This window comes from Granulicella sp. dw_53 (assembly GCF_018449545.1).
In the GTDB taxonomy this organism is placed as follows: Bacteria; Acidobacteriota; Terriglobia; order Terriglobales; family Acidobacteriaceae; genus Edaphobacter.
This window is the reverse complement of the sequence record NZ_JAAVUR010000008.1, coordinates 1-56,156: the sequence shown is the minus strand read 5'-3', so window position 1 is coordinate 56,156 and position 56,156 is coordinate 1. Positions and strand designations below refer to the sequence as shown.

Genomic DNA, 56,156 nt, shown 5'->3' with positions numbered 1-56,156 from the left:
ACAGACCAATCTAGCCCAAGGATGACAGCTATCGGACTGCATTCTCCTGAGGAGCCTGTTGCCCCTCAATATCCAAGCTGAGCTTCAGGTTTTTCACCATGCCGACTTCCACTAGAAGTTGTTGAAGAGCCTCAGCGTTACTGCCTTCTCTACCGATCAGCTTTTCGGTGTCAACCGGATTGACTATGACAGACAAAGTGAAACCCTCTGAAGTGGGTAGTGCCTTCACAAAAACATCCTTTGGGTAATCCACCAGCACCTGGATTAGGCTATCCATCCAGTCAACGATTATTTGAATGTCATTCATCGGAGATTGGAGCCTCAATTGATCAGGCGGGTTTTACTCCCTCGGTCAATATTCGTTCGGTTCCATATTGGGAATGCTACCTGAGCTGCGTGTACCTCCCGGAATCGATACAAGTTCAATGAGGTGAAGGGTAGATTCGGTGGGATCTTTGGAGATTAGTTATATTTCCCATAATCGAACCCACGCAGTAGCCAGAATTAAGTGTTCATCCCTTCATAACTATTGATCGCATATTTTGGATATACGTATAGTGCACCGAGTCTCACACTGCAAATTTTCTATTGTTTACTCGTACCGCGAAATGCGTTACCAATCTGCCCTGGAAAGGAATTCCAATGCTATCAAGAGGATTAGCGTTGCAACATCGCATACTCCCACTTCTTATGTTTTTCTCTCTCGGATTGCCATGTCAGGCCCAAGGCCTTCCCGAGGCCCCTATACGATTGAGCACCATTTGGGAGATGCAACTAGGCCCGGATTACACGAGCACTACGAGCGCGAATGAACGTGATATGCACCCCCATGTTGGAGTTTTCTACGTTCCATCACGGACAACTGACAGCGCTAATGTGCCTATCTCTGGGCTTCAGCCGTTGTATCGTCTAGTGAATCAACAGGCTACCGATCATATGGACTCGACTGTGGCAGGCGAAGGCGGATTCATAACAGAAGGTATCCTCGGCTATATGTGGTCAAGTGGCACCGCCAAGACTGGAACTTCTGCACTAACCCGCTTTTATGACAACCAACCGGCATCTCCTAACGCAGGTGACCATGCTTTGGTAGTTGATCAGTCTCCTGTGGCTCATCCACAGAACCTTCCCTTTTATGCTTCTGAGGCAGCTCTCGGGTATGGGTATGCTCGCTATCCGGGCACCGACGTATCACTCGCATCTGTTTATGGCGGCGGAGTGGAAGTGAAATCGAATATCGCTACTGGATGCGCTGTATGGGAATGGTGGTGGAATGGAGTTCAATTTATAAATGATTACGACTATGGCCGTCAGCTCCAAGCTGCAATGTACCCGACTGGTTCGCAGTCGTCGCTAGAAGAAGCTGGTGACACTTTTGGAACTCCAGACATCAACGTCGATGCACGTCATCCCTCTCCGTGCGTATCAATCGTTACATCGGGGAGTACCCAGTCGACAGCCGCTGTCCCTATTGATTGGAATCCCTCAAACTTTGGAGGAGATGCAGATCATCCTGTCATATACCCTGATGTCACTATCGGAAAAACTATAACCTTGGATTGGGTCGGGCCCGACAATCAGGATCGCCACTGGCCCTTAGCTCTTTATCAGACGATAGTACATTCAGCCGCCATGAACGAAGCAGTTGTTGAAGCACCCACAGGTTATCTCAACGCCCAATTTAATAATTACTATTACTACAATCCGATCAGTCGAAGTTTGACGACTGTCCCATTATTGGCCGTACAGCAAGGAACGTCCGCAGGCACTGGATATGACGTTCCATTAAATCCCGGCCCACAGGCAGTGATTTTGGCCTCGGGTACTACTCCCACCTCGATGGCAATGGGAATATTTGTGAACTCACCGAACGCTGGGTTTGTCTTTTACGACAACTCAGGCGGTCCATCGCAACAGTATGGAAGCAATTTCGCAAAGTGGGAGGTTCACTATGATGGAGGAATTACAACTGGAACGTGGACTTTCAAGACTTGGATCATGACGGACACTTTGCAAAACGTGACTTCCTATATAGATCAGCTAAATACATGGGGGCTGACGTCACGATAATGATCGTTGCCCCCTCTAAGCACCAGTTGTTCGGAAGCGTGCACAAAAGCGACCGGAAATGTGAGACGGATAACTAAGCTGACTTTGCTTTCTTAGCTGCTCTCTTTGCCTTCGCCCAACGAATCTTCTGAGCAGCAGCAATCCGGGCCTTACCCTCAGCACTCATCACACGTCTAACGGGTACAACAGCAAGAATCTTGGATACAAGATCATCTGCCTTTGCCTTCGGTCGGCCCGGACCACGCTTTACATCATTGCGTACCAGTAGAGTTTTTGCTTGCTGTAATCTAACGATCTCTGCATCGATTTGCTCAATGATTGTTTCCATATTCATGTTTCCTCTATTCGCCATGGTAAACGAGAAAGAGGCCATCCCAATCAGGATGGCCTCTCTTTGTTGTATTGAATGTCAGCTCTATTCGTCTAACGTTGATTCCTTGATAGCAAATTGCCGTTTGAACCAACGGGTAAATGAATCTGCTGACCACTGAATAAACGACACACTTTCCTCACATTCGCTAAACACATCCATGTTTAAACGCATCAGGAGTTGAATGGCCTCGCGGTCGTCCTTACTACCATTAGCAGATACAACGATCACATAAGAATCCATCAAATATTCGATGGCATGGCCGAGTAGTTCTAAGGCGCGTCCTTGTTGCGGAGTCGGTCGTCGTAGTCTCATTAGTTCGCCGCCACCAATACTGAGGCGTGACGTTCTATCAGCCAGGACTGAGCCAACTTTTCTACCTTGGCATCATCGTTACTTTGCAGAAAGATGTGGGCGAGTTCATGAGCTATGAGATGTTCCGCCGTTACTCGACGGTCGCCGTCATCCCTCAGTGTTGAGCCACGAAGCAAGGTTGTGAAGTTCTCAGGGTTGGTGGCTCCATAGATCAACTTTCCTCTATCGTTACGCGCAGCCATCATCGTGTCCGACCATGCAAAGTCATCACACGAGATGATGTAGGTCCATTTGGCTGGATGAGGATACGAAACCAATCCGTGCATGAGAGCAGCACCCGCAGCGAGGCACTCTTGAGGAATTGGTGATCCCGCCTTGGCGTGGCTGGAGTTGTAGAGAATCTTTGTCTGAGCGTGGACGAGGCAGGTAGAAATTCCAAGGATGATAAGAGCAGCAATACGTTTCACTGTGTTCCTCCGGTTAAACAACTTGGGGGCCTCATGGGAGAGGCCCCTTTGAAAGCAGGTAGCTGCTAAGTGCAAGATTCAGCTCCGCTTAGCCTCGGGAGTGTTACTCCGCACCGGCACGGAGTCAAGGCCATAAATGGGATCTTTTAAGTTGTTAAATTTAATGGGGTTAGCGTCGACGGCAGACGTGCAAAAGGCCATCCCGGTTAGAAGATGGCCTCAGCACTTAGATTGAACTTGAAAGGTCGCTCGCCTGTTCCCTGCTACGGTGTCTTGACGGTCACGCTTTGAGTCTGGGAGACGGTGCTTCCGGCAGGAATCACGATACCGTCAGTCTGAAGCATCCCCAATCCGATCTTCGCAATGACGTTCACTGTGCCAAGGATCGTAGCCGTTTGAGGCGAAAGAATGCTAAGGCCAGCCAGCCCACCTGTGATGGCCAATGTGGAGGTCAGAATAGATTGAACCGTGCTGTGCCAGTTCTTTACTGCATGAATAATGAAGTCTTTCATAGTGGCTAGTTCACCGAGTATTTGCAGCGCATGTAGGATTCGACCGTCTGCTTATTCGTCAGAGTCATGTTTTCGCGGTAAATCAGAATGGCTTCTACTTTGCCGTTGTAAATTTCTTGTAGAGAATGCTCAGCGAATAGAAGATTTATGGTTTGTTGAGCGAATGTGGATGAAAAAGTAGTGGTTCCATCGGTGGTGGAATCGATTCTAAAGATAGCGTTTGTTCCCGTAAAAGCCACATTTATCTGATGCCAGGAATTAGCTGTCATGGAAGTTGTTCCCATACCTAGAGCTACTGTCTGGCCAATATCCGCTCCTTGTTCTATGTGCGTTCCGTCTCCAATAAAGTACGAAAAAGCACCAGCATTCACTGATGATCCAGTCAACTTACCTTTAGCGGCACTCGATGGAGAGGCAACAGCGAAGATTGTGTAACCGACATCTGATGGAGCAGGAGCTATACCTGTCGCTAAATTTCCATACTGAGTTCCATTCAGGGTGACAAAGGCACCACCATTAGATCCTCCGGTTGAGGTACAAATAGGCCCACCCACCATATTCGCTGTGTTGCTCAATCCGCTGCTATCAGGCCAACCAGAGAAAGCACCAGCACAAGAAGCGATATTGGTAGCTTCTAATCTCAGGGCCAGATTCGTTGTGTAACCTAGAGGTCCACAGACGGCAGGACCACCAGACGAAGCCGTACTACCTGTCCGTCCCGGACCTATCATTTGAGCGAATAGAAGTAGTGAAGCAATAGTCTTCAACATTATTTGGCTCCCACATTGAACGTGATAGCTCCATAGGTGATCGAGCTTGAGGTCTGATTGCAGAGTTTGTAGTTGAGTGTGTTGGAGGTGAACCAACCTGCAATGACCATGCCACCCGTTGAGCCCCATCCGGTGATAGCAGTTGGGTCGGCGGAGTAGCCTACCAACGGGATCATCAATGAAGTCGCGTTGGTCATGGTTACAGTCGTAGCGGATGCACTACAAGAATTCGCAGCCTGGGTGCCACCGGAGATTGAGACCGGGGTATCTGCGACTGACACTACGGCTGAGCAAACGCCGCTGGTGCAGGTGATCGTCGTCCCATCGGGTTTGAACGCGCCGAACGCAGAGGAAGTAGCCAAGGGCAATTGAGCCGAGGCTACGGTCCCGCTGATGTCGGTGAATGCGGGCTGGGCTGAGGTGAAGGCACCCGTGGCGCTGTTGTACGAATTGAGGAAGTTGCTAGTGATCGCCGCCTTCGTTACCGCAAGCTGAGTTGTGTTGGCCAAGTAGGATAGTGCAGGGATATCACTAGAGACGAGCGATCTGAAACTTCCCACACCTGTAGCTCCAGTCGGCGTTGCATAGACAAGGCTATGAGCAGCGGTCGTAGACAATGAAGCTGCCGTGCCAGTGGTGTTCTGATTCAGTGTTGGTATTCGAGCAACAGGCACGGTTCCGCTAGTGAGATTCGATGCATTGGCAGCCGTAGCAATAGCCGTTGCTATAGCGGCTGTCTGAGCTGCTGAGGCGGCTCCAGCGACGTCGTAAGCGGATGAGGCAGTAGTAGCAGCCGAACCCAAACCCAAGTTGGTTCTGGCGGTTGCAGCGCTGACAAGATCGCTCAGGTTATTTGCGGATTGAAGCGCGCCAACGATACGGGAATCATTTCCCTCTGCTGCGGTTCCAGCCGTAGTACCGAACTCCACGCCACCACTACCACCGGCTGGACCCTGCGGACCTACGTCTCCGGTATCGCCCTTCGGACCGGTTTGTCCTGTAGCGCCAGTAGCTCCGGTGTCACCCTTGGGACCAGTCGGCCCTGTTGAACCCGCTGCCCCCGTATCACCCTTCGTTCCGGTTGCCCCCGCAGGAATGCCGAAAGAGAAAACTGCAGCGGATGACGTACCTGTATTAGTGATTGTTGGAGTTGAACCCGCAGGTAGTGAGCTGACCGTTCCTACGGTGATGGTTGCAGCAGCTCCAGCCGATCCAGCAGGGCCAGTACTTCCGGTATCACCCTTAGCACCCGGATTTCCTTGCGGTCCTTGAGACCCCGCTGAGGCCGCAATACAGGTGTTCGTAGCAGGATTCCACGCATTCCCTGCGACCGAGCAACCCGTTAGACCAGCAACCGCAGCGGCCATAGTTGAAGCATTGACCGTTCCGTCACCACCCGAACCTGTCACTAGGGTGGGCACTCCGCCAACGCACATGTAAAGCTGACCACCTGCAAAGTTCCGAACGTAAAATGACGGACTCACACAGACGTTAGGAGGCGCAGCCGTCCCATATGCAACCTGAATGTTCTGGGAATTGCTTGTCTGAGCCGAAGGAGCATAAGCATCCAAGGCCCAGGTATGACCAGTAATGTTTGGGACAGAGGGCAATACGAATGCACGCTGATTGGCCGTAGAGGATATCTGAATCGAGTAAAGGATGTTCGCGGGTGTAGTCAGAGCCGCGTCAGGGATCTGGCAGGCTCCAATGATAGCGCCAGCCGTGATCGTGCATGTGAATGCGCCGGGTGAGTTCAACCCGCCACCAGCTTGAGCAAATGGAATAGGCTGACCACTCAGACTTACAGGAGTGAAGGTGACAGAACCAGAGGCAATAAGGATGCCACTCATCTTGATAGAGCTGGCGGTAATGGTCGTGAGTTGACCTTGGGCCATGTAGCCGAAGCCGAATGCACATAGGAGTGCAGCGGCTGACTTGAACAGTCGATTCATGGGTATTCCTTGCGGTGGGTGTTGCGGGGAGGAAACTACAGAGTGATGGTTTGCTTCGTAGTTTTGTGGCGATGCGGAATCTGATGCAGGAGGGCTGCTTCAGCACGTTCACGAATTCTTGTGTTGACTAACTCATTGAATGCTTCCCGGTCGGAGTCAATCAATGCCGTCTCTTCGTGGGTGAATGTGGCAACGATATGCTGCTCAGGAACGCGCCAGTAGTGGCCTAGCAATTCAGCGCGGGTGAGAGTTGCTTTCCAAGCTGTGAAGTCCTCATCACTCAGCTTTCCTGCTTTGTGCAGGTCGGGGTAATGAATGCAGGGGTCTGTACAGAGCTTGGCGTGAACCTCAGCAATGTGTTGCCCTGGAACCAAGGTCATAGGGCCACCACACTGAGGACAAGTCACAGCGCCTTTGTCATCGACGAGGCCAGCCTTCCGCGCCATATCAATGTGTACGGATATCGTGCAAGGTATCGCTCCTACGGCCATGGCCTGAGCGAGTTCATTACATGCGGGACAATCTACTGTCGGATCGCGGTGTTGCTTCTCATGGACCGTGGTCGATTGCACCATAGCCGCATGAGCATGCCCTCGGTCGCAGCGGTGAAGGTCAGGATGTTTGTGCAGGTTGAGGACAGGCGAACGAAAACAATAGTGATCAAGGGAATTCAGTAGACTGGTCGCCATTACGCCACCACTCTCTTAACAATGGTGTTCGTTGCTGAATCGAATGTGTATTTGTCCATCCCATCCGTTACGAGAGTCGAGTACGTTGCAACATCAATACCTACCGGGAGGCTGAGGGCAACTGGTGTCTTGTCTGCGTTGAGAGGAAGCACACGGTTAATCAACGGAACAATTGAGGCGTCTGGGTCAGCGCAGACGTGGTAGATAAACCCTGTTGAGTCGTGTTCTAGGAAATAAATCATTTGTTATAGCCACCTATAGCTGAAGACTGCTGTGTTCCACTGCGGGTCGTAATACTGACTGCCTGGATTAGTGAATGCGGCATCGATGACGTTCTGGTTATAGGCGGTGAAGCTACCAACATCAGGATTCGCAGTGTGCACCGGGATACCGTTCCGCCCACCAAGAGAGTTTTCATATCCGCTGTTCGGCCAGTCAGGATCAGAACCAGGAAGTTGGTATGCGATCTGAATCCATTGAGCGGGGTAGCTCGTGTCGAGTTGGACGGTAGGGATTCGGCCACCCTGGGTTGCCACCGTGACGGATTGGTTGACACCACAGTTCACGCTGCCTGAAGGAGCATTCATCGAGCATGATCCAACACCGTGAATGATGTGACCGTTACTGTCTATGATTCCGTTGCTGGCGAGGCTCAAAGCTGTGACTGGTGTACCGTCACCAAATGCTATGTTGCCGTTGTTGTCGATGGTGAGAACCACAAACCCAGCAGTTTCATCTCTAATGACAATCATTTAGAACACCGTGTATGTGACCGTAACCCCGGTCAGGTGAGGGTCGAAAGAGTAAACGTAGAAGATGGTCTTGTCCGGTGTGAATCGGCCGACTCCTCCACCCCCGCCATTTGAGACAGAACCGAATCCCGCAGCCGTGGGAGCAAACACGCCAATCTCGCTCCCGGGACTGACGAACACCGAGCCAGTGATACGAGGTAGTCCAGGGGGAAGGACGATTGACTGAGCAAGGTTGGCCCCGTTCAGAGTGGCCCTTCCGCCAACGGATAGAGGTGCAGAGGGTGTAGCTGGGCCTACCTCAACGTTGGCTGAGTAGTCGATGGCAAGCCGCTGAGTACCTGCCGTCGAGTCTGTAATATTGAAGCCCATAGATTTACCAGATTGCGTAGAGTGCGTTGATGGCACCACCACCCGCATTATTGAAGACGACGTTGTTGGCGTCGGCGGCCAGAGTTGGAAGGGATGAGGTGACGGTAGGTTGCTGGGCTGCAGAGATTGCTACCGTCGCCGTCCCGTTGGCAGGAGCGAATACAGCGCCTTCGTACCCGGCCTGTGAACCCGCCACCAGCACCCCGCAACCGAAGTTGCCTGACTGCGAGAGAAGGCTGTTTCCCTGCACCGTCAAAGCAACTCCGCCGTTCGGAAGACTACCCAACCCCATTTGATTAGCATTGTCCACGTACATGACATTGAAGCCACCAGTCTCATCTCTCAGTTGGAATGGCATGGCTAGACCGCCTGTAGGGAGTAGGAGCGTGCCCCGTTGTTGATGTAGAGCTTGTATCCAGTAGGGACAACCTGAGCAATGGTTGAGGCAGGAACACCGGAGACATTGCTCGTATCGTGGGATGTGTTGGCTCCGGTCACGTCAGAACCCCATTGGCCTGATGCCGCATAGGGGATACATGAGACGTATTTGCAAGCGAGGTCGGAAGCTCCCACTGCATATATGTTCATCGATGCGTAGAATTGCCCGGCAGGGCAAGTCCAATCGAAGGAGTATACGGTGGGAGTGTTTGGAATGCTTCCAGAAGCTACGAAGTCCTGAACATTGCCGGTCCCAAAATCACTGATGTTGTCGAGACGGGACGAGTTCCAAGCCATACGCAGATAAATTCCACCCGCGCCCGATCCGTTATAGACGTCGTAATTCAGTCGGTATTTCTGTCCCGGCACAACGGCAAAACTCGGAGAAAAGCATGATGCTCCAGAGCTTCCCGATGCATATATACGAGGTCCGAACCCGTCCACACTATAGGAGAAACCGGCGTTGGCCCAGCCCTGTAGAGTCCCGAGGACGAATCCCCCATTGGGCACAATTGATTCGCTACTCCCGCTGTAGGAGATCGGCTGCGAGGTCGTGACATCCGCACCCCATTCGCCAGAGGCTGAATAATCCTGTGCAACTACGCGACCAAACACTGGCATCGCGGTTCCGATGGAATACATAGCAAGAGACGCATAGTAGGCCCCGGGAGGACAAACCCAGTCGTAGGTATACGTAACCCACGCATTGTTCATATCTCCGCCCGGGAGGAAATCGAATAGACCCATGTATCCGGGCACACCACCGTCATTGATAGAGGCTGCCGAGTACTGCGACCCGTAGAAGATTCGTTGATAGAAGACACGCGAACCATCTACCGCGACTCCACCGACAAATTGAATACGGTATTTGTTACCCGGTTGAACAGCAAACGCAGGGGAGAATGCGTGACCTCCAGGTCCGGCTATGCCAATGAGCATACCGCCGTTCTCAACCCGATATTCTGCGCTCGCTGTTGACCAACCTTTACCGTCGCCTGTAATGAAGTCTCCATTAGGTACGAGATTGTTGCTCAACCCGGTATAAATCTGAGGCACAAGGCCGCTCAACGTTCCAAGGAAGGAGCCTGTGGGCACTACGGTGTAGTTGCTTATCTGAACCCAATCCGATGAGACGCCGTTAGCTCGCGTAGACCGGATGCGGACGTTATAGACCTGCCCACCGACCACCCCGGATATCAAACCAATGTTGAGACTGATATCAATGGCCGGTGCGGAAAGCCATGAGGCAGCACCAACGAGTTGATATTGAACCTGAATCTGAACCGCTTGGTTGTCCAGCGGGGTATCGAACTGAATCTCAATGACTGGGATTACTGACCCGTCATCTCCAAGAATTGCGGTACCGGGACCAGACACAAGCCTGAAGTTGGTAGGTACGGCTGGTATGAGAGGCGTTTGAGACGGTGAAGCAGGTGCATCCATTGGCGTCAATTCTTCAGCCGTAGGATTCCACTCGTATACAGAGGAGTCGGTCTCGATAACGTTGTAGCTGACCCTAATGCTTGGGGCTCCACCGTCCTGATCCGCAGCAACCTTGAAGCTGGTGCCGGTGACTTCCAGAATCTTATTGGTCCAATGTCCCGGAGTGTAGTTAAGCTGGAACACATCAGTCGGCTGCATTGAATACGCAGCTAGACCCATCTCTAACGTTCCTGAACCCTGCTGACGGTTACGTAGGAGATTTATCTTGGCTACACGCTGCCATTGGGTGACAGAGATGCAAGTTGCAAGAGCCAACTCCATAGGACGCTGAATGTTCTGGTCAGCCAGTAACCATTCGTCCGAGGGGTATCCGTGCAGGTGGTCAGAAGCATACTGGGGAGCATTGGTCGGTTGCCATGCATACGGAAAGTTGTTCTGAATCTGCCCGTTGTACCAACCGTTCTGGTCATAAAGATTGCCGGCGACGTTGTATGGATAGGTGGGAGCTATATACGTACCGTTGACCCGGTTGATAAGGTCACGAGTTGAGCGGTAAGGCTTCCATTGAACCTGAGAGGTCAGAATGCTCTCGTCGTACGTGAAGCTTGGTCCCTGCCAATAGGCGGGCCATATGAACCATTGCCCCCCAATCCAACTGAGACGGCCAGCGGCACCAAGTAGCATCGTGTCCAGAACTGACCCCGGAGCAACGGAAGTGTCGTAGTGGTAATTGGTCGTATACCGGGCTTCGGTCAAGTTGCCGGGCGAGACGGCGAGAGGCACGATTTCATCGCATACGTTCGCCGCAGCTATGAGCTGAAGCTGATTGACGCTGTTGTCACCTAATCCGTAGACCGGATCAGTGATTACGTCGGCAACGCATAATGCCCAGTTGTTTGTGTAACCGGAGGTCTGCGAACGTGGGTCCCAGATGTTGTTCTTTCCGCGAACAGTGAAACGAATCTCGGGTTCACCGGGGAATAGAGAGGGGTTGGCCTCTATCTTGAGATAGACGTAGCAGCACCCTCCAACCCAAGGAGAACCATCTGCTGAAGCAGCCCAGACCGGGTCATTGGCTGTGAGGCCAGTAATTACGTCACCCGGAGCTTGATCCCCGTAGCGAGCCTCGCAATAGATTCCAGAGTGTCCGGTGCCGCCAAAGTTATAGTTGATCCCATCAGGACCAACGTAGGTTCCGCCGTCTGCATTTCCACCAAAGTTGACTCCATTACGAGTAGAGTTCCCTGCGCTTCCAGCTTGCCAATGCACCTGACGGCCATCAAGGTACAGATTCACTATGGATTCCACTTGATGAGCTGCAATGGCAATTACATAGTTGAGCTGGTCGTGGCTGCCACCTGTGGTGGACTTGTAAATGATGATTCCGCCTACACGCTGCTCGCCATAGATGATTTGTCTGTTCGCAGCGGCCTGACGTGTGGTGATAGGAAGACCGCTGTTGTTCGCTAGGGCACCAGCGATAGCCCCAGCTTCCATGGAAATTCCACCAGCAGCGAGGCCAACAATGGCGTTGATCGCCCACTGACCTTGTGTGAGTCCTTCTAAGGCCACACCACCGATACCCATTGTGAACGCACCAAGGGTTGCCGCTCCCGCTAGGAGTACTGCACCTTCAACTGCTTTTGACATTTAAATGCTCCAGGCGCGGACAACATTGGGTTGGCCGTTTAGATCGGCAATAGGCAGGCGAACGAGGCCGTTCTCGGATACCGAGATAACTTCCCGGCCGTTCAGGTGAACCACCCCGGCAATGAGAGTTCCCGCGTTGTCTATGACCACGAGGTCGCCACGCTTGGCCATCAGGGGATGTGTATGTTCGGTAAGGTTGTGCTTCTCGGCACAGTAGGTAGCGGCATCCACGATGCTTGAGCCACCGGTTAGCTTGCTGATGGTTCGGAGTGCCCCGAGTTGAGTGGTGTACTTGCCACGGAAGTCAGCAGCGATATCAATACCCGTACAGGCTTGAATGGCGTCCGCAGCAAATAGGGCGCAATCATTGGTTCCCCAGGCGAAGGGAATGTCAGAGCGTTCCAGGAGGAAGGCATGGAAATGCTTCTCCCGCCAGTGCGGGTGTTTTGCGAGTGACATAAATTTCCTTTAGCCTCCCCAGACGTCAGCAAGATCGTTCAGTTGTTCCACCCAACCGAAGGCTGTATCCGTGGGGTAGTAGAGACGTTGGTCAGCAGAGGTATAGCGGCGGTTGCTAGGACGGGCAAGGTTGAGCATCTTGCTCTCAAGAGCCAGCGTGATTGTGATGGTGTCCTGATCCCAACTAATCGTTGGTTGATCCATCGTCCCGGAGAAGATCTGATAGGGTGAGCCCACCATTACGCCGTTGGTCAATAGACCGAACCACAAGGTAGCCTGTGCACCCGGCACCATATCGGTCTGACAGTCCTGTAAGAGAACGGGATCGATACCGCTTAGAGTGACGGTGGTTCCATAGGCATTGGAATTGGCATCAGCGCCTTCCTGAATAGTTCCAATCTTGGCGAACGAACCCACTCCAACGAAGGTCTGCGAGTTCCATACGAGATTCCCTACTCCGCTCCAGACCCACTGCATCGATGTCTTAAAGCTCAGCACGGCCATAAAGAAGGGTTGAATGTGATTGGTAGCTAGAGCCGTAGCCATTGCTGGATCAAGTTGGCGAGGCATTTAGCGGTACTCCTGAAACTGAAAGGAAAGGCGTGTGAGCTTGGTAACGTCTTCTGACCAAGTGACCTTGTTGTTGGCCAGCCTGAATAGACCAACGGGGTTGTGAGTCACGACCGTCAAACCATCGAGCGGAACCTCTCGCAATGAAGGCCATATGTTGATTGGGGCCTTACCAGAGCTGTCCGAGACAACGGAGTCCAGAACGGTATGCAGGCGAAATCCAATCTGTATGTAGTCGCCGGGGAGAAGCAGATTGATTTGCGAAGCGGCCCAACCCTTGGTATGGAATGTTTGGCTACCAGCACCAACAGGTGTGGTCACGTTGTCTACCAACGGATTGCCGAGCACCGTGCCAGTCGGCATAGCGCCCATGGGATCGCCAAGCTGAAAAGCATTGCTCATACCCTGTAGCTGCATGAGAGCTGCCTTCCAAGGTCTGGCCTGAGCCTGCGTCATAGGTGGCAGAGTGGCTGTACCGTAGCGCATATCCGCACCCGGCCATTGCTGCGTCTGTACCTGTCCGGTAAATATGGATGAAACGTTCGCAACAGCCGTGGTATTGTTCCACTCCACGGACTGAAACGCTCCGCTAGTCGCAGGGAGGCTAACCACCGAAACGGTATTCCCGTTCAGGGAGATGAGTGAGATCATGAAGGTCCTGTGTAGAGGGGATATTGCGGGAGGGTTAGACCGATTTACGTTTGATCTGAATCACGAGGCCACCGCCAGCTAGTAGGCAGACGATGCCAAGGAGGACGCTTATCTGTCCTTCTTTGACTGCTACATCGGAGGCAACCTGTGCCGTGAGAACCTGAAGAGCTTTCACGTTGTCATCTGTAGCCTGGAGGTGTTTGTTGATCGAATCCAATTTGTCATCTTGCCGCGCATCTTCCGTAGTGATAACCGGAACGGTTTGTATCTCGAAGCGAGCTTTCTGAGCGGAAGCAGGTGGGTAACGCCCGCTAATTGCTGTGAAGGCACAGATACCGAGAATGGCAACTCTGATGGCGAAAAGGACGTGATTTCTAAGACGGTTGCGAAAAGGCATGGATTGAAAGGACTCCTTTTGTACTTGGCAGAAGTCCTTCGACCTTGCGCTTGTGGTGGGTTTTATCTACCGGGTGATCGACGCTTGTTGTGTTCCTGCATGGCTTGAACCGATCCGGCCATGATGTGTGGAGCAGCCTTGGCTATACCGCGTTGCACGGCGGCCTCAACCTGAGCGGGGTCATTGGAACCTCGGGCGTCAATTGCACCGGGATGGAAATGGATATCACCACTCCCTGAACTGACCAGCTTGTGATTTGGAGTGATCGTTCCGGATGTGCCTGGGTTGAACAACTCTGGGCCTTGTTCTCCCACGATTGCGGGACCATTGATAGGTCCGCCATCCGCTAGGAACGGAATGACACCCTTGAGAGCACCCATAATGCTGCTACCGAAGCCGCCAGAACCGCCAGTCACCTTTCCTATTGCAGAAGCAGCTCCAGATACCGCAGAACTAATCCCAGCAGAGATGACATACATGGGATTGCCTTTAGTACCTAACTTTGCGCCGCTACCAAATCCAAAGGTACTGAGAACGGAACCTTCTGCCTTCTGCAAACCTGTATTGGCAACCGAACGGAATACACCGGCTCCGAAGTTGCCGAAGTTAGTCTTCTGTCCAGACATAGCGCCAACGATCTGCTGATTCAGACCACCAAGAATATTGCTGGTCAGATCCCGCATTTGAGAAGCGGCATCGCGGGAGGCGATAACGAATTCATCTAGGGCGTCTTTTGCACCAACAAATCCTGATGTACCAGATGTGTTGGTCCCAAGGGAATCTTGACCCACCTGGATGGTGCGAGAGGAGTTAAGAGCGTCTTGTTGGTTCTGATTGTTCTGTAATGCTGCCTTACGTCCAAGAGGATTGCTGTTGTATTCGATCGAGCTACTGATGGCCTCTCGCTGATCTTTCAGTTTTGAGAGAGCATCAGCATAGTCCTGAGTGTGTAGATTGGCCAGGGCTTGTGCCGCGTTCAGTCTCGTCATCTGACCAGTCGCATAGGCCATCTGAATTGAGTTTTCCGCTATGGCAGAGGAATTCTGTTTATTGAGATCAATGCTCTGGCGCAACGATTGAATGTAATCATTCGCTGACCCACCCTGATGATTCAGATTCTTTGAGTCTTGGCCAGACAGGCCAGAGGACTTTTGGAAGTCATTCATGTACTCAGTGGTGAACTTGGTTATAGCCTCTGAGTTGGAACGATTGAGGGCAACGATAGCCTCATTAGATTTCTTCTGTGATTCTCGGTAGGCTGCTGAGCCAGCGGTTAGACTGGCAATTCGATTAGCCCAATACGTTACCTCGTCACCCTGTGATCGAGTTTCTTCGGCGTCCCATGCGAGGTGTGCTGCTTGTAGTTCTTTGAGAGCTTCGGCATCAGCCTTCTTCTGGGCTTCCTGTGCTGCCATACGCGCAGCCTTATCACCCTCTAGCTTTTTGTTCCTTGCTTCAAGATCTGCATTTTGAAGTTCAGCAGCAGATTGCTTCTGCTGATTCAGGATCGCGGTGATTACACCTTTGTCTATGGCAATGTTTGCGCCATTGTCCAGATGATCAGATGAGTTCGCTTGACTGAGCCGTTTGGCAAGATCTGTACGGGCTTCAGCCAGTTGAGCATCCTGAGTGGCTTTGAGTGCCTTTTGTGCCGCAGCAGTCTGTTCGGGTGTAGTGGCGTTGGCTAGATCGTATGCATTGCTATCAGCCTGACGTCCAAATGCCTTTGCAGTTCCCTCACGGTCGGCGGTTCCCTGCTTACCCAAGAGAAGTGCCCAACCTGACAGATGGTTCTTAGAGAGCAAATCGTTGACTGCGGCATTGCTCTTTTCAATCGATCCGGCCAGCTTATCCGCCGCGAGACGTGCCTCATCCATAACAATCTTCAGATTGTTCTCAGGCTTGTGTTCTAGCCTGTTGATTGAGTTCTGGAGGGTATCGTTGGTTAATTGGAGTTGATCGGTAGATGTCTTTGATGCGAGGCTTAGAGCAGCAAAACCCTGAGTGATTGCTCTGGGCATCTCGTTTGCTGTCTTAATGAAGGTTGCAATCTTGGTGATTTGTTCGCCAATCATTGCGCCAAAAGCAAGGCCGCCGATAAGGGGAAATGCTGCCTTTAGCGCATTGCCAACGCCAGGAATGGTCGTGATGAACCGTTCCACGGCCCTGACGTTGTTGGTAAAGTTCCCCTCTAATTCTCGGATAGCACCAGAAGCCGCTTGCATTGAGGAGACGGTCGAGTGACCCGCTTGTTTGGACTTCCCTGCAAACTTGTCTAGCTCGGCCTGGGCATTCTTAATCCCCTGCGTGAACGTCACTGCGTTCATCGAGAGATTGATATTGACTGATCCGGCTGAGCTAGGCATTGGTTCCCTTGCGTGATGCTTCTTTCTCTATCTCTTCAATGAGGGTGGTAGTCATAACCGCAGCCACTTCTTGTTCTGTGGCCTCGAATGCCGGTCTGATAAAAGGGTGTTCGGGTACGTCCTCATCTGCCGCTTTTCCGGGGCCTCTCGTTCTGCCATCGGGAAGCAGCCGAGAATACCCACCTGTGACCATGCGATGGCCATACTCCACCCAACGGGCGACATGCGCTGTGTACTTGTCTGGCGTAACGATGGCCACCAGAGAACCTTGATCGTCCCGCTTCATCCTGACAACGATGTCGTTCTTTAGGGCTCCATTAGGCAACAAGCCACCTGTGCCCACCTTAACGGGGGCACGTTCAGAAATGGCCGCTTGCTCAATTTCAGCACCAGCTCTGAGAGCCTTTCTGATGGCCCGTTCAGCAGCTTTTGTCCCAAGATCATTCAACTTGGTCTGGAGTTCAGACAGACCTTCTATGCCGATAGAAAATCCTTCGTCTGGCATTAGTTCGTCCTCACAAGTTGGCTAAGCATCGCATTCAGGCTGGATGACAATTGCTGACGTTTCTTCTTCGTCATGCGGACCGCCGCTGAGCTGGATTTGGGTGATGGTTTCTTTCCCCACCGGGAGGGCATGAAATCCACTGGAACGGTCGGCTTCTCTGATGTTCTGAATCCGGTGTTAGCCACCCAAGAAGTGAGTTGTGCCAACATGAACTCAGAATTTTCAATGCTGCTGCGATGGCGTTTCAACAACGCATCTAATTGTTTCGGGGTCAGGTCAAAGAACTCATCAGCAGATAGACGAAGATCGTATCTGGCTATGGACCAGAAGTGCAGCCATTTATCTTGAGCCGGGGCTACACTACCGGCTGATCGGGGTCCGTCTTATCGTCCTCTGGCGTCGGATCAGCAAGTGACGCTCCGTATGCCTGTGCGATGGTCTCAAAGATCGTGCCCAGGTTCTTCAACGTCACCAGTTCAGTTACCTTGTCGATGGTGATCTTGGGCTGATGGGTGATCAGGGCCGCGTAGAAGAGAGGGACAAGTTTGAGGGCGTCCATGGTCGATAAATCCAATGCCATCAGCAGATTTACTTCGATGCCAATGTCACGGAGGTTTTTCTGAGCCAATGCGAGGGCTTTAAAGGTGAAACAGAGATAGAACGTTTCCTTCCCGAGTTTGATTGCAATCTTTGGCAACGTCGGATCAATCTCAGGATTACCTGCTACTTTTACTTTTGACATGCGAACCTTTGGTTCTTTGGGAACCCACAGTAGGGGCGTCTACCTCATAGCGAGGGACGCCCCATTACTTTGAACTAGCTACCGGGAGTGATGACGATATCGTTGATCTGAAGCGTGAGCTTGCAGGTGGATACCTTGGTCTGAGAGAAATCAAACCCGCCAGCCGACGTCACGATTGCTGAAATGGTGTACAGATTGCCGGTTGTGGTCTGGCCCCAGAGAGGCTCTACAGGCAATTGAAGGGTGAAGTCATACGCAACGCGAGACTTTGCAGCGGCCAGGAGAGCAAGCTGACCTGCATTAGAAGGAACGTTGTTGTACGTACAGGACATCGTTCCCCAGTCAAACAAGGTTCCAAGATTCTTGACGACGTTACCTGAGTCAAAGTTTGTGGCAGTAGTAGTGCTGGTCTTCCAACCGTCGAATGATCCATCGGATATCTCACCGAGGGGAATGGCGGTTATGGCAGGTAGGACCCCTGAAGGTCCAAGGATAGATAGGATGGTTCCTGCACCAATGACTGCGGCCTTGCTTGCTACGGGTGTAAATCCTGACATGGTGATACTCCTGTGGGTGCTAATTGAAATTGCTGAAAACGTAAAACTCGGCCATTGCCCTGTACTGGAGCAGGTCATGATCAAAGAAATCCGTTGGCTGGATGAGCGAGATAAAGATGCCATCGGCGCTGTATTGGCCTAGTGCGGATATGACGGCATAGCGGAGGGTGACTGCATCTCCATATGTGTTTCCCCAGCAGTTGACTTCTATCCGATATCTTTGATTTCCCTGCGTGTCCTGAGTAGATCGAGACGATCCCCCCACAAGGCTATAAGTGATAGCGGGTAAAGTCGGATCGGTGGGTAGGACCAGAGGGTATATACGAGAGTCGCAGATAGTAGTAATTGGAAGAGCACTGGAGAGAATGCTGAATAGCTGTTGCTCGATCATCTATTCACTCCCGGACAGTTCATATGCCATCAGGACCAGCTCTCTATTCCCTTGTCGCGTATTCAGCACGGCCTCAATTTCATACGTGTGCTTTACCCCTGTTGTGGGTTCTACGTAGACGACACGATTGGCGGAGGAGATGATGATCCTAGAGGTCCAACGCATGGTGATGCGGGTGACTACCTTGCTAATGAATTCCGCCGTGCTGTATATCAGGGCAGAGTTCTGTATATCGAGGGAGGCCCAGCAGCCATATGCTGTTTCCCATATTTGCTGACGCTGGCCAAACTCATCTTGTGTGGTGGTCTGGGACTGGATCTGAATACGTCGATTGAGTCTTCCGGCTTGCATGAATGTCCTTATGGCCGGAATGAAGCAATCTCTAGCTTGGCCTGATCGAGCAATGTGTTGACTCCCAGAGGAATGTTCTTGAGATTGAGTTCGCTGGCATTCTCGCGGTGTTCATACCAATGACCAACTAAGAGAAGGATGGCCATCACTATCGTCTGAGGACAGGTATTGATATCCACTCCATCGCCGTAGCTGCCAGCAATGTAAGTGATCTTCACTGCGCCGGGCACGTAGGTCATCACTGTTGGCCAATAGCTTCCATTTGCTGGCACGATTCGCGCAGGCTCAGATGTTGTATCCACGTAATATTGCGCAGGGTCTAATGTTCGGAGAGTGTTGGTCGAGTCCAGGTAGGTAATTGAGGTGACGCTTACAGTGGAAGGCCAAGGTAGCTCAATCGTGAGCTGATCCCATAATCCGGCATAATACGGCCAATTCTGACGATCTACTGGATTGGTCGTTCCATTCCAGCCGGTCCATAACGGGAAGTTGTCGAGGGTACGTAGCCAAGTCTGAGTGAATATTGCACGTTGGGTATATATCTCTGCATACTGGCGGGCGGCGGTCACGTACATGGCGATAAGATCGTCATCATTAGGAAAGTCCACACGCAAATGACCCTTCGCCAAGGCAAGGGAGACAGGCTCTGCAACCGGTGGCGTCACGAGTTTTAGGTTGAGAGGCATTTATGGACGGATGGCCTTTTCACGTTTGGCTTTACGTGGTGTCTCTGAGAAGATTTGAAGCTTTGAATAACTTTCTGCCAGCCCCTTAGTGACCCAAGGGACAGCTAGCGTTTCTGGTACATCGAGCAATTCGTCTGCAAGGATCGGGCGCGGGGAGGCAACATCCACAAACGTTTGTAGGATTCTGATTAGCATAGGGAACCTCATGCGAGGCCACTCCTGATGACATGGCCTCACACAGAAGGATTAGGCGTGGGTTACGAGTTTAAGGATGGGATGGGTTCCTGCGTCGGTGCTTACTCCGCCAACACGCGCATAAGCAAGAAATCCGACTTCTAGGGCATCGGCAAATCTCTCGTCCAGACGGCGAATAGCAAGATCACCGTCAGTGCGAAGCAGATAACCCTGGCTGAAATCGCCATAGAGGATGCCAGTTGCAGCCGCCGTAGTTGCAACGGAAAGCGCCTGATTCAGGACAACTGGACGGCCAAGAATGGTGTCCAGTACACCGCTGGATGGGTTAGGGATAAAAAGAGGACGATTCAACGTGTCCTTGAGACCCATGATGTAGGCACGAGTGGTGCTAGACATTACCCAGGATGCGGAGTTCTCGTATGCTGGGTCGAGTGCCCCGTAGATAGCGGTAAAGTCGTCAAAAGTTGGCCCATTGGCAGCGACCGTAGTTGCCCCAAGAGTCGCACCGGCAACGATTGAGGCGATGTTTGAACCGTTACCCGCAGTAATGAGAGTTTCCAGACCTCTGTAGTAACGGAGAGCAAACTTGTCACGTAGCCAAGAGTTGAGGTCAAAGTAGCTGTCCTCAAGTTCCTGTATAGATACCTTTACCATTGTGGCTAGGGTGTCGGTCTGCATGATCAGGCCAGAGAAGGAAGGATCGGACTCGGTGACCACGGTGTTTTCACCGGTCATTGTGGTAAGGGTGTTACCAACATCGTTGGAGAAGCTCACCTTGATTGGTGCGCCATTGTTGTTAGTGACCTTCTTGCCAACGATGGACACCGTATTTCCAACCATCTTTTGTGCATCGATCAGAGTTCCAAGGAACTGCTGAGGGATGGTATAAGCGGCATTGGTGGTGGTTAGATCGCGCTTTTCACGTAGTGCGGAACGATCCTCGTGGGTAAGTTCACTGGCTCCATAACGGATGTATTTTTCAAACGCCTTAGCCGCTAAACCATCACGCTCTTCCCTATCCGAGGCAACCGCACCGGGGGTGGGACGGGATGGACGAGTCGTTGCGCGAGTCTCTGCTTCTAACTTTTCTAACTTCTGGACGAGGTTGATATCAGCTTCTAGCTTGTCAACATCGACGAGCATGGCCTCAGCCTCGGCACGCTGTTCAGTGGTTACGCTATCTTGAAGCACGATCTTCTGCGCGTCACTAATCAGCTTAGTGCGCTGTTCCTGCATATCTTTCAAATTCATTGGGTTCCTGTGTACTGCGGTGCATGACAGCATCACCAGCGGCTGGCCGGGGCTTCATTGCGGCAAGGAAAAACGGCACGATTTAACGCAATCAGGCGGGCTGATCGTTGTGGCCTTGCAAACTTATGGGTGGGATTATTTGAGGCGGGCTAATGCGAGCTTGAGACGCATCTCTAAATGCCAGAGAAGGGATCTAGAGTCGATTTCAATATCGTCACTGTCGTCACGATGTTCGCAATTATCTTCGTCGCAATCTGCGTCAGAACAATCGAGGCAGTCGCCTGCTACGCATCCTGGACAGGGACAAACACAACCTGGGCTTCGACTCTCGGTAATACGTGATCTGATTTCCGTTGGGGCAGAACGTAATGCAACCGACGTTGCTTGATATGCCGGTGCGGCGGTGATCGTGACTTCATAGAGATCAACGTCTAGCAAGGTACGAACGATACGATCCTCGCTATCTTCAGACCAAACATCAGACTGACAGACAAATCCGAAACTACAGCCGTCAACGTCTCCGCGTTCGATGGACACAATGAGGTCATTGGCCGTTGAGGTGTCCGGCAGGATGCACTCGAATCGTAATCCAGTCTGATCGATCGATAAGGACAGCGTGCTGGATTTAGTGCGGCCTAAGACCAAGGACGTGTCATGAGAGTAGAGACAGAGAACATCAGGGTTCTCCTGTAAAGTGCGGGTGAAGGCAGAAGGCGAGATCAGTTCAAACCAACCACCCATATCCACAGAGAGAGAACTAAACACGGCAGAGTAACCGGACAGGGTACGCTGACCATTGGCGTTGGTTGCCACCCTCAGTTCAAGACCCTTGATCTGACGTATTTCACGATTACTCATTTACTGTCTCCGGGATGGTAACGCTGGCCTCTGCCTTCGCACCTGCTATGTCACGATGGGTGAGGATATGTATAGAACGGACAGCCTTGATGAATTCATGCTGGGCGAGGGCGTCTATATTTGCCTCTGTGTAAGTTTCGGCACGTTTCGCCATAGAGCGACAAACAGATTCAATATTCTTAGAGGAATTGGCCGCATCAGAGCCGTTTGCATAACCTGCTGCCGCCTCTGCAATAGAGGTCAGAACTGGTGTAAATATGGCTGTAATGGTGCTCAAATCGCGCTTATCACGTTTCAATAGCCGTCCGAAGGCATCTCTATAGATCGTGATGTATGCAGACGAATAGCGTTCAAGCATTGAACGTTCATCCGTGGTTGGCACAGCGTCTGGGAGTGGCGTAGGACCGCCGATAGTCTGGTCTAGGGTGGATTCGGTATCGAGCAGACGAGCGGAGTTCTGCATGTTCACAGGTGACCAATAAATGTCACCCTCTGGCCCGATTGGGTTCTGGCCCAACGATTCGCGTACATCATTCGTGCTAAGGAACCCCCACTGCTTGCCGGTGGCGTAGCCAGTCATGGTGGTAGAAAAGTCACCGCGTAGACGTTCGGTTACATCGAATTGGACAAGATACCGTCCAGAGTTTCGTCCCTGACGAGGTAATAGCTTGCGGGCAATCTCAGCCTCTAATCTGGATAGATAAGGACGTAGAGTGTCAGTGACAAACATCAGAGCCGACTGCTCCGCGTTGCTGTTGGACAGCTTCGAATTGTCACCAACCATGTGAGGAGGGACTCGAAATAAAGCAGCAATCTCAGTACGCTGAAACTGGCGGGTCTCTAGAAACTGAGAGTCATCTGGATTGATACCCATAGGGGTGTAGGTCCAACCGCCTGGCAGAACTGCAACAGTCCCTTGGTTCTCTCCCCCTTGAGACCGCTCCCAGGACTCTCTCATGGAGGTCATCTGAGCGGGAGTTGGGACAGAACCGCCTGTATTGCTGAGCAGACCACCGGGACGGGCACCATTGCCAAACCAACGGCCACCGAACTTCTCAGCGGCTCTAGCGAGGCCGATTCCCTGACGTGCGAGGTGAATTGGATTGATGCCCTTCAACCCGTCGAAGGAAAACAGAGGTACATGTAGAACGTTTTCAGACGCTATGACTCGGAACTTACCCTGTTGCATTCCGTCTGTAGTTTCATAGACGAGATTGCCTGCGCTATCGCGCTTTGGTTCGGTAAGGAGAGGATTTAGAGGCCACAGAGCAACAGGTCGTCCGACAGCGTCACGTTGAATTTCTGCATAGCAATTGCCGGTAAGAGCTAATGCCCCGACCATTGCTTCCCAGAAACTGAAAGCCGTCATCTCATCGTTCGGCGCTACGCCAAGGAGTTCAGCAAGGGTATGATTCGTTGTCTCTTTCTTCCCCTTACCATCAAGCACTTCGTAAACCTTGACGGGCAGGGACGCAACAGATTCCGACAGAACTTTTATGCAGGCGTACACCGTCATCTGCTGTAAAGATGTGTGTACGTTGATCTGCTCCCCTGCTGCCGTCGGTTCGCCACTGAAAGCCCATGACAGGAACCCTGCGGTAGACAGAGGAATAGCTGGATTATTGAGAGGATCACCGCTGCCACGCAGCTCCAGTTTGGTAATCTCGGAAGTCCGCATCTCTGATGCGAATTTCTGAATAGCGGATTTTAGACCCAAGGGAAATCCTTATCGCAGGACAAATGGTTCAAACCATGCTTCTGCTGGTGCTGTAATGGTGGCGCGGCCAAGAGCCATGATTGTGGCAACAGTGCCATCAATTTTCTTTTCAGCACTGGCCTTATCCGGGGTGATGACTTCATTTCTGAGATGGTGAACGATGGTGTTGGCAATGTTCCACGTCATGACGGGGTTACCGTCGTGGTGTAACCGGCCATCCATGACCAACGCTTCGAGCGTCTTCATGGGTTCGGATTGGTATTTCCAGGTTTGCTGCAACTCAATGCAAGTCAAACCCTCTTCCATGAGCGAGGCGACAAGCTGACTAGCACCGTGGGGATCGTGGCCGACTTCACGCATGTCAAATTGCTTAGCATCTGCCGAGATCTGCTCACGCAACTCTGCATGGGTGTTAACTTCGCCCGGGGTCGCTTCGAGATATCCCAGTTCTGACCACTGCTTGTAGTGACCGTTGGCTGGATCATCGATTCGAGCTGATGGAAGGTAAAAACGTGGGAATAGGTAGAAGTGTTGCTTGCCTTCGATCACCCTCATGAAAATGAGGATGTAGGCAGTGAGGTCGAGTTTGGATGCGAGGTCCAGACCTGCCCAACAGGTTTCACCCGCGAAGTCTTCAATGTTCAGGGATGTGTCTGAACAGCGTTGCCACCTATCCATGTCCATCCAACCGACGGCAGATGCACACCAGATATTGAAATGCTTTGTCTTTACCTGGGTCTGTAGCCGTGGGCTTTGAATCGCCTTGAGTTGCTGTGACTTGAGGTAATCGAGTCCTACGCTGATACCAAGATTGGGATTGGCCTTGTGTATCGCCAATTCATCTTTCCAATCGTCGCCAACATCGAGGCCATAGATCAGACCGAATAGCTCATCATCCTGCTTGATGCCTTCCAGAACGTCCTGAAGGTCATCCTGCATCAGCTTGGCGGGACCGGCTGTGTTGTATCCAGCGGTGGTAGTCACCCAAGTGAGAGGCTGTAATCTTGCTCCCATGCCCGTTTGCATGGTGGACATCAAATGGTCGTTTGACCATTCGTGGGATTCATCTAGCAACGCGCAGGAAGGAGATGAACCATCTGGAGGCTGACCAATGGTGGTAGCCATCCTGGATTCAGTTACGGGTATGACTATTGCATTAGCGAGACACTGAACACCCATTGCCTTGAGGCCGGGTGTCTTTCTAACGATCTGCTGAGCCGGTCTGAAGACGTACTGAGCCTGTTCTTCGGTCGTGACACCGGTATAAATCTCGGCCTGTTGCTCACCGTCCAGCAGGAGCATGTAGAGGCCAACAACGGCACTCAGGAATGACTTTCCATTCTTACGAGGGACGTACAGGTAGACGGTTCGGAATCGTCTGAGATTGTCTTTCTTGTGGAGCCAGCCAAACGTACAGGCCAGGATGAAACATTGCCACGGCTGAAGAGTAAGGGTGATTCCCTTTCCTCCCCAACGACCACCGAGGGGCAGCATCTCGGCAAATCTACATATCTTGGCCGCTTTCTTTGAGCTGAACTTGTAGGGGTAATCGGGATCAGAGACCTTGGTTAGATCATCCAAATGGCGTTGACACGCCAACTTGATCCAACGACATGCAATAATCTCGCCCGCAACTACAGCCCTTGCGTACTCATTTGCTTTGGCTGCGTAATCTGCTGGCATTCCTTTCCCGGTGCGGTCTGTTATTCGTCCTCGTCATCTCCGTCTAACAACGATGCAAAGGGATTGGCCAACTGTTTAGGGCTGGCGCTGAGTCTGTTTCTGTCTACTGGGTTCAGTCCGATCAATGCCCCTGCGCGAATCATTTGCTTCTGAGCGTCAGAGCTGACCATCAATGCTGGATGCTTTACATGTTTCGATTGGCCTTGGCTACCTTCTACGAGGAGGACCGTGCCTTCAGTGGAGATTCGTCGTTCGGCATGGACCCAACGCGAGTAATTGACGGCGTAGCTGGCTAGGACACCCACATCTGTGGAGTGGAGTAGGTCCATATCCTCTAGGGCCTCGACTATTCGGGTGAATTCACGTTTAGCCTCATCGTCCAGCCAAGCTGGAGGTTCACCGATGGCACCGGCACTTGAGAAATCGGCATCAGGTTGAATTGGTCTATGACCTGGGTTGCCATTAGCCTCCTTTACAGAGGCAGGCAGTCGTTTACGTCCTGGCATCGCTAGTTGACTCCCTATTTTTTGTTGACTAAAGCCACGGGAAGACGAAGAATGTTGCCGACCCATCCACTTTCACAGTTCGTCAAGAGATCATATGAATGAAATGAATAAACAGTCGATTCATGAAGCATCCCCAAAAACGATTCTGAAACTGACACCCGATAGGTTCTACAACTGTCTGCTCTGGATTTCCGGAGTCTTACTGATTCTTTCGTTTGTATTGGGCGTTGGTGCCATCTATTGGGGAAACAACTGCCCGCTTAAGGAAATCCCAGTGAAAGAATGGCCATGGTATCGGCAAGTGGAAGTAGCCGTTCTGGTAAGTTGGGTCGTCCTTCCGCCCCTTTTCTTCTGGTTCGAGTTCCAGGGCATTTACAGGCAAGGTAGGCGTCGACCGTTTTATCCAGGCACTACTGAAGTATCAGATTGGGAACTGTTTAAATACACTCAGGATGTCTCTGCTAAGGTTTGGCTTGCTGTCACGACCGCACTTCTCGTTCTCTACTTCGGCAAGGATTTAAAGATTTGAAACACAAAAGTGGAATTCAAATCGCGTGCATAAATCTCAAACCCGGGCTTGGTCTCCGCATCTGTTGCAACTAAAGGATTTACACCCCATACCCCTATGCGCTATGTGATTGACTCTCAATGACTTAGCATGAGGTTCGATCTAGGCTATGCATGGTGCATCATCACAGGTGTGTCACCGTGACACACTCTGCGTTGCGTATTGCTTCTGATCACTGATGGTCTTCGCTCTATGGCATGGACGGCATAGTGACTGGAGGTTGGTTATGTCTAGTCTTTTATCTGGTGCTATTGATATGGGGACTATGTGATCTACATCAGAGGCTGACGTGACTTGGCCCGATTTTAAACAGTGCTGGCAGAGATAGCAATCCCTCTTCAATGCTTCATTGCGTACCTTGCTCCATGCTCTGTCATACCCTCTGCTGGCTGCGTTACCACGATATAGCCTGTCTTGAGCACTGCCTACAGTCTTGTGCTTCTCGCAATAGCCCGATTCTATTAACGCGGAACATCCTGCCTTTCGGCATGGTCTAAGGCTAGCTTTAGGCATTGGTTTATATCGTTTGTGAGAGACACATTTCCCTGCTCTCGTCATCCCAAACACGCCCTTACGGAGCAGCGATATGCCGATTAGCTCGGGTGTAACATTGGCGAATGACTAGAACTTCTGGCGGTGCGACTTACGATCAAATATCAGATTATGTAGCACTGCATCACGGATTCACGCCAAGGCCCTGCTGGATAGCTCATGTGAAGGCAGATAACGGTCTCACTACACGAATTGCACACAATCGGATGAATACGGCAGTTCGCATGAAACCTTGCCCTGATTCCAAGCGATCAGCCATTGAGATGGCTTTACGCCATTTCCAAATGATTCGCTAACTATGCGGCATCCAATAAATCTTTGCCGTGTGGGTCAAGCTTTGGAGAAGGTACTATCTTGGGTAGTTTTAAACGGTCTCGATTTTCATTGATACGATTTACAGCTATTTCAAAATAGGTCGCATCACTTTCTATGCCGATTCCAATTCGTCCCGTGTTGTCACAGGCAACGATGGTAGTCCCACTGCCACAAGCGCAATCCAGGATAGTTGACCCCTCCACCGTGTAGGTCCTAATCAAGTACTCGATCAATGCAATAGGCTTCTGAGTCGGATGCAGACCCTTCTCCGCTGCGTATCTGAGGACTGTTTTCGGATAGCGTGAACCGTCCGTGTTGACTGTGACAGTGTTCTCAAACTGGCCGTAATTGGATGATTTCTTGCCTCTACCTGTGACGTATGGCTTAGAGCCGGTTTCCATCTGAGGGTAATAAGGAGGCTTGCGGTCACAGAATACGAGAATGTTCTCGTGTGACTTCAGCGGGTAAAGTTTAGCATTCAGGAAACCTGTTCCTTGGGGCTTTTCCCATATCCATTCTGTCTTGAGATGTTTCAGATTGCTGGCCGCAACCGTAGTCGTAAACGGCTGCTGGGTAAACAGAATGATCGGTGCGCCGGGTTTGCATATTCGCTTCCACTCAGACCAGAGTTGCTCCATTGGAATAACTGCATCCCATCTATTCTGCGTAGTTCCATAAGGCAAATCACAGATGATGCAATCCACTGTCCCATCGGGGATGTGCTTCATGACCTCAAGACAGTCGCCCTGGGTGATCGTATTGATTGGCAATTGGGACAATTGTTCAGCCCTATAGATATTGATGGATTGGTTTTAGGTCGGCGTGTACGATTGGCGAATGCCATTTGCAAACGATGTTCAGAGGCACATACAAATCTCGTTGCTCGCCGCTGACGAGAAGCTAATAGTCGAACGTGAAGCGGCGCGCAGAGAGGCGGCATCACAAGCATCTGCCCGGGGACTCACGAACTCTGGTCCCGGAATCAAACTTGTGCATGGAACCTATACGAAGTGGCTGGAGGAGAAAATCGCGGTTCACACCGCGATATATCTGGACACATGCAAAGAACTGAATATTCCGATCACAGATGAGATAGAGAGTGAAATCATCGCAAAGTTGGAGTTGATTTCGAAAGCAAAGTACACACCTCAACTACCTCAGACCCTGGGGGCCGCCCAAATACCGGCTATCACCGATCAACTTAAACAAGAGATGGACAGAGTTGGTGGTCGTGCGCTATTGCAAGCAAGAAGCAAAGTGAGCTTAGCAAAACTCAAAAGTCGTCAGTCACCGGACAAGAGTTCCAGACTGCCACAAATAGAGAATTCCGGAGGCAAGAAAATGGGTTTTAACGCTACCGTTCTAAGAGTGATGATTGCTTCTCCTGGAGATGTTCAAGAAGAACGACGAGCAGCAACTGAAGAAATAAATGACTGGAATGCATTGCATTCCGCCTCTCGCAATATCGTTCTTTTGCCAGATAAATGGGAAACCAACACCAATCCGCAATATGGTGCTCATCCTCAGGCGCTGGTCAACAAACAAATCTTAGATAGAGCCGACATCTTAGTAGGAATTTTCGGTATGCGATTGGGGACTCAAACACCAGATTTCCAAAGTGGCACGGTGGAGGAAATTACTCGTCATGCTGATCGACAAAAGTCCGTGAAATTATATTTTTCTGAGGCTCCATTACCCCGTGACTACGACCGAGAGCAGTATGCCGCTCTTGTTAGCTATCGAGATGAATGCAGGCTGAAGAGTTGGTATACAGCGTTTCGTGACACCGACGACTTCAGACGACAGTTTAGACGCCATCTCGCTATGGAACTCAATGAAGCCCGCTACGCGGGTCTTGAGATTACTCAGTCGGCAATACCCAGTCCGTCAACTAGTAGTCAACCGCTTTTGAGTGAAGCTGCAGAAACAATCTTAAAACAGGCCGCGAGCAAGGGCGGGGATATTCTCGTTCGCAATTCAATCGGGCTCAATACTATGTCTGCGGGTGGCCAACAATTCGGCAAAGGCGACAATTCTCCACGTACAGTAGCCCTATGGACCGCTGCCTTAGAAGAGCTTAAACGTTTGGGATTCGTAGCTCATTCGTCGGGTCCCATCAGCAAGGTTACAAATGCCGGGTACAAGTATGTCGATTCTCTTGATCCCGTAACAGGATATTAATACTGCCTAACAGTCCGCCTTCTTGCGTTCCTTCGGAGTTGAACAGCCACAGTGTTCAGATTTGCAATCGATTGTCATTGGCAGCGATTTCCGGTTGGACGGCTTCGCGTTATCGGCCAGACTCAGGATGAAGTTTATCTCTGCGGTCTCTTCCCTACTAAACGTTCTATCCTTCCGGGATTTGTCGTAGACAAGCTGCCGCGCATCGCCTTCATAAAACTGACGCGCTATAATCGGTGCAATCTTTTCGAAATCCCGACCTGCGTCTTCGTATAAGACAAATCTGTCGAATGTGACTAGGTGCTGTGTTCCGTCATTAATCGGGTGTCTTTTCGCTCCGACGCCGATCCAATTGAGCTTCCGGTCGATACCGTCCGCTACTGGCCTTTCGCTGGTACCGCCAATTCCGATCACGGCATAATAGTCTCGACTTCTGAAAGATCCCATACAGCAATTGATCCCAAACTGACCCCTTTGGTCTGGGTCGCCCTTATGGGTTCGTTTATAGATGAGGACTCTGGCATCAGGCGGAAGCATTGTCATGCCTGCCATCTTATATGCAGAACTGACTAAGGAGTGCTCACAGTGTACGAATTTCGGACGCACCGCGATGAAACAGACTGCGTCTATCCGCTAACTGAAGAAGGAGGGAGGGATACACACAGCCTTGGCGAACCATGTTTAGATACATGACTCGGGAGAGGCGAAGATAAATTGCGCCTCTACCATTGCAGTAGAGGCGTGCCTGATTGGAGGATGTCAAGATCAGGACTAAAGATTGATCCATTTCTGATGCTGCTATGTCTCATGCGCTCGCGGCTGGATCGTGCCGAATGACTCAGGAGTTTATAAGGCTCCCTGTTTATATATCTTTCGGCAGAGGCTTTTCGTTACGTAAATCAAATAATTTCTTTCTGAGTGTCGATTCTTTGAGACTCAACTGTCCCGCAATCTCTTTCAGTGAATATCCTTGGATCATAGCTGTCGCTATTTGCTTTTGAAAGACAGTCATTGCGGATAGAGAAACGTATGAATGACCATGCTCTGGCGATGTTTCTTCCCACTCGCCATCGTCTATCGACGCGAAGGTTCTAACGTAGTCGCGTTGTAGACGGCGGTTCTTCACTGTTGATGATACGTATCGCGTGAACGCGGTCTGATCTTGAGGCTCGAAGGTATGCAACTTCCCCAGAATGGTCATTGCCACTTGCTGGGCTATGTCATCGTCACGAGTGAGAGTCATTGCTCTTTGTCGAACGTGTTCCATTAACCCGTTCAGTGCCTCTTCTGAGCCGTCCTTGGCCCATAGAGCGTATTGTTCATCTAACGTCAATCATCCTCCAAACGTAATGCTGACGCGCTCTACGAGCCTGTCATAGTCTTCTTTGGACAGGATGGTGATACGAGTTCCCCTGCTGGCTGTAAATCTCCACGCATCCCTGATCGCTAGTGCCTCTGGATGACCCTCACAACATGCATCCATCATCTCCGCACCTGGCTTCAGCGATGGTGCTGTGGGCCATGCTGCACGGAAGGGCTTTCGTTGCCCTTCCGTCTCATCTGGGTAATTTCTTACGGTTTTCACTATGCGGCCTTCTTTTGGCCAACTTTCTCAGCCGCAACTGGCTTCCTATTAGCGTTTATTATTGTCTTGAGATCAGTGCTGAAGTCTTCGAGGGCCGCAATCTGCTTCTGTTTCTGAGTCGCCGGGGCAATAGGCTTCGGAGGCTTTGGTTTGTGGGTCTTCCCTGACAGGATGGCGCTAAGCAGAGGCTCTGAGCGATTGAGGGATTTACCAATCTTGTAGGCCGATTCCCCGGCCGCATGGCGGGTACGAATTTCATTCAACTCAGATTCGGTAACAGGGCGACGCTTTTTATATGTCTTGGGCTTTCGGCCTTCCCTGATACATTGGGCGATGTTCTGTTTCTGAGTTCCTGCTTTGAGATGCTTTGGATTGCAACAATTCTTTACATTGCATTTGTGCATCACCACTTTGCCCTCTGGAATTGGACCGTAAAAGAGGTTGTAGGCGTATCGATGAAGAAGGACCGAACCTTCATCGCCATCGTTAAAGATCCCATAGCCATTCGGGGCGAGAGCACCAAGGTACAGCCAGCAATCTGTGCTAGAGCTTACGAGATCAAGTTTTTCAATTAGACGAGCGACAGGTGTGAGTTTAGACATTGCATCCTCCAAGGATGATGGTGCTTATGAAATTGATCCTTCTGGAGGATTCAATAGAGGTGGTTTCTACCCCTCTACTTGTTTCTAGTATCGGATGTTGATGCGGATTTATAAACTTTATTTTAGTGGCGTATTCATTGGCGATTTCTAATTCTGGGCGTCGCTGCTGCAAAAACTCGCGAAGCTTAGATGTACAGCGATAGGTACATTGCATCCGAATTGCCTCAATACCCATAACCGAGTCTCACCAAGTAACATTCACCCTCTGGTCGATCACCATCCTCAATTCATCAGGCAATCAGAATCTAAGCGAAGGCACATTTATGCCCGAGACGGCGTTATAGCCAATGTTTACGCGGGTAATAAATTCTTTTGCAAACTGATCGTGGAAAGGGATTCTATTTAAAGGGGTAGGGACAATTGCAACATCATCGAGGTTTTGATGATCGCGCCTCGATCCATACAATTTATATAGGTAGCAGAATAAGAAGATTGGCTAATACCTTATCTGCCTCAGTAACAAGAGGTCCGCATCCACCAGATGTCCTCCAGCTTTACAAACTGGTCACCAGTCTCAAAGTCATTTGAGATCAAAATCGGGTTAGCCAACACACTATCAGGCCCACAAGTAGATGAAGGTCTGCTCTAGGGGGAATCAGCGTAAGCGTGATTCCCGGCCAGAATCTAAACTGGCTACTCAAGTAATGGACAATAGCCCCCAGGGCGTATGAGACATACTCATACATACGAAGGTCCTGGGAGATTGGAGTGATAACCCAACGTCGTGACACTTTAATTCGGTACAGCCTGTTCATACGGTGAGCCCGCAGAGGTAGTCACGATAGATGTCCTGAGAGTATCAAATTAGCTATGTAATGAAGACTATGGATCTGTAGAGGATCACCAATGGTCTGGATAGGAAAGATAACTACTCTACTCTAAGGCCTTCGTGTGCCTTCTGATGGACCCAAGCATACCAATCCCTACCCTGAGCTGTTCAGATAGTGTGTAGGCTCCTTACAGCGTGGAACAGATACAGAAAGGGGATGCTCGAAAGCATCCCCTCGGAACTGTTTCAGTTCGATTCATACAGCTCTGTGGTGAAGATATTTTAAGAACTGATCGTTACGGGGCTACCTGTTTTCGACCCATATTTCAGGCAGCTATTCGCCCTGCTCGATGCGACGCCTGAGAATCGCCTCCCGCATACCATTGCTTTCATAACTTATTGTCACCTCGTCCGCAACGAATAAAAGAAAGTGACGCTCAAATAAGGCGCTAAGTCCGGAGGGTACTTGCGGGATCAGATCATGCTTTGGAGATTCGAGAACGATATACGGCACATGCTCTAAATCGGAACTGCTCATCTCCTGTAAATCAAGCTCCTTACGCCATGAACCTTTTACCCTTCCGGATATTCGGCTTCCCTTGCGGAACAAGTTGAAGTGACTGTCAAGACGAGCCATTCCAAATCCTCCCTTGTATAAAAGGACAGTCGGTGTGGCAACTGTAACTTCAACGACGTCGTGGAACCATGTATAAAAGTCGCTCGGGGTTGGAATTTCTTGTGCATTCTGGAGCCGGAGGATAGTTGATGTGGCCATTTGCAGGCAAAAGTTAGCGTTTGATTCCGTCCAATTCATCTCGTGGCCATTTTCCCGTAGATTCCAATGAAACTCGTCCCCGTCGTACGTTAGAGGCAAGAACTTCTGCATTGTGAGGAAACTTGCAGGATCAATTCCCCTACCCGAAAGAAGAAGAGCGTCTTCTGTAGATACCTTTCCAGGTCTCATATAAGGAGGCACATTTAAGGTTTTAAATGCGTCGGAAAGAGCACGCGAAACTGTTTCAAGAGCCTCTTTATATTTCTCCTCTCCGATCCAAGTTCGAGCAGAAACAAGGATGTCCCTGACCGAGGCATCGGAGACGGCTGATAATTGATCGATCTGAACTAGCGGTTTTCCAATGATGCAATCGCATAGGATATCCAGGAAATCGACAACCTCAGAGAACAACTGATAGTTCGTTGATACATCCGGGAGATTGCCTCGGTGCTTGAATGCCACTCGTAAGTCATTGAGGTGATCGAATGCATCGACTGCAGCTCCAAGTTGACTATCATCCTCGAAGGCTTGGGCACATACCGCTCTAGCGATTGGCATGAAGTTTTGGTCCGTTTTCAGATTCAGATGCGATTTTAAAGCAGACAGAACTAGCTCAGCAGCATCATGACCTAGCAATATCTTTTGCGCCACCGCCAAAGGCCCTGAGAATGACGTCAGTTCCTGGCCAGAGCTATCAATCAGGTGCCGTGCAGCGATGAGCCTATCGAGAACGCGAGATTGAATATTCATTGCGACATCATACCCGTTCGACTTGAGAACAAAGCAAATGCCCCTAATACAACTGAGGTATTATGGCGTCCATGACAACACCAGCAGACTACAAGCTTCGTAAGCTTCTCGCGGATGGTAAGAGCATCATCCGTAGCATCTTTGTGACTAAACAAGAGAATCTGATATTCACCGTAGCAGTCACCCAATTACATACTAGCGACTCTACGGGTCTTGAAGGTGATAGTCCCGCCGAAGCCGTCGCCAAGTTTCTATTGAGTGAGGATCATCAAGCAATCGAAGCTGCCAATGGTAGAGCTGCATATTACCGTGACGCTGCCATCGCAGAAGGATTTGAGGACGAAGCTCATTTCCCACAACCAACTTATCGATAGCACCTGGCCCATACAGAGGGCCAGGAATAGACAAAGAAAATGGCTATCCCGTTTAGAAGATAGCCATTTCTGGTCTGAAGTTAGTTAGCGATATCCTTCACCGGACATGTGATCCATGATTCTGGGTGCGCATCCCTGCTTGGGACATAGATAACGCAGAACGTAGTCATATGATCTTTTTCTCCGAACTCGTCGCTGTAAACAATCTTTCCGCCAAGGACAAGTTTAAAAGTCTCGGCCTTGATAGCTTCTTTTGTCTCGACATCATAACGAGCACTACTAAATCCCCGATTAGGGGCGCTTTGTCCATTGAAGATGTTGAATTCTCCGTCCTGTGACACATCCAAAGTTGCTATCTTTTGCTCTATCTGCACAAAGTCTGGTCGTTCTGCCGGGGCAAAGAGATGAGTATGCATTTTGACTTTGAGGGCGGGGGAGCTTCCAAAGTTCCTAAAGTGGATATCCCACTGCACTTGAAGATCATTCTCACGTAGTGTAATGACAGTTTCTCCAAGCTCGGGCCCAACCCACGGTCGCTGCGAATAGACTAGTTGGTCGTGACTGTAGTTAACCATATTGCGAGTGCTGCATCCCAGCCACCATGTGAGACTCGCGTATAGAGTTACCAATCCAAGCGTCGCTCTTGCAATCCACTTTGACTCGTTATCCTTTGTCTGCTGCTCGTTTGATGTGGCTTCACGCAGGAGTTTTTCTTCCTCGCTTGGCTCAACTGTAATTTCACCACGAACATGTATTTTGCCCGTGACCTTACGCTCTTGTTCTTCGGACTTCGGTGGGGTTGTCATGATTGGCGCTACTAAATCTACCTTGAACGCAATGGCAACGCCAGAGCAAAAGAAATGGCCTGTCCCATTGAAGAGACAGGCCATGAATGAGACAAACAAGGTTTACGCAGGACTCGCCTGATCCCGCGCCGCGAACCTAACCAATTCAGCTTTCGGAATCAGTTTCCTCCCTCCTAGCTTCCTCACTTTCAACTTCCCTACTGCAATGTATGTATCCAAGGTCCTGGTAGAGATGCTGAGGAGGAATGCTGCCTCTTTCCTGCTGTAGAGCAATCTCTCAATGGATGGCGCGGCGGTGAGCATAGCAATTTTCCTACTTTCTAAGATTAGTGAGTAGCTTAGCTCCACGCCATCTTCATCCCTGAAAATGGCCCCCATTCAGGGGGCCATAACAGCGGATCGGCTTATCTATTGTGCGTTTGGCGGGTTCCTCACCTCTTCGGTGATTCTCTTCAATTGATCAATCGTCAATTTTCTCCAATCGATTTCTTTGTAAGCTATAAGTTGATCGACATAGGATTTCTTTGCCTTTTCAGCAGGGGACAGTTCGGAATACTCCCTCGCGGCCTTTACTGGTACAGTCTTCTTCATTTCCGTTTGCTTGTTCATGTTTGTCTCTTTCTATGATTGATGAATCGTTGATGTGATATGGCTCCAAACTCTCAGAGCCACCCCGCTATGTCTTGCTTATGTGTTTTCGGTATGCTCCCCTATCCCCATACCATGTCGGTCATCCCAGGCCTTAGCGAATACCGCCAGTCCCTGTTTCTTGCTCAACCCCATGTCCAACACCTGATCGACAAAGGGTACAAGCATAGACAGGAATACGGGTTTAGAGATTGCTTCGACCCTCTCGCTGGTGATATCGCCAGTGGGAAGATTCTCGTTCTTGGCCAAGCGGGATGCAGCAGCTTTTGCTTGACGCTTTTCCTTTGCCTGAAGTTGGACCTTTTCCATAGCCGCAATTTTCTCGTCTACGGCGGACTCAATCTCTTTTCCAGACAATCCCTCTGAGACGTTCTCAGTCAACGCCTTCAAGAGATAAGCGTTCTCTGGTGCAGCGACGTCGAATCCACGAATCAAGGCCAATTCCCTTACCTGCTCGGGTAATTGATTAGCTCGCCTGTACCGATTCCTAGCCCTGTTCGCCGTGCTACGGCTGATACACAGTGCGTGGGAAAGGCCAGACAGCCCACCGGGGAAGAGTTTTTGATATTCGTTCAGCAAACGCCCCAATTCATAGGAGGCTGTTCGGTCATTCCGCACAGCTTTTATCAACGCCGGACGCAACTTCTGTTCCTTAGCAAGCACATCCTCAGTAGCGAACTGAGTCTGCACGAACATATCGAGTTTAGTGGTGATGAGATCGGCTAAGGTGTCAATCATGCCGCCACCGCGCCTTTCTTAGCCTTCGAGTGTATCTTCGTGACACACTTCCTGACCTTCACACCGGCGGGACGCTCCCGAACAATCATCTTTCGGTATTTCTGGGGTACGTAGGAGAGGTTGTGGATGTCCTTATGCGTCTCGATGAACGTTTCGCTGTCCATCGTGAAATCGCCAACCTGCTTGAACCAGAACTTTACGCCCTGTGCTCTGCATTGTTCGAATACGCGGTATGCGGCTGCGATATCGAAGGGACGCGCTGCTGAACCTGACTCGCCACCACATATCAACCACGAAATGCCGGACAGGTCCAACGTTCCATTCTTAGCCACTAAAGGCAAGATTCTGCCCGGTGCCGATGCCTTTTCCAGCAAAGGTTCTGCGCTAATGAAACGATGACAACCCTTGGCGACAGGAAGGCCCTGTAGGGCCTTTATTCGCCCCAATGCGCTCTCGTTACCGTGTCCTGCACTGGTGCCCAACCAAACGTTAGGCAATGGCTTGGCGGGTAAGTATTTAGGGAAGTTCTCAGGACGCTTGGAGAGCAACAACCACGTCAGATTCGGCGTGTTCCTAATCATCTCGATCAGTTGTTCTCGCCACTCAGGTTTGATCTTTGGATTGTCCTCTGCGAAGTCCATAAGACTCCCGCAAAACACAAAGCGTGTCTCACCAGCTTCCTGAGCCTCTTTGTTCCACCTGTACGGATGTTTCCAGTTGGCATCGATGGTTTTAGGACGTTCACCATTCTGGCCCCAAATGGGGAGGAGATTGGCACCGTATCGCTGATCGATGAGGTTCTCGGCATAGCAGAAGGTGCACTCGTGATCTACGCGAGTGCATCCTTTCCAAGCATTGAAGGTGTGTCTAGCCCAGTTGATTTTGGTGTCTTCCATTACGCCACCTCCTGGATCTGAGGAGCAATATTGGCTATATGGTCGGTGGAGGCGAACCGAACCAGTTCATCTTTATGAATAAAGACCCGCGCCCCAAGCCGCCTTACCTTTAGGACATTATTAGCAATCAGGTAACGGATGCTACGCGGTGACAAGCCGCCTAGCATCCTACCCGCATCCTTGACGTTAAACAAAATCTGTTCTGATGAACCCTTGGGAGTGTTAGCCATTAGCTCAACTCCAGAATGAGATTGCCGCCATCGGACTCGACGATGTTTACAGGAGGATGGCTGAACGAACCATCACTGTGCTTGAACGTTGAGAAGGTCTGACCGACCAATAGGAACGGACCCGGCCCTGATAATGAATCTGTAAAGGATTTCTCAAACTCCGCCCTAACCTCGGGTGTCAGTTTCTCAGGGGCCAAGCTCTGTTCGATATCCGCAAGATGGGAAGCAATAATCTGGTTGATGGTGAATGGGGCTGATAGAGTTCGGCAATTCTTAGACATCGCGGTTTCATCTCCTTGGTTGGGCATCGTGGAACCAACACAAACAGAGAAGTCACAATCCCTGATGCAAAAGGATCGAGACGCACGAATGGCTACTGCCATTGCTCTAATTGTGTGTAGGATTCCCCGACCAGAAGGAATGAAGATTGCGAATCACTGGCCTTGGTAAACTATCTTGCTTCCGTCACCACTAGCATCACTAAGAGTCATGCCATTACAGTGTGGTTGCCCTACCGATACCATGCTGATGAGAGGGTATCGCGTGGGTTTGAATCTGACGGCGCAACGCCCTTATACCAGAGGTGAACTTCTCACTTGGCGGTTATCCGGCGGTACTAGTCCGAAATCAATCCTAATGCATAGGACTGCATTCAACAAACTAATTCTCCATGGGTGATGCATGGGATGGCATTATTTCCAGGATAATGAACCCTTTTGAACCCTTTTCAGAGAATCGCCACTTTTGCTATTTACGGGCTACCTGCATCTGATTGATTTATATGTCTGTTTTGGTAGCGCCACCGGGGCTCGAACCCGGACTCTCAGCCTTGAAAGGGCCGCGTGTTAACCAGTTACACCATGGCGCCAAACACACACAACTTCCTACCGTTACAACTATATGCCGTCCGCATGGTCAGAACCTAAAAACTGACACGAAGGAAGGAGATTTGGTAGCGTTACCGGGGCTCGAACCCGGACTCTTCGCCTTGAGAGGGCGACGTGTTAACCAGTTACACCATAACGCCAAATCACACATTGAAGGAGGCTGTTCTCTCCAGCGCATTTTCAAAGTATAGCAAGCCCAATCCCTAAACTCAACCATTGCAGGGACAGACTTACAGCCCCAGCTTCTTGACCTCGTCGTTGTAATACTTCCGATAGAGGATGTCCCACTCCTGGGAGCCTTCCGTAATGATCTTCCGCTGCGACGAGATCTTCAGCCGCGCCGCCGCATCGATCTTGGTCTCTTCCATCAGCAGCTTTTCGAGCGCCTTGCGAGCCTCCTGGCGAATCGTATTCCGATCCTCCAGAAAGTCGACCTGCTCGATCTCCGCCAGCGTATCCGCGACCGTGTGAGCCAGCTTATTCAGTTTGTCGCGCGAGATCCTCACAGCACCGCCTTATACTTGCGCGCCAGCTCGTTCTTCACTTTTTTGAACATCTCCGGATAGCTGGCGCCAGTCTTCCGCATATCGTCCTGGAAGGCCTCGAGGATCACCCGAACCTCATCATTGATGCGGTCTTCGAGCGAAAGCTCGTCCACCATCGCCGCCGTCACCCGTTCATTCACCACAGCAGGATTCGCCGTCGCGATCATCTTCTCCGCAATCAGATGCTTCACCGTCTGACGCGCCAAATAACCTACATAATCTTTAGAAAAAATCATTGACTTTCCCTTGAATATATCATGCAAATCTTAGCCAGATCCGCCCGTATCCCCATCCATTACTTCTGCTTGCCCCCCTTCCGGTGCGGACATGCCTCTGTATTCAGACATCCCTCCGCCAGCCGCAGACGCTCCACCGGTCTCCCGTGCACCAGATGCTCCGTCACGATCTCCTCTACATCCTTGGCCTTCACAAATCCGTACCAGACCGCATCCGGATACACCACCACCACCGGCCCATGCTCGCACTGGTCCAGGCACCCCGACTCATTCGCCCGCACGCGGTTTTTCAGCCCCGCATCCTTCAGCGCGTCCTTGAAAGCCCCCTTCAGCTTCTTGCTGCCCTCAGGAAGGCAGCTCGGCCGAGCCGCGCTCTCATCCCGTTCATTCGTGCAGATAAACACATGCCGTTCGAACTTAGCCACGCCGTCCTCCGTCTCTCTATTCCAGCACAAGCCAGCCGACCCGCTTTTCTGAGACAATACTTGCTTGATGCAACCCGATAATCTCATCTCGCTCAAAGACGACATGGTCGCCTTCATCGCCGGCCACGGAATGCGCCGGCTCAATGGATACGTCACCGAAGAGGTTCCCACCGTAATCTTCGAAGAAGAAAACCCCGACGGATGGAAGGATTTCGTAGAACACGCCAAGGCCGCCGGAGCCCCCTTCGTCACCATGAGTGAGGTCGTGCTCGAGAAATCCGATATCGCGATCCTCCTCGATCAGCTCCGCGAACAGTCCTTCTCCGGCGATTCGGAAGACAACGCCGAGATCGACGACGCCGAATACCTCGTCAACCACGTCGGCAAGGTCGGCTACCTGCAGCTCGGCTTCGCCCACCAGGGCGTCATGTTTATCTTTGAGACCGCCACCGACTGGTACGACCGCTTCCAGACCCTCATCGAGACCGTCACCGATCTCGGCGGAATCGTAGTCGACGACGGCGATACGGAAGACTAGAGCTCCCCAAGCACACCTGAGCAACTGCTAAATGTCTACCGCACGATCCAGCCAACCCGACTGGACCATCCCGCCGCTCGCCCCTGACGCAGCGCAGCATCTGGCGACCCAGCTCGACTGCCCACTCCCCATCGCCGCCCTGCTTCTCTCCCGCGGCATCTCGGATACTGCGGCAGCACAAACCTTCTTCAGGCCCTCGCTCGATCAGCTCCACGATCCCCTGCTCATGCTCGGCATAACCAAGGCCGTGGCGCGCATCCAGCAAGCGATCCGCGACTCCGATCCCATCCTCATCTACGGCGACTACGACGTCGACGGCACCACCGCCACCGTCCTCCTCAAGACCGCCATCGAACGAATCGCCCCCAAAGAAAACCCCGCCCAGGTCACCTATCACGTTCCCCACCGCATCCGCGAGGGCTACGGCATGCAGACCGGCATCCTCGCCCAGGCGGCAGCAGCGGGCGTCCGCCTCGTCATCAGCGTCGACACCGGTATCCGCGCCTTCGCCGCCGCCGAAGAAGCCAAAGTCCTCGGCCTGGACCTCATCGTCACCGACCACCACCTCCCCGACGACGCCATCGGCATCCCGGAGGCCATCGCAGTCATCAACCCCGCCCAACACGACTGCCCCTACCCCAACAAGCACCTCTGCGGCGCCGCCGTAGCCTTCAAGCTCGCTCACGCAATTCTTCTGGCCTCTGCCCAGACCGCCCCCGACCCCGCGATCGAGCTCGAACGTCTCAACAAAAAGCTCCTTCCCTCCTTCCTCAAGCTCGTCGCCATCGCCACCGTGGCCGACTCAGTCCCTCTCATCGGCGAGAACCGCGCCATCGTCTCCCTTGGTCTACGCGAGCTGCGCAACCCCGTCCAGCCCGGCCTGCGCGCCCTCATGCAGATCGCCGAGATCCCCCTCAACCGCCCCCCGACCGCCACCGAGGTTGGCTTCCGCATCGCCCCGCGCATCAACGCCGCCGGCCGCATGGACATCGCCAGCGATGTCGTCGAGCTCTTTCTCACCAAAGACACCGCCCGCGCCACCACCCTCGCGGAAAAGCTCAACCGCCTCAACGACGACCGCCGCGCCACCGAAGCCCAGGCCCTCGCCGCCATCGAAACCCAACTCGAAGCCATCCGCACCCTGCCAGGTGATCTGGAAGGCGCATTCCCCGCCGGTTGCATCGTCCTCGACGATCCCGACTGGCATCGCGGCGTGCTCGGCATACTCGCCTCCCGCGTCGTCGACCGCACCGGCCGGCCAGCCCTCATCCTGACCCACGAAGACGGCCACGCCCACGGATCGGGCCGCTCCGTCCAGGGCTTTCACCTTCTGGACGCCCTCACCGCCGTCCACGCCGCCTCTGAAGCTGACGCCACGCTCGTCTTTACACGTTTTGGCGGCCACGCCCACGCCGTAGGCTTCTCCCTGCCCTCAGGCAACCTTCCCCTGCTTCGTGCCCGTATGGAGGCACACGCAACACCGCTCCTCACCTCGCCTCTGCTCTGCCCGCCTCTCGCCTGCGACGCTGAGGTGCTCCTCGGCGATATCTCTCCCTCCTTCTTCGAGTGGCTCACTCGCTGTGGCCCCTTCGGCATCGGCAATCCCGAGCCTATTCTCGTCACTTGCGGTCTCACCCTCGCCGCTCCCGTTCGCGTCATCAAGGACAAGCACATCTGCCTTACCCTTCGCCACGAAGGCTCTCCCAACACCGTCACCGCCCTCGGCTGGACCCGGCGTACCGACTGGCGACGCATCTCCGAAGATCTCCAGCTCCAGCCCGGATCCCACATCGACATCGCCTACCGCCTCAAAGAGAAGTCAAACCCCCGCTTTCCCGGCCTTGACCTCGAACTGGTCGATCTGCGTCTCAGTGTTTCCGCTGTGCCTCAATGAGCTTTCACGCGACCTTCTCGCCATGCAACCAATTGCATCGAAATGTTCTGCTTCGTTTGCGGTGCAGCGGCGTCTTATATACTGACTGCTGACCGGATGCCAACTCTACAAAAAAGCCGACCTGGCCCTCTTGCAATTTTGGGTATTGTTTTCGTTGCCGCACTTCTTGTCGTCCTTGGCGTCAAGTCGTTCTCACGCGATCTCGTCGAAGTACGCGCAGCTGGGGTCAATCACCAGAACCTCGTTAGCTCCGTCTCCACCAACGGTAAGGTCGAGCCCGTAGACGAGTTCCAGGCCCATGCTATGGCCCCTGGCGTCGTCGAAGAGATCTTCGTCGAAGTGGGACAGAAGGTCAAAGCCGGACAGCTCCTCGTCAAACTGAACGACTCCGACGCTGCCGCCCGTCTCGCCTCCGCGACCGCCGCGCTTCGCTCTGCCGAAGTCAGCGCCCACGACGTTCAGCAGAACGGCTCCCAGGACGAGCGCATCGGCATGGCAGGCGATCTCAACCGCGCCCAGATGCAGCAAAAGCAGGCGACCTCCGACGTGCAGGCCCTCCGCAGCCTCCAGCAGAAGGGCGCAGCCTCCGCCGCCGAGGTCACAGCCGCCGAACAGCGCCTCCTTACCGCGAACAGCACCTTGCAAAGCCTCCAGCAGCGGACCACGGGACGCTACAGCTCCGCCGAACGCGCTCGTTCGCAGGCTCAGCTTGTAGATGCTCAGGCCGCTCTGAAAGCAGCCAACGTCGGCTACGCCAGCGTCAATATCCGCACCCCCAAATCCGGAACGGTCTACTCCATTCCAGTAGCCGAATACGACTTCGTCCCCGCTGGCGAAGACCTCATGGACGTCGCCGATCTAAACCGCATCCAGATCCGGGCTTACTTCGATGAACCTGAAATCGGCAAGCTCGCTCCTGGTCAGGCCGTCAAGATCGTATGGGACGCCAAACCGACCCAGGCGTGGCACGGCCACATCGAACGCGCCCCCACCACCGTCATCACCTATGGCACCCGCAACGTCGGCGAATGCCTCATCACAGTCGACGACGCTCGCGGCGATCTGCTCCCAAATACGAACGTAACGGTCACCGTTACAACCGCGCAGCGCTTCAACGTCCTCAGCGTCCCGCGTGAGGCCCTGCACACCGAAGGCGGCGACTTCGTCTACCGCGTCATCGGCGGAAAGCTCATCAGAACCCCGGTAGTGATTGGAATCTTCAATCTGACCCGCGTCGAGATCGTCAGCGGCCTTACGGACAAGGATACGGTCGCCCTCAATGCCACCAGCAATCGCGACCTCTCACCCGGACTCGCCGTCAAGGTCATCGAATAGGGATGCCCACGGCCGCGCGCTCAGCATCGATCCTCTGCTTCGCTCTGCTACTCTTACTCCCGATGCTCCAGCCCTTAGCCCAGGCGGAAGACGCCTCCATCGCCAAGGCAAACACCTCCCTCCAGCAAGGAAAAGTCGACGAGGCCGCCGCAACCCTCCGTTCGATCCTCTCCACCCAGCCCACCAACGCTCTCGCCCACCAGCTTCTCTGCCGCGTCTTCTACGCGCAGGAGATGGCCGACCCCGCGATCCACGAGTGCGAACTCGCCATATCCAACGCCCCCAACAGTAGCGAGAATCACCTCTGGCTCGGCCGTGCCTACGGCTTGAAGGCATCGCACGCCAGCCCCTTCACCGCCTTGGGCCTTGCGAAAAAGGTCCGCGACGAGTTTGAACGAGCCGTGCAGTTGGATCCCAACGCTCCCCGTGCCGCCAGCGACCTCGGCCAGTTTTATATCAACGCTCCAGGTTTCGTCGGCGGCGGCAGCGACAAAGCCATGGCCCTGATCACCCGCATCGAGCCCCAGTTTCCCGTCTACTCTCATCGCCTCCGCGCCCTCCTGGCCGACAAGCAAAGCGACTCCGCCAAAGCCGAGGCCGAGTTCAAGGTAGCCATCGCCATAGGTAAGTCCGCAGCCGCCTGGATCGACCTCGCCGACTTCTACCAGCGCCATAAGCAGCCCGACCAGGCCGTCGCAGCCATCCAGTCCGCACTCGCTCTCCAACCGAAGAACGCCGCCCTGGTGGACGCTGCCAGTATCCTCACCACCGCCCATCGCTCGCCCGATCTCGCCGAGCGTTTACTCCGCGAATACCTCGCCTCTCCCGCAAAGACGGATGAAGCCCCCGCCTTCAAGGTCTACCTGCAACTCGGCAAACTCCTCGCCAAGCGCGGCGACTCTTCCTCGGCCCATACTCAATACGCCTCTGCCCTGGCACTGGCCAGCTCATTCGAACCCGCCCGCAAGGCTCTGCAAAGCTCGTGAACCTCTGGCCCATCTGCGCACCTGAACCGCCGAGCCCTCAGGAAAGCGGTACCATGAGCTTCAACGCATCTCAATCCGCGTCTCATTCGATCCTCATGACTTTGTTCGTCTCTGCTGCACCCAAAATACGCACTCCCCGCAGGCTCGGACTTCTTCGCGCCCTCGTCGCAGCGTCCTTCCTCGTCGGAGCCGCAACCTCTGCCCTGGCGCAGATCTCATTCACCACCGCCATCGATCTCGCCCTGCGCAACAGCCCCCGGGTCGGCGTCGCCCAGGCCGACGTCAACCGCTCCCTCGCCGCCCTCCGCGAATCCCGCGACGTCTACATCCCCAGCCTCGTCGGAAGCGCCGGCCTCGCCTACTCCTACGGCGCCCCTCTCGGCCAGCCGACCCTCTTCACCATCACCTCCCAGTCGCTGCTCTATAACGCCGCCCAGCGCGACTACATCAGTGCAGCCCGCGCCGGCCTCGAGGCCGCCAACCAGACCCTCCGCGAGATACGCCAACAGGTCGCCGAAGACGCCGCCATCACCTATCTAGCCCTCGACCGCGCCCAGCAGCGCAGAAACACCATGATCCAGGAACAGGGCTTCTCCACTCGGCTCGTATCCATCGTTCAGGTCCGCCTCGACGCCGGCCAGGAGAACACCACCGAGTTCCTTAAAGCGCGTCGCACCTCCGCACAAATCCACCTCCAGCTCATCCAGTTGGAAGACGAGGTAGACTCCTACGCCGACCACCTGGCCCGCCTCACCGGTCTGCCCGCCACCAACCTCCTCACCGTCACCGAAAGCATCCCGGCATTCCCCACCCCGTCGCCCTCCACGGACACCGTCGCCGACTCCCCCGGCGTCAAGGCCGCCTTCGCCAACGTCACCGTAAAGCGCCAGATCAACGCCGGAGACAAGCGCTACCTCTTCCGCCCTCAGGTCACCTTCTTCGCGCAATACAGCCGCTTCAGCAACATCAACAACTACTCCACCTACTACCCCGCCTTCAGCGACAACACCTTGAACGCCGCAGCCATCGGCGGTCAGATCACCGTACCTCTCTACGACCGCGTCCACCGCGACAAAGTATTGGAGTCCTCCGCCGACCTCCTCCACGCCGAACAGGACGCCCGGAACATTCGTAATCAGTTTCAGGAAGGACGCCTCAAGCTCCAGCACGCCTCCTCCGAGCTCTCCGCCCGCGTCGAACTTGCCTCCATCGACCGCGAGCTCGCCCAGAATCAGCTCGACGTCCTTCTCGTCCAACTTCAGGCCGGAGGCGGCTCCGGCAGCGCCCCCCTCATGACCCCGAAGGACGAGCAAAACGCCCGCATCCAGGAACGCCAGCGCTTTCTTGAGCTCCTCGACGCCGACTTCCAGCTCCACCAGGTACAGATCAACCTGCTTCGCCAGAGCGGCCAATTGGAAGATTGGCTCAAATCCGCCTCCCAGTCACAATCCGTCACCTCGGAGCTTGCGCCCCATTAATCCCACAAGCCTTTTCGAAGCAACCACCTCCGATCCATCCGAACCAAAGACGGAACCCCACCGGGATCCCCAGAAAAAAAACCTAACCCCTTTGCTAAATGGTAAACTTGAGAACTAGTATGCCTCTTAAAACGCTGTTCCTGAACCCGCCCTCCTTTGAGAAGTTCGACGGTGGTGCCAGCTCCCGCTGGCCCGCTACCCGCGAGATCGAATCCTACTGGTATCCCGTCTGGCTCACTTACCCGGCCGGAATGCTGGAAGGCTCTCGCCTTCTCGACGCGCCACCCCACCACATCAAGTGGCAGGAAGTCGTCGAAATCCTCAAAGACTACGAGTTCCTCGTCCTCTTCACCAGCACCATGGGCTGGGAAGGCGACCAGAAAATGGCCGAGGTCATCAAACAGACCTATCCCTCCATCAAGATCTCCTTCGTCGGGCCGCCGGTCACCACCTCGCCCGACAAGGCCCTCAACGAGTGCCCCGCCATCGACTTCATCTGCCGCCGCGAGTTCGACTTCTCCGTCGTCGAATACGCCAACGGCAAGCGCCTCGAAGAGATCCTAGGCGTCAGCTACAAGGACAAGGCCACCGGCAAGATCCTGCACAACCCCGACCGCGCGCAGGTCACCCCGGAGCAGCTCGACGAGATGCCCTGGGCCACCGAGATCTACCACCGCGACCTCGACGTCACCAAATACAACGTCCCCTTCCTCCTCCACCCCTACGTCTCGCTCTACTCCACCCGCGGCTGCCCGGCCCAGTGCACCTTCTGCCTCTGGCCCCAGACCCTCTCCGGCCACGCCTGGCGCAAGCGTTCGACAGACGACGTCGCCGCCGAGATGAAGCAGGCCAAGGAGCTCTTCCCCCACGTCAAAGAGTTCTTCTTCGACGACGACACCTTCAACATCCAGGCCGCCCGCACCATCGAGCTCTGCGAAAAGCTCAAGCCCCTCGGCCTTACCTGGTCCTGCACCTCTCGCGTCACCACCGACTTCGCCACCCTCAAAGCCATGAAGGAAGCCGGTTGCCGTCTGCTCATCGTCGGCTACGAGTCCGGCGACCCCCAGATCCTCAAGAACATCAAAAAGGGTGCCACCGTACAACGTGCGCTCGACTTCACCCGCGACTGCCACAAACTCGGCCTGGTCATCCACGGCGACTTCATCCTCGGCCTCCCCGGCGAGACCCGTGAGTCGATCCGCAACACCATCGAGTTCGCCAAGCAGCTCGACTGCGAGACCATCCAGGTCTCCATCGCGCACGCCTTCCCCGGAACCGAGTTCTTCGACTACGCAAAGGCCAACGGCTTCATCACCAACGAAGCCATGTCCGACGACGGCGGCCACCAGATGGCGCACATCGAATACCCCGGTCTCCCGGTCGAGTACGTCATGGAGATGGTTCACAAGTTCTACGACGAGTACTACTTCCGCCCGAAGGCCGCCTTCCGTGTCGTCTGGCAGGCCATCGTCAACCGCGACGTCCCCCGCCTCTACACCGAAGCCAAATCCTTCATGACCCTCCGCGCCCAGCGCAATAAGGCCGTCCGCGAAGTCAAGAAGGCCAATGCAATCAAGGCGCAGGAATCCGTCAGCATGAACGCCTAACTCTCGACCGCACCTCGAAGCGGCCAGCATGAATCTATGCTGGCCGCTTTTTCATTCGGCTCTTCGCTGCTCTGCCTGCATAGCCATCTGCTTGTTTAGAGCCTTTGTTTTACGCCGTCATCCTGAACGCAGTGAAGGACCCCTGTATTTCGATTTGGTCGTCCCCTCTGTTCGAAGCAACAACGTCGATCAAATCCGATATTTCGATCAGAAGTTCAGACTCAAGCATCTACCTCAGAGCCCCGATGAAACATACCCTCACCCCGCAGCGATATCTCGTCCTCCTCGCCGTCATGCTCACCGCGTCGATCGGGGATACCCTCTTATCGCACGGCATGTCGCAGGTAGGCCCCGTCTCCTTACACAACCTGGGCCTCCTCTTCACCGCGCTGAAGAATCCCTGGGTCATCGCCGGAATCCTCCTGCTTCTCGGCTTCTTCGCCAGCTATCTCACCGCCCTAAGCTGGGCCGACCTCACCTTCGTCCTTCCCTCCACCGCCGTCGGATACATCGTGGTCGCTATCATCGCCTACTTCTGGCAGCATGAGCACATCTCGCTCTACCGCTGGCTCGGCATCCTGCTCATCGTCTGCGGCGTAGGCTTCGTCGCCAACGGACCCTCCCTCACCGAGCACCCGGAACCGCTTCTCCCCGCAGGCACCGCCAAATGACCCCCGTCAGCACCTTCGAGACCTGGGCCACTATCGTAACTGTGGCCCTCACCGCCATCGCCGGAGACGTCCTCACCGCCGGAGCCATGCGCAGAATCGGCGACCTGGACCTCATCCGCGCCAAATCCGGCCTGCCCGGAGCCATCAAAGCCGTCGTAGGCAGCCCCATGTTCCTATTGGGCGTCCTCTGCATGGCGCTCAGTTTCTTCTCCCTGCTCTTCACCCTCAGCAAGGTAGAGGTCTCACTGGCCGCCCCCGCCAGCGCCTCCCTCACCTTCATCGGCAACGCCGCCGCCGCCAAGCTCTTCCTGAACGAAAACGTAGACCGCCGTCGCTGGTTCGCCGCCCTCTTCGTCTGCATCGGCGTAGCCCTCGTAGCCCACTAACGCCGCACAAGAAGATCCTTCGTCTCCATCGAGCCAGAGCAAAGCCACACACCCAGAGGCAAGACCAAATCGGTGTAATCCGTGCAAATCGGTGTTAAGCCTTCCTCAACCAGCCACCGATCAAGCCACAACCCGGTTCCAAGCCGCCATCCCCATCCCCCGTCCCAGGATCGCCAGCTTCCCCGTAGTAGGCACACTCACCCGCTCCGAAAACACATCGCCATTCGCACGCCCGATCCGCACCAGCAGCTCGTGATAGATCGTCACCAGCACCCAAAGCGCCGCCCGGCTGTCCCGATCGATCAGAGGCAGTAGCTTTGCAGCCGATCCATAGTACCCCTCCGCCTTCGCCCCCAACGAAGCCAGCATCGCCCGCTCGTTCGGCTCCATCGCACTCCCCGCCGACAGCTCTAGCACCCGCTCCACACTCACCCCAAACTCCCCCAGCAGGTCGAGCGGCAGATACACCCTTCCCCGCTCCGCGTCCTCCTTCACATCCCGCAGAATATTCGTCAGTTGAAACGCCACGCCCGTCTCCTCGGCCAGCTTCTCTGCTCGTGGATCGCTGTACCCAAAGATACGGATGCAAACCAGCCCCACCACCGAAGCCACCAGGTAGCAGTACCGGTAGAGCTCCTCGAAGGTGGCATACGTCTGCACGCTCCCCTCTGCTCCCGGCTCCAGATCGAGATCCATCGTCGTCCCCTGCACCAACTGGTCCAGCAGCTCATCCGAGATCCCGAACCGCCCCTGCGCATCCCGCACCGCGACAAACACCGCGTCCTCCGACACCGCGCCCGCCTGCACCGCCCGCCACTCCGCCACCCACTTCGCCATCACCCCGCGCCGCTCGGCGATAGAGATCGACTCATCATCGGCGATATCGTCCGCCCGCCGCATGAACGCGTACATCGCGCACATGGCATCGCTCTTATGTCGAGGCAACACCCGAAACGAGTAGTAAAAATTCTTTGCCTCACGCCGCGCGATCACGCGGCACTCCAAATAAGCCTCTGCTACCGTCACCGTGAAAACCCCATCCGCGCCTTGGACATCAGCGCTCCGGCCAGCAGCGACAACTTCTTCACCTTCGTCACTACCGGGCGCCCACGCAGCACATCGTAATCCTGCGCCACGATCTCATCCAGAATCGCCTCGCCACCCTTGCGAAACAGATCCAACGTCACCGCCAACTCTGGATCCACCCGTCCGCTGATCGCTCCGCCCTCTAACAGCATCGCCCTCGTCCTCGTCACCAGCTCCTGCATCATCGCCCGAAACTCCAGCGTAAACACTCGACCTTCAATCTGCCCCTCATCCACCCCAAACCTCACCAGCGACTCCTCCGGAATATACCGCCGCCCGCGCTCCGCATCCTCCACCACATCCTGCCAGAGGTTCGCCAGTTGCAGAGCCGTACAAAACTTGTCCGATAGCAGCGCCAGCTCCTCCTCCCGATACCCGCATAGCAATAACACTAACCGGCCTACAGAATTCGCCGAATGATGCGAATACTCCAACAATTCCTCCCATGTCTGGCAAACCGGCCTCACCTCGTCCAACTGAAACCCCCGCACCAGATCCAGGAAGAGTATCCGAGGTAGATCGAACTCCACAATCGTCTCCCGCAGCGCCACGAACACCGGATGCATCGACCGCTCCGGAGCGTCATAGCACTCATCCAGCATCCCCTGCCACGAACGCAGCACCCGCAACGCCGCCTGCGGATCAGCCGTCTCCCCCACCAGGTCAGCCAACACCCGGCGGTACGCGTACAGGCACTCGAAGTGCGTTCTCAACCTCTTCGGCAGAAAAAACAGAGCCACCCGAAAGTTCTCAGAAGGGGAACTCGTCAACTCCCGACACCAGGCCCGCGCCTCCTCCAGCGTCGGCCTCTCCTCCACTCTCTGGGGCTCCGCTGGAACGTTCTCGAACGAATCACGCATCGCAACGCTCCCCGTCATCGCGGCACGCCACCCGGAAATACCGCCGTCTTGATCTCCCGGCCACTCGTCGCCCGGTCCAGCATTCGGTCGAAGATCGCCGGAACCTCCTCCAGCCCTACACGCCCTGTAATCGCCTCCGCGCTCTTGAAGCGGCCACTGGCGATCAGCTCAAACGCCGTCCTGCAGGTCGCCGGAGTGTGATGAAAGCTCGCCTTCAACGTAATCTCGCCATAGTGCAGCCGGTTCGTATCCAGCTCCACCCTCGTCCCGCTCGGCGGACCGCCAAAGAAGTTCACCACCCCGCCCTTCCGCACCATATCCACCGCCCACTCCCAGGTCATCGGAGTCGCCACCGCCTCGATCACTACATCCGCCCCACGCCCCTCCGGCGTCAGCGCCCTGGCCGCCTCCACCACATCGACACCCTCGCCGATCTGCACCACCTGCTCCGCTCCAAACAGCCTCGCCGTCTCCACCTGGTCGTCTCGCTTCACCACGGCGATCACATGCACCCCACTCAAAGCGGCCACCTGCATGAACATCACCCCAATCGGTCCCGCCCCAATCACGATCATCGAGCTTCCCGCCTGCGCTCCGCTCTCCTCCATCCCCCGCACCACGCAAGCCAGCGGCTCCGTCAGAGCCGCATGCTCGAACGGAACCCCATCCGGGATCAGCAGCGTATTCTTCTCCACAATCCTCGCCGGAATCCGTATAAACTCCGCATAAGCCCCATTGTTGAAGATCAGGTCCTCACAAAGGTTCTGCTGTCCATGCCTGCAAAAAAAACACACGTCGCAGGGAGCGGAGTTCAGAGCCACCACCCGATCCCCTGCCTTGAACGCGGTCACCCCTGCTCCAACCTCCACCACCGTCCCGGCTAATTCATGGCCAAACGGCATCGGAGGCTTCAGCATCATGGCGTGATATCCCCTGCGATACACCTTCAGATCGGTCCCGCACGTCAGCGCTACCCCTACACGGACCACGAGCTCCCCTGCGCAAGCATGCGGAATCGGCACCTGCTCCAATCGTAGGTCTTCCTTGCCGTGCAGCACCGCCGCCATCATCCTTTGAGTCATCCCCTCTATCTTCTCATTCCTGCCCCCTCACCGCACCTTCAATCCCTCCCCAAACTGCTCACAAGTCCAATCAAAACTTGATACAGTCGGTTGCCCCCACCCCGCATCTGATACATTGAGCCAGATAACCAATGTCCTTCGTCTCTCCAGAGATCTTCGCCAAGCAGAAAGTCGCGGCCATCCAGGATTACTCAGTCCTCGCCGGTCGCGCCTTCGCGAATCTTTTTTCCAGCCCCCGTTACTGGGCCGATATCTTCACCCAGATGGACTCCATCGGCTTCGGCTCCCTGCCCATCGTCGTCCTCACCGGTTTCTTTACCGGGTGCGTCCTTGCCCTCCAGTCCTCCACCTCCCTGCAGGAGTTCGGCGCCGTCAGCATGACCGGCAACCTCGTCGCCCTCTCCATGGTCAAGGAGCTCGGTCCCGTCCTCACCGGCCTCATGGTCTCCGGCCGCAACGCCTCCGGCATGGCCTCCGAGCTCGGCTCCATGAAGGTCACCGAGCAGATCGACGCCATGCGCGCCCTCGGCACCGACCCCGTCCGCAAGCTCGTCACTCCGCGCCTCAGCGCCACCATCTTCATGCTCTTCTTCCTGACCATCATGTCCGACGCCGTGGGCATCGCCGGTGGAGCCCTGGTCAGCGTCGCCCTCCTCGGCCTCAACGCCTCGACCTACTTCCACAACTCCTACCGCGCGCTCGTCTACGCCGACGTCGTCCAGGGCCTCACCAAACCCCTCTTCTTCGGCTTCATCATCGCCAGCGTCGGCTGCTACTTCGGCATGAACACCAAGGGCGGAACCCAGGGAGTAGGGCGCGCCACCACCCAGGCCGTCGTCGTCTCCTCCGTCTTCATCATCGTGGTCGACTTCCTCATCAGCCGGCTCATGATCGGCATCTTCGGCAGGTAACCCTTGACCATGCCCGAGTCCGAACTCCAAACCGACGCCAGCCAGACAAAACCCGAAATCACGGACCCCGTAGTCTCCTTCGAGAACGTCTCCATCTCCTTCGACGACAAGGTCGTCCTCAAGGACATCTCCTTCATCGTCCACCCCGCCGAAACCCGCATCATCCTCGGCCCCGCCGGCTGCGGCAAGTCCGTCCTCATGAAGCTCGCCAACGGCCTCATCAAGCCCGACTCCGGAACCATCCGCGTCTTCGGCGAAGACGTCACCGCCATGCGCGAGGTAGACCTCTTCAAGCTCCGCGCCCGCATCGGCATGGTCTTCCAGGAATCGGCCCTCTTCGACTCCCTCTCTGTCGAAGACAACGTAGCCTACCGTCTCCACGAAGAACTCATCCCCGAAGACGAATCCCACAAACGCGTCGAAGAGGTGCTCAACTTCGTCGATCTGGCCAACGCCATCGACAAGTTCCCCTCCGAACTCTCCGGCGGAATGCGCCGGCGCGTCTCCATCGCCCGCGCCATCATCACCGGCCCTGATCTCATCCTCTACGACTCCCCCACCGGCGGCCTCGACCCCATCACCTCGACCACTATCGTCGAACTGGTCGTCAAACAGCGCGACGTCTCCCACACCACCTCGCTGCTCATCACCCACCGCCTGCAGGACGCCTTCACCCTCGCCACCCACCACTTCGACCAGGCCGCCGGCAAGATGGAGCGCATCCCCAACAACGGCATCGACGACAGTACCCGCTTCCTCGTCCTCAACGAAGGCAACGTCGTCTTCGACGGCTCAACGCTCGATCTCGTCCACTCCACCGACCCCTTCATCCGCGAGTACCTCGGCGAGAACACTCCCGACAAAGCCGGCGATTAGGGGAAAACCCGCTTCAATACCGGAACCGGCGTCTGATACGAGTATCGAAGACTGCCATCCGAGCTCCCAACAAACGTCTCGAGAAAAAGTTGCCGGTTCTCTAGGTCCCGATAGTCCAACGTCATCGTCGGACCATCGAGTGTCAGGTTTAAAAAGCCATTCCACCCGCCATTGCTTCCATCCCCGATCGGATAGTCGCACCTCGAATCGTAAAACGTAATCGGAGCCTTCTCCGGATCCGGCGTACCACACTCGACCGGCATTCCTCCGTTGCCCACGCACCGGCCATAGCACCGAATGCTCCCATCGGGAGAAAAGACGTCGTAGATGGCAAGCCGATGCTCATGGCCCCATATCCAGACCACCTCTTGCCCTGCGAAGAACTCCTGGAGCTGCTCCGCCGGGCGTGTAAACGCCGCGTCCGGAAATGCGCTGAAGTACTGATGGTGCGACAACAACAAAGTCGGCTTCTTATCTTCCTGCGGCCTGACATTCGTCCGAAGCCAATCGATCAACTCATCCGGAAGATGACAATCCACCCTGAAGAAGGGGTCCTTGGGGAGAACGTCGGGGATCTCCCCAAGGATAGGAAAACCGAAAGAGTTATACCCTGTGTCGAGCCCGAGAATGCGCCACGCGGACGTCTCCAGGCAAAAGAAACTAGCCTTCTGGCTCCCACCCGCCCCCGTCTCACAGTACGACAACATCTCTCCGAAGTAAGGAGCGCCACCTCCATACATCTCATGGTTCCCCAACATCGCGAACGTACCGACAGAGCCCTTAGGAAAAGACACAGGCGTGTACTTGTCTGTCATCTGGCCAAGAAAGTTCTCCTTCACCTCGCTGTCATCTCCCACGTAGTAGATATCGCCGAGATGGATTGTGTAATCCGCCTTACAAGCCGACATCTTCTCCGCCACCTTATAAGACTCGTTGGACCCTGTACCCCAGTCCCCGGCAATCGAAATCTTGATGACCTCTCCTCCATCAGCGGCTCGAAGCGGGTAAACGCCATCTCTCCCATCCGCCAGATAGGTCGGATACGGCTTATGTTTCCCATGCCATATCCCCTTCAGGTAGTCCCAGCCGTAAGGAATCAGGTGCACCCCCTGCGTCAGAAACCTATACAGCATCGGCCGGTCCGCATCGGGTTCCAGTCTAGTCTTCATCTGCTGAAATCGAGCCATGACCCGCGTTCGGCCAAGCCAGGGAATATTGCTGAGTTTCGCGACGGAGAGCGATTTGAACCGCGGGGATCGAGTCTTAGATTCAGGCATTCTTCTTTTCTTCTCAATCGGAGGATCGCGCACGCTCGTTGGAACGAGCTTCCTGAAGAAGACACCCTACAAGCTAGGGTTATTCCCTCATAACCTGCGTAGTTAATCCCAAAGATCGGCAACGCCGGACCTCTCGTGAATAAAGCGATCCCTGTTGTGTTTCCCGATAGGCATCACAACAGGAGAGACGCTTGCACATTATTGTTGTTGCGATCGGTACGGCAGGAGATATAAATCCCTTGCTCGGTCTAAGCCGTACATTTGCGAGACACGGGCACAGAGTATCGTTTTGCACGCATCCGCCATTTGCCCATGCAGTCGAACGTTGCGGACTGCGATTCCTGCCACTGGGAACGGACAAGGGATATCGGGACGCAGTAGGTAACCCGGAGCTCTGGAACCCACGCACTCCGTTCAAAGAGATATGGACGCAACTGGCCCCCACCATTCGGGCCGTATTCGAGATTCTGCAATCCGAAGTAGAGGACGACACCGTGATCGCGTGCCATACCATCGCCTTCGGTGCAAGGTTGTTTCAGGAGAAGTACGGCGTCCCACTCCTTACTCTGCAAGTAACCCCATCCACCTTCCCCTCCGCAAAAGAACCTCCCATCGACAAGCATTTAACGATACCGCGAACGTTGCCCTACCTCCTGCGAGTGGCCTGGCTATGGGCGCTCGAGCGAGGCCTCATAGATCGAATCATGGGTGCCGATATCAATCGCTTTCGCGCCGAACTTGGGCTATCGCCCGTGAAACGAATTATGAGCAATTGGGTATATTCGCCCCAGGGAGTGCTCGGACTCTTTCCTGCATGGTTCGCCCCAATCCAGACGGATTGGCCTGCAAACTTCACATTGACCGGCTTCCCTCTCTTCGACCAGTCGGGTCTTCGTCAGATCGACGCTGAGTTGGAGAACTTCTTGGCCGACGGCCCACCCCCGGTCGCCTTCACTCCCGGTTCAACTCTAGTGGATGGGCTGTCCTACTACACTGCGGCGGCAAACGCATTGGACGCACTCGGCCAGCGGGGCATCTTCTTGGCCAGCGATGGAAAGACACTACCAACCCTGACGCCGAACGTGATAGCCCGTCCCTATGTGCCCTTAAGCAAGTTGCTTCCTCGCGTCAAAGCCCTGGTGCATCACGGCGGCATCGGCACAGTCTCTCAGGCCTTTGCGTCCGGCACACCTCAACTCGTCACACCATTTGCATTCGATCAATTCGACAACGCCGAACGCGTGGAACGCCTGAGGTGCGGCCTCCAGATCGACTCGAAGCAAATCGCCTCGAAGATGCTGCCCTCTCTAAGAAGCCTCCTGGAAGACGAAGACATCCACAAAAATTGTGCGACGGTCCAGTCCTGGACCAACCCAGGCGAGATCGCTTCCCTCATGGCATTGTCCGCCATGGAAGCTCTGTCGCCTCGAACGCTCTCAAAGATCAGGTGATACATGGCGTCGCCAGGGTCCATCGTCGAACTCATTCAGGACCCCGGTTCGACATTCAATCAGCGCCGGCAGGCTGGCCTGCCATCGTCATTGT

Annotated in this window: 61 protein-coding genes and 2 tRNA genes; 16 read left to right on the top strand and 47 right to left on the bottom strand. The window is 53.9% G+C overall.

Going from position 1 to position 56,156, the window contains the following annotated elements; genetic code table 11:
* Window positions 1-28: 28 nt before the first annotated feature.
* Window positions 29-307: a KH domain-containing protein gene (locus HB393_RS13800; protein ID WP_213805777.1), complete on the bottom strand. Its 279-nt coding sequence runs from the start codon at window positions 305-307 to the stop codon at window positions 29-31.
* 629 nt (window positions 308-936) lie between these two features.
* Here HB393_RS13800 and HB393_RS13795 point away from each other — a divergent pair.
* Window positions 937-2,070, top strand: coding sequence for a hypothetical protein (locus tag HB393_RS13795; protein ID WP_213805776.1), 1,134 nt, complete (start codon window positions 937-939; stop codon window positions 2,068-2,070).
* Between the two features lie 73 nt (window positions 2,071-2,143).
* On the opposite strand, the gene HB393_RS13790 is transcribed toward HB393_RS13795, so the two are convergent.
* The 20 genes from HB393_RS13790 to HB393_RS13695 form a co-directional block, all read right to left on the bottom strand.
* Entirely contained in the window at window positions 2,144-2,398 is a 255-nt protein-coding gene (locus HB393_RS13790) for a hypothetical protein (protein ID WP_255551099.1), read from the bottom strand.
* A gap of 87 nt (window positions 2,399-2,485) precedes the next feature.
* On the bottom strand, window positions 2,486-2,755 hold the full coding sequence (locus HB393_RS13785) for a hypothetical protein (RefSeq protein ID WP_213805774.1): 270 nt from the start codon (window positions 2,753-2,755) through the stop codon (window positions 2,486-2,488).
* Window positions 2,755-3,222, bottom strand: a complete 468-nt coding sequence (locus HB393_RS13780) for a hypothetical protein (protein ID WP_213805773.1) — start codon at window positions 3,220-3,222, stop codon at window positions 2,755-2,757. Before HB393_RS13780 ends, HB393_RS13785 begins: the two co-directional genes overlap by 1 nt.
* A gap of 263 nt (window positions 3,223-3,485) precedes the next feature.
* Entirely contained in the window at window positions 3,486-3,734 is a 249-nt protein-coding gene (locus HB393_RS13775) for a hypothetical protein (protein ID WP_213805772.1), read from the bottom strand.
* Between the two features lie 5 nt (window positions 3,735-3,739).
* A complete protein-coding gene (locus tag HB393_RS13770; RefSeq protein WP_213805771.1) occupies window positions 3,740-4,504 on the bottom strand; it encodes a hypothetical protein in 765 nt (254 codons plus the stop codon).
* Complete coding sequence (locus HB393_RS25525) at window positions 4,504-6,456, bottom strand: hypothetical protein (RefSeq protein WP_213805770.1); 1,953 nt, start codon at window positions 6,454-6,456, stop codon at window positions 4,504-4,506. Before HB393_RS25525 ends, HB393_RS13770 begins: the two co-directional genes overlap by 1 nt.
* Window positions 6,457-6,491: 35 nt before the next feature.
* Complete coding sequence (locus tag HB393_RS13760) at window positions 6,492-6,836, bottom strand: hypothetical protein (protein ID WP_213805769.1); 345 nt, start codon at window positions 6,834-6,836, stop codon at window positions 6,492-6,494.
* A gap of 308 nt (window positions 6,837-7,144) precedes the next feature.
* The gene (locus tag HB393_RS13755; protein WP_213805768.1) at window positions 7,145-7,387 is read right to left on the bottom strand and encodes a hypothetical protein; all 243 of its coding nucleotides are present in this window, start codon (window positions 7,385-7,387) and stop codon (window positions 7,145-7,147) included.
* 3 nt (window positions 7,388-7,390) lie between these two features.
* Window positions 7,391-7,897, bottom strand: coding sequence for a hypothetical protein (locus HB393_RS13750; protein ID WP_213805767.1), 507 nt, complete (start codon window positions 7,895-7,897; stop codon window positions 7,391-7,393).
* A complete protein-coding gene (locus HB393_RS13745; protein ID WP_213805766.1) occupies window positions 7,898-8,266 on the bottom strand; it encodes a hypothetical protein in 369 nt (122 codons plus the stop codon).
* A gap of 4 nt (window positions 8,267-8,270) precedes the next feature.
* Complete coding sequence (locus HB393_RS13740; protein ID WP_213805765.1) at window positions 8,271-8,624, bottom strand: hypothetical protein; 354 nt, start codon at window positions 8,622-8,624, stop codon at window positions 8,271-8,273.
* Between the two features lie 2 nt (window positions 8,625-8,626).
* The gene (locus HB393_RS13735) at window positions 8,627-11,797 is read right to left on the bottom strand and encodes a hypothetical protein (protein WP_213805764.1); all 3,171 of its coding nucleotides are present in this window, start codon (window positions 11,795-11,797) and stop codon (window positions 8,627-8,629) included.
* A complete protein-coding gene (locus HB393_RS13730; RefSeq protein ID WP_213805763.1) occupies window positions 11,798-12,256 on the bottom strand; it encodes a hypothetical protein in 459 nt (152 codons plus the stop codon). It abuts the gene before it with no gap.
* Window positions 12,257-12,265: 9 nt separating this feature from the next.
* A complete protein-coding gene (locus tag HB393_RS13725; protein WP_213805762.1) occupies window positions 12,266-12,826 on the bottom strand; it encodes a hypothetical protein in 561 nt (186 codons plus the stop codon).
* A complete protein-coding gene (locus tag HB393_RS13720) occupies window positions 12,827-13,477 on the bottom strand; it encodes a hypothetical protein (protein ID WP_213805761.1) in 651 nt (216 codons plus the stop codon).
* Window positions 13,478-13,511: 34 nt separating this feature from the next.
* Entirely contained in the window at window positions 13,512-13,874 is a 363-nt protein-coding gene (locus HB393_RS13715) for a hypothetical protein (RefSeq protein WP_213805760.1), read from the bottom strand.
* A gap of 62 nt (window positions 13,875-13,936) precedes the next feature.
* The gene (locus tag HB393_RS13710) at window positions 13,937-16,240 is read right to left on the bottom strand and encodes a phage tail tape measure C-terminal domain-containing protein (RefSeq protein WP_213805759.1); all 2,304 of its coding nucleotides are present in this window, start codon (window positions 16,238-16,240) and stop codon (window positions 13,937-13,939) included.
* Entirely contained in the window at window positions 16,233-16,745 is a 513-nt protein-coding gene (locus HB393_RS13705; RefSeq protein WP_213805758.1) for an HK97-gp10 family putative phage morphogenesis protein, read from the bottom strand. Before HB393_RS13705 ends, HB393_RS13710 begins: the two co-directional genes overlap by 8 nt.
* Window positions 16,746-17,100: 355 nt before the next feature.
* Window positions 17,101-17,487, bottom strand: coding sequence for a hypothetical protein (locus HB393_RS13700; protein ID WP_213805757.1), 387 nt, complete (start codon window positions 17,485-17,487; stop codon window positions 17,101-17,103).
* A gap of 74 nt (window positions 17,488-17,561) precedes the next feature.
* Window positions 17,562-18,044, bottom strand: coding sequence for a hypothetical protein (locus HB393_RS13695; protein ID WP_213805756.1), 483 nt, complete (start codon window positions 18,042-18,044; stop codon window positions 17,562-17,564).
* On the opposite strand from HB393_RS13695, the gene HB393_RS25240 reads away from it, so the two are divergent.
* Window positions 18,043-18,186 carry a hypothetical protein gene (locus HB393_RS25240; protein WP_255551097.1) on the top strand — a complete coding sequence of 48 codons (144 nt, stop codon included), beginning with the start codon at window positions 18,043-18,045 and terminating at the stop codon, window positions 18,184-18,186. The two genes, HB393_RS13695 and HB393_RS25240, sit on opposite strands and share 2 nt — an antisense overlap.
* Window positions 18,187-18,435: 249 nt before the next feature.
* On the opposite strand, the gene HB393_RS13685 is transcribed toward HB393_RS25240, so the two are convergent.
* From HB393_RS13685 to HB393_RS13660, 6 genes are all read right to left on the bottom strand, one after another.
* Entirely contained in the window at window positions 18,436-18,786 is a 351-nt protein-coding gene (locus HB393_RS13685) for a head-tail adaptor protein (protein WP_213805754.1), read from the bottom strand.
* A gap of 8 nt (window positions 18,787-18,794) precedes the next feature.
* Window positions 18,795-19,472, bottom strand: a complete 678-nt coding sequence (locus tag HB393_RS13680) for a head-tail connector protein (protein WP_213805753.1) — start codon at window positions 19,470-19,472, stop codon at window positions 18,795-18,797.
* A gap of 246 nt (window positions 19,473-19,718) precedes the next feature.
* Complete coding sequence (locus HB393_RS13675; protein WP_213805752.1) at window positions 19,719-20,918, bottom strand: phage major capsid protein; 1,200 nt, start codon at window positions 20,916-20,918, stop codon at window positions 19,719-19,721.
* Window positions 20,919-21,053: 135 nt separating this feature from the next.
* The gene (locus tag HB393_RS13670) at window positions 21,054-21,776 is read right to left on the bottom strand and encodes an HK97 family phage prohead protease (RefSeq protein ID WP_213805751.1); all 723 of its coding nucleotides are present in this window, start codon (window positions 21,774-21,776) and stop codon (window positions 21,054-21,056) included.
* Window positions 21,769-23,493: a phage portal protein gene (locus HB393_RS13665; protein ID WP_213805750.1), complete on the bottom strand. Its 1,725-nt coding sequence runs from the start codon at window positions 23,491-23,493 to the stop codon at window positions 21,769-21,771. Before HB393_RS13665 ends, HB393_RS13670 begins: the two co-directional genes overlap by 8 nt.
* A 9-nt stretch (window positions 23,494-23,502) precedes the next feature.
* Window positions 23,503-25,176, bottom strand: coding sequence for a terminase TerL endonuclease subunit (locus HB393_RS13660; protein WP_213805749.1), 1,674 nt, complete (start codon window positions 25,174-25,176; stop codon window positions 23,503-23,505).
* Window positions 25,177-25,776: 600 nt separating this feature from the next.
* On the opposite strand from HB393_RS13660, the gene HB393_RS13650 reads away from it, so the two are divergent.
* The gene (locus HB393_RS13650; RefSeq protein ID WP_213805747.1) at window positions 25,777-26,211 is read left to right on the top strand and encodes a hypothetical protein; all 435 of its coding nucleotides are present in this window, start codon (window positions 25,777-25,779) and stop codon (window positions 26,209-26,211) included.
* Between the two features lie 887 nt (window positions 26,212-27,098).
* On the opposite strand, the gene HB393_RS13640 is transcribed toward HB393_RS13650, so the two are convergent.
* Complete coding sequence (locus HB393_RS13640) at window positions 27,099-27,845, bottom strand: site-specific DNA-methyltransferase (protein ID WP_213805745.1); 747 nt, start codon at window positions 27,843-27,845, stop codon at window positions 27,099-27,101.
* 109 nt (window positions 27,846-27,954) lie between these two features.
* Here HB393_RS13640 and HB393_RS13635 point away from each other — a divergent pair, with 109 nt between their 5' ends.
* The gene (locus HB393_RS13635) at window positions 27,955-29,298 is read left to right on the top strand and encodes a DUF4062 domain-containing protein (RefSeq protein ID WP_213805744.1); all 1,344 of its coding nucleotides are present in this window, start codon (window positions 27,955-27,957) and stop codon (window positions 29,296-29,298) included.
* 862 nt (window positions 29,299-30,160) lie between these two features.
* Here the strand turns inward: HB393_RS13635 and HB393_RS13630 are convergent.
* The 3 genes from HB393_RS13630 to HB393_RS13620 form a co-directional block, all read right to left on the bottom strand.
* Entirely contained in the window at window positions 30,161-30,631 is a 471-nt protein-coding gene (locus HB393_RS13630) for a hypothetical protein (RefSeq protein ID WP_213805743.1), read from the bottom strand.
* Between the two features lie 251 nt (window positions 30,632-30,882).
* Entirely contained in the window at window positions 30,883-31,485 is a 603-nt protein-coding gene (locus HB393_RS13625; protein WP_213805742.1) for an HNH endonuclease, read from the bottom strand.
* Window positions 31,486-32,648: 1,163 nt separating this feature from the next.
* The gene (locus HB393_RS13620; protein WP_213805741.1) at window positions 32,649-33,839 is read right to left on the bottom strand and encodes a hypothetical protein; all 1,191 of its coding nucleotides are present in this window, start codon (window positions 33,837-33,839) and stop codon (window positions 32,649-32,651) included.
* Between the two features lie 62 nt (window positions 33,840-33,901).
* Here HB393_RS13620 and HB393_RS13615 point away from each other — a divergent pair, with 62 nt between their 5' ends.
* Entirely contained in the window at window positions 33,902-34,213 is a 312-nt protein-coding gene (locus HB393_RS13615; protein ID WP_213805740.1) for a hypothetical protein, read from the top strand.
* Window positions 34,214-34,293: 80 nt separating this feature from the next.
* On the opposite strand, the gene HB393_RS13610 is transcribed toward HB393_RS13615, so the two are convergent.
* From HB393_RS13610 to HB393_RS13555, 12 genes are all read right to left on the bottom strand, one after another.
* Complete coding sequence (locus tag HB393_RS13610; protein ID WP_213805739.1) at window positions 34,294-35,019, bottom strand: hypothetical protein; 726 nt, start codon at window positions 35,017-35,019, stop codon at window positions 34,294-34,296.
* 102 nt (window positions 35,020-35,121) lie between these two features.
* The gene (locus tag HB393_RS13605) at window positions 35,122-35,322 is read right to left on the bottom strand and encodes a helix-turn-helix domain-containing protein (RefSeq protein ID WP_213805738.1); all 201 of its coding nucleotides are present in this window, start codon (window positions 35,320-35,322) and stop codon (window positions 35,122-35,124) included.
* Window positions 35,323-35,427: 105 nt separating this feature from the next.
* Entirely contained in the window at window positions 35,428-35,628 is a 201-nt protein-coding gene (locus HB393_RS13600) for a hypothetical protein (RefSeq protein ID WP_213805737.1), read from the bottom strand.
* A gap of 78 nt (window positions 35,629-35,706) precedes the next feature.
* On the bottom strand, window positions 35,707-36,405 hold the full coding sequence (locus HB393_RS13595) for a hypothetical protein (protein WP_213805736.1): 699 nt from the start codon (window positions 36,403-36,405) through the stop codon (window positions 35,707-35,709).
* Window positions 36,402-37,301 carry a DUF5131 family protein gene (locus HB393_RS13590; RefSeq protein ID WP_213805735.1) on the bottom strand — a complete coding sequence of 300 codons (900 nt, stop codon included), beginning with the start codon at window positions 37,299-37,301 and terminating at the stop codon, window positions 36,402-36,404. Before HB393_RS13590 ends, HB393_RS13595 begins: the two co-directional genes overlap by 4 nt.
* Entirely contained in the window at window positions 37,301-37,531 is a 231-nt protein-coding gene (locus tag HB393_RS13585) for a helix-turn-helix domain-containing protein (protein WP_213805734.1), read from the bottom strand. Before HB393_RS13585 ends, HB393_RS13590 begins: the two co-directional genes overlap by 1 nt.
* The gene (locus HB393_RS13580) at window positions 37,531-37,812 is read right to left on the bottom strand and encodes a hypothetical protein (RefSeq protein WP_213805733.1); all 282 of its coding nucleotides are present in this window, start codon (window positions 37,810-37,812) and stop codon (window positions 37,531-37,533) included. The genes HB393_RS13585 and HB393_RS13580 overlap by 1 nt, the downstream gene beginning before the upstream one ends.
* A gap of 510 nt (window positions 37,813-38,322) precedes the next feature.
* Window positions 38,323-38,399, bottom strand: a tRNA-Glu gene (locus HB393_RS13575).
* An 82-nt stretch (window positions 38,400-38,481) separates the two neighbouring features.
* Window positions 38,482-38,558: transfer RNA gene (locus HB393_RS13570), tRNA-Glu, on the bottom strand.
* A 90-nt stretch (window positions 38,559-38,648) separates the two neighbouring features.
* Entirely contained in the window at window positions 38,649-38,924 is a 276-nt protein-coding gene (locus tag HB393_RS13565; protein WP_213805732.1) for a DUF507 family protein, read from the bottom strand.
* On the bottom strand, window positions 38,921-39,199 hold the full coding sequence (locus HB393_RS13560; protein ID WP_213805731.1) for a DUF507 family protein: 279 nt from the start codon (window positions 39,197-39,199) through the stop codon (window positions 38,921-38,923). The genes HB393_RS13565 and HB393_RS13560 overlap by 4 nt, the downstream gene beginning before the upstream one ends.
* A gap of 59 nt (window positions 39,200-39,258) precedes the next feature.
* Entirely contained in the window at window positions 39,259-39,624 is a 366-nt protein-coding gene (locus tag HB393_RS13555; RefSeq protein WP_213805730.1) for a (2Fe-2S) ferredoxin domain-containing protein, read from the bottom strand.
* 67 nt (window positions 39,625-39,691) lie between these two features.
* Between HB393_RS13555 and HB393_RS13550 the strand changes: the two genes are divergently transcribed.
* The 8 genes from HB393_RS13550 to HB393_RS13515 all read left to right on the top strand — a co-directional run bounded on the left by HB393_RS13550 (window position 39,692) and on the right by HB393_RS13515 (window position 48,519).
* Window positions 39,692-40,162 carry a hypothetical protein gene (locus tag HB393_RS13550; protein ID WP_213805729.1) on the top strand — a complete coding sequence of 157 codons (471 nt, stop codon included), beginning with the start codon at window positions 39,692-39,694 and terminating at the stop codon, window positions 40,160-40,162.
* A 31-nt stretch (window positions 40,163-40,193) separates the two neighbouring features.
* Entirely contained in the window at window positions 40,194-42,056 is a 1,863-nt protein-coding gene (gene recJ, locus HB393_RS13545) for a single-stranded-DNA-specific exonuclease RecJ (RefSeq protein WP_213805728.1), read from the top strand.
* A 138-nt stretch (window positions 42,057-42,194) separates the two neighbouring features.
* Entirely contained in the window at window positions 42,195-43,391 is a 1,197-nt protein-coding gene (locus tag HB393_RS13540) for an efflux RND transporter periplasmic adaptor subunit (RefSeq protein WP_255551094.1), read from the top strand.
* A gap of 2 nt (window positions 43,392-43,393) precedes the next feature.
* Window positions 43,394-44,377 carry a tetratricopeptide repeat protein gene (locus HB393_RS13535; protein WP_213805726.1) on the top strand — a complete coding sequence of 328 codons (984 nt, stop codon included), beginning with the start codon at window positions 43,394-43,396 and terminating at the stop codon, window positions 44,375-44,377.
* 53 nt (window positions 44,378-44,430) lie between these two features.
* Complete coding sequence (locus HB393_RS13530; protein WP_213805725.1) at window positions 44,431-45,855, top strand: TolC family protein; 1,425 nt, start codon at window positions 44,431-44,433, stop codon at window positions 45,853-45,855.
* 119 nt (window positions 45,856-45,974) lie between these two features.
* The gene (gene hpnJ / locus HB393_RS13525; RefSeq protein ID WP_213805724.1) at window positions 45,975-47,462 is read left to right on the top strand and encodes a hopanoid biosynthesis associated radical SAM protein HpnJ; all 1,488 of its coding nucleotides are present in this window, start codon (window positions 45,975-45,977) and stop codon (window positions 47,460-47,462) included.
* Window positions 47,463-47,707: 245 nt separating this feature from the next.
* Window positions 47,708-48,133: an EamA family transporter gene (locus tag HB393_RS13520; RefSeq protein ID WP_213805723.1), complete on the top strand. Its 426-nt coding sequence runs from the start codon at window positions 47,708-47,710 to the stop codon at window positions 48,131-48,133.
* Complete coding sequence (locus HB393_RS13515) at window positions 48,130-48,519, top strand: EamA family transporter (RefSeq protein WP_213805722.1); 390 nt, start codon at window positions 48,130-48,132, stop codon at window positions 48,517-48,519. The genes HB393_RS13520 and HB393_RS13515 overlap by 4 nt, the downstream gene beginning before the upstream one ends.
* A gap of 120 nt (window positions 48,520-48,639) precedes the next feature.
* Here the strand turns inward: HB393_RS13515 and HB393_RS13510 are convergent, their stop codons facing one another.
* From HB393_RS13510 to HB393_RS13500, 3 genes are read right to left on the bottom strand one after another with little or no spacing between them, the layout of a single operon-like run.
* Entirely contained in the window at window positions 48,640-49,545 is a 906-nt protein-coding gene (locus tag HB393_RS13510; protein ID WP_213805721.1) for a squalene/phytoene synthase family protein, read from the bottom strand.
* Window positions 49,542-50,465 (bottom strand): squalene synthase HpnC, encoded by a 924-nt coding sequence (gene hpnC / locus HB393_RS13505; RefSeq protein WP_213805720.1) that lies wholly within the window; start codon window positions 50,463-50,465, stop codon window positions 49,542-49,544. Before hpnC ends, HB393_RS13510 begins: the two co-directional genes overlap by 4 nt.
* A gap of 14 nt (window positions 50,466-50,479) precedes the next feature.
* A complete protein-coding gene (locus HB393_RS13500) occupies window positions 50,480-51,547 on the bottom strand; it encodes a zinc-binding dehydrogenase (RefSeq protein ID WP_255551091.1) in 1,068 nt (355 codons plus the stop codon).
* 131 nt (window positions 51,548-51,678) lie between these two features.
* On the opposite strand from HB393_RS13500, the gene HB393_RS13495 reads away from it, so the two are divergent.
* Together HB393_RS13495 and HB393_RS13490 are read left to right on the top strand one after the other, a co-directional pair.
* Window positions 51,679-52,458, top strand: a complete 780-nt coding sequence (locus tag HB393_RS13495) for an ABC transporter permease (RefSeq protein WP_213805719.1) — start codon at window positions 51,679-51,681, stop codon at window positions 52,456-52,458.
* A gap of 9 nt (window positions 52,459-52,467) precedes the next feature.
* On the top strand, window positions 52,468-53,334 hold the full coding sequence (locus tag HB393_RS13490) for an ATP-binding cassette domain-containing protein (RefSeq protein WP_213805718.1): 867 nt from the start codon (window positions 52,468-52,470) through the stop codon (window positions 53,332-53,334).
* Here the strand turns inward: HB393_RS13490 and HB393_RS13485 are convergent.
* Window positions 53,331-54,611 carry a metallophosphoesterase gene (locus HB393_RS13485; protein ID WP_213805717.1) on the bottom strand — a complete coding sequence of 427 codons (1,281 nt, stop codon included), beginning with the start codon at window positions 54,609-54,611 and terminating at the stop codon, window positions 53,331-53,333. The two genes, HB393_RS13490 and HB393_RS13485, sit on opposite strands and share 4 nt — an antisense overlap.
* A gap of 764 nt (window positions 54,612-55,375) precedes the next feature.
* On the opposite strand from HB393_RS13485, the gene HB393_RS25235 reads away from it, so the two are divergent.
* Entirely contained in the window at window positions 55,376-56,062 is a 687-nt protein-coding gene (locus HB393_RS25235; protein WP_255551089.1) for a nucleotide disphospho-sugar-binding domain-containing protein, read from the top strand.
* Window positions 56,063-56,156: the final 94 nt, after the last annotated feature.

Excerpts from the sequence above, each read along its gene's own strand:
- HB393_RS13760 (WP_213805769.1), bottom strand. The coding sequence starts at position 6,836 with ATGACCTTGGTTCCAGGGCAACACATTGCTGAGGTTCACGCCAAGCTC.
- HB393_RS13770 (WP_213805771.1), bottom strand. The coding sequence starts at position 4,504 with ATGTTGAAGACTATTGCTTCACTACTTCTATTCGCTCAAATGATAGGT.
- HB393_RS13785 (WP_213805774.1), bottom strand. The coding sequence starts at position 2,755 with ATGAGACTACGACGACCGACTCCGCAACAAGGACGCGCCTTAGAACTA.
- HB393_RS13710 (WP_213805759.1), bottom strand. The coding sequence starts at position 16,240 with ATGCCTAGCTCAGCCGGATCAGTCAATATCAATCTCTCGATGAACGCA.
- HB393_RS13730 (WP_213805763.1), bottom strand. The coding sequence starts at position 12,256 with ATGTCACTCGCAAAACACCCGCACTGGCGGGAGAAGCATTTCCATGCC.
- HB393_RS13495 (WP_213805719.1), top strand. The coding sequence starts at position 51,679 with ATGTCCTTCGTCTCTCCAGAGATCTTCGCCAAGCAGAAAGTCGCGGCC.
- HB393_RS13485 (WP_213805717.1), bottom strand. The coding sequence starts at position 54,611 with ATGCCTGAATCTAAGACTCGATCCCCGCGGTTCAAATCGCTCTCCGTC.
- HB393_RS13745 (WP_213805766.1), bottom strand. The coding sequence starts at position 8,266 with ATGGGCTTCAATATTACAGACTCGACGGCAGGTACTCAGCGGCTTGCC.
- HB393_RS13735 (WP_213805764.1), bottom strand. The coding sequence starts at position 11,797 with ATGTCAAAAGCAGTTGAAGGTGCAGTACTCCTAGCGGGAGCGGCAACC.
- HB393_RS13775 (WP_213805772.1), bottom strand. The coding sequence starts at position 3,734 with ATGAAAGACTTCATTATTCATGCAGTAAAGAACTGGCACAGCACGGTT.
- HB393_RS13700 (WP_213805757.1), bottom strand. The coding sequence starts at position 17,487 with ATGTCAAAAGTAAAAGTAGCAGGTAATCCTGAGATTGATCCGACGTTG.
- HB393_RS13580 (WP_213805733.1), bottom strand. The coding sequence starts at position 37,812 with ATGTCTAAGAATTGCCGAACTCTATCAGCCCCATTCACCATCAACCAG.
- HB393_RS13640 (WP_213805745.1), bottom strand. The coding sequence starts at position 27,845 with ATGAAGCACATCCCCGATGGGACAGTGGATTGCATCATCTGTGATTTG.
- HB393_RS13680 (WP_213805753.1), bottom strand. The coding sequence starts at position 19,472 with ATGCCTCTCAACCTAAAACTCGTGACGCCACCGGTTGCAGAGCCTGTC.
- hpnJ (WP_213805724.1), top strand. The coding sequence starts at position 45,975 with ATGCCTCTTAAAACGCTGTTCCTGAACCCGCCCTCCTTTGAGAAGTTC.
- HB393_RS25235 (WP_255551089.1), top strand. The coding sequence starts at position 55,376 with ATGAGCAATTGGGTATATTCGCCCCAGGGAGTGCTCGGACTCTTTCCT.
- HB393_RS13490 (WP_213805718.1), top strand. The coding sequence starts at position 52,468 with ATGCCCGAGTCCGAACTCCAAACCGACGCCAGCCAGACAAAACCCGAA.
- HB393_RS13600 (WP_213805737.1), bottom strand. The coding sequence starts at position 35,628 with ATGAACAAGCAAACGGAAATGAAGAAGACTGTACCAGTAAAGGCCGCG.
- HB393_RS13670 (WP_213805751.1), bottom strand. The coding sequence starts at position 21,776 with ATGAGTAATCGTGAAATACGTCAGATCAAGGGTCTTGAACTGAGGGTG.
- HB393_RS13720 (WP_213805761.1), bottom strand. The coding sequence starts at position 13,477 with ATGATCTCACTCATCTCCCTGAACGGGAATACCGTTTCGGTGGTTAGC.
- HB393_RS13725 (WP_213805762.1), bottom strand. The coding sequence starts at position 12,826 with ATGCCTCGCCAACTTGATCCAGCAATGGCTACGGCTCTAGCTACCAAT.
- HB393_RS13560 (WP_213805731.1), bottom strand. The coding sequence starts at position 39,199 with ATGATTTTTTCTAAAGATTATGTAGGTTATTTGGCGCGTCAGACGGTG.
- HB393_RS13675 (WP_213805752.1), bottom strand. The coding sequence starts at position 20,918 with ATGAATTTGAAAGATATGCAGGAACAGCGCACTAAGCTGATTAGTGAC.
- HB393_RS13715 (WP_213805760.1), bottom strand. The coding sequence starts at position 13,874 with ATGCCTTTTCGCAACCGTCTTAGAAATCACGTCCTTTTCGCCATCAGA.
- HB393_RS13515 (WP_213805722.1), top strand. The coding sequence starts at position 48,130 with ATGACCCCCGTCAGCACCTTCGAGACCTGGGCCACTATCGTAACTGTG.
- HB393_RS13585 (WP_213805734.1), bottom strand. The coding sequence starts at position 37,531 with ATGGCTAACACTCCCAAGGGTTCATCAGAACAGATTTTGTTTAACGTC.
- HB393_RS13605 (WP_213805738.1), bottom strand. The coding sequence starts at position 35,322 with ATGCTCACCGCCGCGCCATCCATTGAGAGATTGCTCTACAGCAGGAAA.
- HB393_RS13590 (WP_213805735.1), bottom strand. The coding sequence starts at position 37,301 with ATGGAAGACACCAAAATCAACTGGGCTAGACACACCTTCAATGCTTGG.
- HB393_RS13530 (WP_213805725.1), top strand. The coding sequence starts at position 44,431 with ATGAGCTTCAACGCATCTCAATCCGCGTCTCATTCGATCCTCATGACT.
- HB393_RS13695 (WP_213805756.1), bottom strand. The coding sequence starts at position 18,044 with ATGTCAGGATTTACACCCGTAGCAAGCAAGGCCGCAGTCATTGGTGCA.
- recJ (WP_213805728.1), top strand. The coding sequence starts at position 40,194 with ATGTCTACCGCACGATCCAGCCAACCCGACTGGACCATCCCGCCGCTC.
- HB393_RS13635 (WP_213805744.1), top strand. The coding sequence starts at position 27,955 with ATGCCATTTGCAAACGATGTTCAGAGGCACATACAAATCTCGTTGCTC.
- HB393_RS13650 (WP_213805747.1), top strand. The coding sequence starts at position 25,777 with ATGAATGAAATGAATAAACAGTCGATTCATGAAGCATCCCCAAAAACG.
- HB393_RS13615 (WP_213805740.1), top strand. The coding sequence starts at position 33,902 with ATGGCGTCCATGACAACACCAGCAGACTACAAGCTTCGTAAGCTTCTC.
- HB393_RS13795 (WP_213805776.1), top strand. The coding sequence starts at position 937 with ATGGACTCGACTGTGGCAGGCGAAGGCGGATTCATAACAGAAGGTATC.
- HB393_RS13790 (WP_255551099.1), bottom strand. The coding sequence starts at position 2,398 with ATGGAAACAATCATTGAGCAAATCGATGCAGAGATCGTTAGATTACAG.
- HB393_RS13595 (WP_213805736.1), bottom strand. The coding sequence starts at position 36,405 with ATGATTGACACCTTAGCCGATCTCATCACCACTAAACTCGATATGTTC.
- HB393_RS13660 (WP_213805749.1), bottom strand. The coding sequence starts at position 25,176 with ATGCCAGCAGATTACGCAGCCAAAGCAAATGAGTACGCAAGGGCTGTA.
- hpnC (WP_213805720.1), bottom strand. The coding sequence starts at position 50,465 with ATGCGTGATTCGTTCGAGAACGTTCCAGCGGAGCCCCAGAGAGTGGAG.
- HB393_RS13625 (WP_213805742.1), bottom strand. The coding sequence starts at position 31,485 with ATGTCTAAACTCACACCTGTCGCTCGTCTAATTGAAAAACTTGATCTC.
- HB393_RS13500 (WP_255551091.1), bottom strand. The coding sequence starts at position 51,547 with ATGACTCAAAGGATGATGGCGGCGGTGCTGCACGGCAAGGAAGACCTA.
- HB393_RS13520 (WP_213805723.1), top strand. The coding sequence starts at position 47,708 with ATGAAACATACCCTCACCCCGCAGCGATATCTCGTCCTCCTCGCCGTC.
- HB393_RS13550 (WP_213805729.1), top strand. The coding sequence starts at position 39,692 with ATGCAACCCGATAATCTCATCTCGCTCAAAGACGACATGGTCGCCTTC.
- HB393_RS13750 (WP_213805767.1), bottom strand. The coding sequence starts at position 7,897 with ATGATTGTCATTAGAGATGAAACTGCTGGGTTTGTGGTTCTCACCATC.
- HB393_RS13620 (WP_213805741.1), bottom strand. The coding sequence starts at position 33,839 with ATGAATATTCAATCTCGCGTTCTCGATAGGCTCATCGCTGCACGGCAC.
- HB393_RS13535 (WP_213805726.1), top strand. The coding sequence starts at position 43,394 with ATGCCCACGGCCGCGCGCTCAGCATCGATCCTCTGCTTCGCTCTGCTA.
- HB393_RS13705 (WP_213805758.1), bottom strand. The coding sequence starts at position 16,745 with ATGCCAGACGAAGGATTTTCTATCGGCATAGAAGGTCTGTCTGAACTC.
- HB393_RS13610 (WP_213805739.1), bottom strand. The coding sequence starts at position 35,019 with ATGACAACCCCACCGAAGTCCGAAGAACAAGAGCGTAAGGTCACGGGC.
- HB393_RS13740 (WP_213805765.1), bottom strand. The coding sequence starts at position 8,624 with ATGCCATTCCAACTGAGAGATGAGACTGGTGGCTTCAATGTCATGTAC.
- HB393_RS25525 (WP_213805770.1), bottom strand. The coding sequence starts at position 6,456 with ATGAATCGACTGTTCAAGTCAGCCGCTGCACTCCTATGTGCATTCGGC.
- HB393_RS13755 (WP_213805768.1), bottom strand. The coding sequence starts at position 7,387 with ATGATTTATTTCCTAGAACACGACTCAACAGGGTTTATCTACCACGTC.
- HB393_RS13685 (WP_213805754.1), bottom strand. The coding sequence starts at position 18,786 with ATGCAAGCCGGAAGACTCAATCGACGTATTCAGATCCAGTCCCAGACC.
- HB393_RS13800 (WP_213805777.1), bottom strand. The coding sequence starts at position 307 with ATGAATGACATTCAAATAATCGTTGACTGGATGGATAGCCTAATCCAG.
- HB393_RS25240 (WP_255551097.1), top strand. The coding sequence starts at position 18,043 with ATGGTGATACTCCTGTGGGTGCTAATTGAAATTGCTGAAAACGTAAAA.